We start from the raw sequence: 55,644 nt of genomic DNA, 5'->3' as shown, positions 1-55,644 counted from the left end.
GAAAACCGGCCCTGCCGTCAACGACCTGCGGGCCCCGCGCGGCGAAGAACGGCCGAAACGTGGCGGATCCGGAAGGCCCGCCACGGCACCCTGTTGCATCGCGGCGACGGCGCGGCCCGCGCGATGGGGCTAACCCAAAAGCGTGAGGAATTCGAGATGGCCTGCGCGCCCTGCACGTAAGGCTTCCTTAACCGCGCCGTCGGACCGTCCGGGGCACGATCCTCACGCCACAGATCCTGTGCCCAAGGACAATTCATGCGACGCTCGGCCGCCGGTTCCCTCGCCCTCGTCACCGTTCTCGCCTGCGCAGGCCTGACGCATGTCGCGCTGGCCGGCACCGACGGCGAGACGCCTGCGAAGGCGCCCGCGCGTGTCGAGAAGACCTTCCTGATTCCGTCGAGCGACGGCTACGGCGTCGGCGAATGCCTGACCACGCCGGGCAGCGCCTGCGGCCAAGTCGTCGCCAACGCATGGTGCGAGGCGCAGGGCTACGCGGCCGCCAATTCCTACGGCGTGGCCGCCGCCGACGAATATACCGGCGCGATCAGCCAGCCGGTCCCGGCGCCGTCCGAGCGCCCGATCCGGATCACCTGCCAGGACTGAGCCGGCCAGGACCGGCTCAGTTGGCAGGGCGCTCCGCTCACTTCATGAAGTCGGCGCATTTCTGCGCCGGTTCGGTGCCCCAGGGTGCCAGCGGCACGGCCGAGGTCGAGTTCTTCGGCGAGCCCTGGATGACCTTGTCCGAATAGACCATGTAGATCAGCGTATTGCGCTTCGCGTCGCAGCCGCGGACGATCTGCATCGACTTGAAGATCAGCGACCGACGCTCGCTGAACACGACTTCACCCTGGCTGAGCTTGCCCTTGAAGGCGATCGGCCCGGTCTGCCGGCAGGCCAGCGAGATGTCCGAGACGTCCTCGGCGAGGCCCAGCGTGCCCTTGATCCCGCCCTTCTCGGGCTGGGTGTACCAACAGGCTACCCCCGAGACTGCCGGATCGTCCACGCCGTAGACCACGAGCTTGTCGTTGGGGGTCAGCGGCCGCCAGACCGTCGACTTGTCGAAAATGCGATCCGGCTCCTGCGCCGAGGCCGGACCGGCTGCGGCCAAGCCCACGGCCAACAGCCCGACATAGGTGAGACTCCGAAACAACATCACTGGCCAATTCCCCCTCACGCTTGCCGGCCGGATGTAGGAGGGGTGTCGCGGTCTTGCGAGGGGGCGTAGAATGGCTCCGCTTCGGTTCCGAAGCGCGGATGCGCGCGGGCCTGGATTCTCCGGATCGCCGCGCACCCGATCAACGCGATGCAGCCTATGCCTCACCGCCCGATCGTCCGTACGTTCGGCCGCCTCGTCCTGAGCGCGGCCATAGCCCTCGGACTGTCCTATCCCTTCGCCACCGCCGCGCGCGCGCAGGACGCGGCTCCCAGCCCGCCGCCGACCGAGGCACGGCCGGCGCCGCAACTACCGTCGCCCCAGTGCCGGCGGTACCGGGCGGAGCTGGCCTCGCTCCAGACCGGCGCCAGCACGACGCGCGCCCTGAACGACGAGATCGGGCGGCTCGAGGCCTATTTCCGCGGCCTCAACTGCGAGGGCGGCAAGTTCCTGTTCTTCGACACGCGACCGCCGCAATGCGGGGCGGTGGAGCAGCGGATCCGCGCCCTCAAGGCCACCTATGGCGGCGCCGTGATCGACGACAGCGGCGCCCGGAAGCGTGAGCTCCAAGGGCTCGTGGCCTCCACCTGCCCGCCGCGCGAGACCTATGCCGGCTCCGGCGAGGCCTATGCCCGGGGCGGCCCGCAGACGGTCTGCGTGCGCACCTGCGACGGCGGTTTCTTCCCCCTGAAGAACCTGCCCGAGGGACGCGGCGGTGCCGACGAGATGTGCCAGGCCCTGTGCCCGGGGACCGAGGCGCAGGCCTATTCGATGCCGTATGGCGACGATGCCCTGAAGCACGCCGCCACGGTGAAAGGCAGCCGCGCCTATGCGAGCCTCGCCAACGCCTTCAAGTTTCGCAAGGAATTCGTTCCGAACTGCTCGTGCAAGCCGGAGGGCAAGAGCTGGGCCCAGTCCCTGGTGAAGGCCGAGAGCATGCTCGTTCGGCACAAGGGCGACATCTTCGTCACGCCGATGCAGGCCGAGGCGCTGTCCCGGCCGAAGGTGCGCCTCACCTTGGTGGGACGGGCCGACCGGACCGCGGCCGAACTCGCCGCCGATGTGGCCGGTCGCGCCGGGGTCGACACGAAGGCTGGCCTGACACCGGAGGAACCCGGAAAGGCCGAGCCGGCGGCGGCGAAACCCGATCACGTTGCCGTGCGCATCATCGCGCCGGACGTCGTCGCTGTCCCCAAGCGTCTCACGCCCTGAGACCTCCCCCGCCCGCGCGCGGGGGAACCAAATGCCGCGTTCCGGGTTCGGGTCGGCCTGAACCGACATGGGACCGCGATGCGTCTGCTCCGCCTGATCCTCCTCACCGGCACGGTGCTGCCGGCCCTCACGCTCATGCAGCCCGCCGGAGCCGAGCCGGGCCGGTTCCACCTCGCACAAGGTGGACCGGAGGAGCGCGGCCCCCGCGGCGGCGAGCCGCCACATGGCGGACCGCGCCCGGAGCGGCCGCCGCAGGAGCGGCCCGGCCCGCAGCCGGGTTCGCCGGCTGGACGTGAGCGCCCTGAGCCCCGACCGGAGCCCCGACCAGAGCGCGCCGCGCCGCCGCCGCGCGAGCGGCCGGAACCGCCGGCCCAGCGTGCACCGCAGGCTGAGCAGCCTCAGCGGGAGCGCGGGCCCGAGCGCCGTCCCGAGCCGCCGGCATCGCGCCCTCCGGCACAGGAGCGGCAGCAGGAGCGCCAGGATCGGCAGCAGGAGCGCCAAGAACGGCAGCAGGAGCGCCAAGAGCGGCAGCAGGAGCAGCGCCAGCCGGATCAGCGCCAGCAGGAGCGCCGGGAGCAGCAGCCGGATCGTCCGGATCGCGGGCCTCAGGACCGCGCAACGCCTGGGCGGCCCGGCCCGGAGCGGCAACAGGCGCCGGATCGGGACCAGGGTCCTGCTCCTCAGCCGAAGCCGGAGCGGCCGCCGGCACCGCCGCAGCAGCCTCAGGCACCGGACCGGGATCGCGCGGCCCCGGAGACGCCCCCGAACCGTCCCGCACAGCGCGACGCCACACCCGACCGTGGGCCTCCCGGCCAGCGACCGGCCGGTCAAGGCGGCCCCGATGCGCGCCCGCAGGCGCCCAATGCGACGCCGGACGGGCCCGGCAGACCGTCCCAGCGTCTGGATGCCCAGCCCGAGAACCGTCCGCAGCCGAATGCCGGCCCCGGCGCAGAGCCCGGCCGGCCGGGCTCGCCCAACACGGCTCCGGGGGTCCCGGGGCGGCCGTTCCAGCCTCAGGGAGGCCAACCCGAAGGGCGCGGGCAGCCCCAGCCGAACGGCGCGCCCGGCACCGAGCCGGGGCGACCGCTCCCGCCCAACATGGCCCCGGGCGTCCCGGGCCGCCCGTTCGTGCCGCCGGGACAGGGCGCGGCGCCAGGACAGGCTCCGCTTCCCGGAGGCGTGCCGCCGGGACAGCCGCCGGTGGGTGGCCCCGGCCGGCCGGCCGATCTCGGCCCCGGTGCCTTCAACCGGCCGGGCCAGCCGGGCTACGTCCCCGGCGGCTTCCGGCAGAACGATACGGTGCGCGACTTCGAGCAGGTCCGCAGCGACCGCCGCGAATTCGTCGAGGATGGCCGGACCTACTACCGGGAGCCGGGCCGCATCATCGTGCGGGATCGCGACAGCTACCTGATCCGCCACGACGAGAACGAGCGCTTCCGCGACCTCGACCCGCGCGGCTACCGGTTCGAGCGTCGGGGCGCCGAATTCTACAGCTACGTCGCGTGGTCCGGCGGCGGGCAGATCGTCACCGTCACCGACGATGACGGCCGGCTGCTGCGCCGCTACAGCCGCTACCCCGACGGCCGGGAGGTCGTCCTGATCGACAACAGCTATTCCGGCCCGCTGCGCCCGATCTACGAGGACGTGGTGGCACTGCCGCCGCCCGACATCCGAATCCCGCGGGACCGCTACATCGTGGACTACGCCCAGGCCGACGAGGCGGAGGTCTACGAGGCGCTGACGGCACCGCCGGTTGTCCCTGTCGAACGCCGCTACACCCTCGATCAGATCCGCTACAGCCCGGACCTCCGCGCCCGTCTGCGCTCGGTCGACATCAACACAATCACCTTCGATACCGGCTCGTTCACCGTGACGCCGGATCAGGCGGCCAAGCTGTCGGTGATCGCCGCGGCCATGAACCGCGCGATCCAGGCCAATCCGCGGGAGGTCTTCCTGATCGAGGGCTTCACCGACGCGGTCGGCTCCGACATCGACAATCTCTCGCTGTCGGATCGGCGTGCCCAATCGGTGGCGACCGTGCTCACGGAGCAATTCCGGGTGCCGCCGGGCAATCTCACCACCCAGGGCTACGGCGAGCAGTATCTCAAGGTGAACACGCAGGGCCCATCGCGGGAGAACCGCCGGGTCGTGGTCCAGCGGATCACGCCGCTGCTGCAGCAGGGTCCGGATCAGGGACAGGCAGCGCCTCCGCCTCCGCCGGCGCAGCCGCCGCGCTGAATTGGTCGCCGCGCAGATTTGCCCTGCGCGGCGCTCCACGGTCCGGGGCGCTGCCCTGCCTCGGGGCAGGTGGCAGAGGTGGACGGGAGGCGACCCGGTCGGATGGAACGGCGTGGTGCTGATCCCAGGCAGCCTGTACGGTCGCCTCTGATCGTCGCCCTGCGGCTGTGCCACCGCCCGCCGCGCGCGATCCGAACCAGGAGATCCGCCCATGAGCGCGCGCAGCCACGCCCGACATGTCGTCGACCAGTTCGGCGCGCAGGCCTCCGCCTACGTGACCAGCGCCGTCCACGCGGCGGGCGCCGACCTCGACCGGATCGGCGTTCTGCTGCGCGCGCGGCCGGGTGCCAAGGTCCTCGACCTCGGCTGCGGCGGCGGCCATGTCGCCTTCACGGCCGCCGCCGCCGGCGCCGCCGTCACGGCCTACGATCTTTCGGCCGAGATGCTGGCAGCGGTCTCCGCCGAGGCGTCCCGGCGGGGTCTCGACCGGATCGAAACCCGGCAGGGCGGCGCCGAGACCCTGCCCTTCCCGGACGCGATCTTCGACGCGGTGCTGACCCGCTACAGCGCCCACCACTGGCGCGACGTCCCGGCGGCGCTGGCCGAGGCGCGGCGGGTGCTGCGGGCAGACGGCCTGCTCGTCGTCAGCGATATCGTCGCTCCGGAGGATCCGCTGCTCGACACGCATCTGCAGGCCGTGGAGCTGCTGCGCGACCCCTCGCACGTGCGCGACTACCGGGTTTCGGAATGGCGCGCCCTTTTGGAAGCGGCCGGGTTCGAGCCCGGCGCCGTGATGGCGAGCCGGCCGCGCATGGACTTCGCCAGCTGGATCGCCCGGATGCGCACGCCGGAGATCCATGTCGCGGCGATCCGCGCCCTCCAGGCTGCGGCGCCCGCCGAAGTCACCGCCCATTTCGGCATCGAGGCCGATGGCAGCTTCCTGCTCGACGCCGCACTGATCGAGGCGACCCCGAGGCTTGGCCGTTGAACGGTCGCGGACACATCCCCATGTTGCAGGACCGCGCCACCAGAGGAAGCCGTCCCCGCCCAGCGGGGTGCCGGCTCAATGATCCGGTCTGATCGAGCTCCTCGTCGTCGTCCTGCTGATCGCGCTCAACGGCGTCTTCTCGCTGTCGGAGCTGGCCCTGGTCTCGGCTCGCAAGAGCCGGTTGCGCGCCTTGGCCGAGGAGCGCCGTGCCGGCGCGAGGGCCGCCCTCGCGCTGGCCGAGGAGCCGGGGCGGTTTCTGTCCACCGTTCAGATCGGCATCACGCTGATCGGCATCCTCTCCGGCGTGGTCTCGGGCGCGGCTCTGGGCGACCGCCTCGCCCTGATTCTGATCGATCTGGGCTTGGGCAAGGGCTGGGCCGACACATTGGGCTACACCCTGGTGATCGGCGTGATCACCTACCTGTCGGTGATCATCGGCGAACTGGTCCCCAAGCACCTCGCCTTGCGCAACCCCGAACGCATCGCCTGCATGGTCGCGCCCGGCATGCGGGTGGTCTCGCGCGCGGCTCTTCCGGCCGTGTGGCTCCTCGACGCCTCGACGCGGGCGGTGTTCCGGCTGATCGGCCAGGAGACAGAAAGCGCCAGCGCGGTGACCGAGGAGGAGATCCGTAGTCTCGTGGCCGAGGCCGAGACCGCGGGCGTCATCGAGGGCGACGAGCGGGCGATGATCTCCGGGGTCCTGCGCCTCGGCGACCGTCTGGTGCGCGGCGTCATGACTCCGCGCACCGACGTGACCTGGATCGATCTCGCCGATGATCCGGAGACCGTCCGGGCACGCATTTTCGCCAGCCCCTATGCCCGTCTGCCCGTCGCCGATGGCGGCCCCGACGCGATGATCGGCGTGCTTCAGCTGCGCGACCTGATCGGCCCCTTGTCGCGGGGGGAGCCCCTCGACCTGCGCGCGCAGGTCCGCGCGGCGCCGGTGCTTCCGGACACGCTCGATGCCCTCGACGCCCTGGATACGCTGCGCCGGGCCTCGGTGCCCATGGCCCTGGTGCACGACGAATATGGACATTTCGACGGGCTCGTGACCCCGGCCGACATCCTCGATGCCATCGCCGGGGCGTTCCTGTCGGAGGATACGGAACCGGACGCGGTGCCCCGCCCGGACGGGTCCTGGCTGATCGCGGGTTCGATGCCGGTCGATGAACTGACCGACCGGCTGGGCCTGCGTCTCCCGCCCTCGCGCGACTATGCGACGGTCGCCGGCCTGGTCATCGCGGTGCTCCAGCACCTACCGGAGACGGGCGAGACCTGCGACATCGCCGGCTGGCGGTTCGAGGTCGTGGATCTGGACGGACGGCGCGTCGACAAGTTGCTCGCGAGCCGTCTCGCCGAAACCGAGGCGTCGTAGCTCAAGCGGTCTCGCCGGACAGACGCCGCGCCGCGCGTGCCCGTCCGATCAGCGGCAGCAGACCCGCGAGGTCCGGGCCGTGCTCCAGCCCGGTCAGCGCGAGGCGGAGCGGCATGAACAGGCCCCTCCCCTTCGCGCCGGTCCGGCTGCGGATCTCCGTCGTCCACGCTTTCCAGGTCTCCGGGCCGTATGGCTCCGGGGGCAGGGTCTCGCGAGCGGCCGAGATCACGGCCGGCTCGGTGAGGACAGGCTCGACCGGGCCGGCGACGACGCGCCACCAATCGGCCGCCTCGGGGACACGGCCGAGATTGGCCCGGACCGCCAGCCAGAAGGCTTCGGCCCGATCCGCCGGAATCCCGAGATCGGCGAGGCGCGCGGCCGCCTCCGCGTACGGCATGGCGTGGATCAGTCGGGCGTTGAGGCCGTCGAGTTCCGCCGGATCGAACCGGGCGGGCGCCCGCGAGATCTCGCCGAGGTCGACGAGGCGCGCGAGGGTGTCGAGATCCGGGACGGCCCGCACGGATTCGGCCGAGCCGGTGAGCACGGCCAGCGAGCGGACCGCCGCGGGCTCGTAGCCGGCCTCGCGCAGGCCCCGCAGCGACAGGTGGCCGAGGCGCTTCGACAGCCCCTCCCCGTCGGCGGTCGTCAGCAGGTTGTGGTGGCCGAAGACCGGCACGGTAGCGCCCAAGGCCTCGAAGATCTGCACCTGCACGCCGGTGTTGGTGACGTGATCCTCGCCGCGGATGACGTGGGTGACGCCCAGATCGGCGTCGTCCACCACCGACGGCAGCGTGTAGAGATAGCTGCCATCGGCGCGGATCAGGACCGGGTCCGACAGGGACGCGCAGTCGACATGGGCCGGACCGCGGACGAGATCGTCCCAGGTGACGGTCCGCGCCTCCAGGAGGAAGCGCCAATGCGGGCGGCGGCCCTCGGCCTCGAACGCCGCGCGCTCCTCGGCGGTGAGCCGCAGAGCCGCCCGGTCGTAGATCGGCGGCTGGCCGCGTCCGAGCTGGCGTTTGCGGCGGCGCTCCAGCTCCTCCGGCGTCTCGTAGCAGGGATAGAGCCGGCCCGCTGCGCGGAGGCGGTCGGCGGCGGCGTCATGCTGCGCCTTGCGGGCGCTCTGCTTCGCGAACAGATCGGGCACGATGCCGAGCCACGCGAGATCCTCGGCGATCGCCTCGGCGAAGGCTTCCGTGGAGCGCTCCGCGTCGGTGTCGTCGAGCCGCAGCAGGAAGCGCCCCCCGGTCCGGCGGGCGTACAGGGCGTTGAGCAGGGCCGGCCGGGCGTTGCCGATATGGAGGTAGCCGGTCGGTGACGGTGCGAAGCGGACGAGAGTCATGGACCGCTCTGTAGCCGATCTCTGCGGGAATGTGCGCGGGACTTCATGACGGCACCGGACCGATGCACCGCCCTGCGAAGTCCTGCTACCCAGGAGGTGGAAAACCCGTCAGAAGGGCGCGCGTGGTGCGGTGCGGGATATGAGCGGCATGGCGACGGACGTAACGGCCGACATCGTGGTGGTCGGCGGCGGGATGGTCGGCCTCGCCAGCGCCATCGCGCTGAAGGATCGCGGCCTCGACGTGGTCCTGTGCGATCCCGGCGAGGCCCGATCCCGGACCTCCTACGGCAATGCCGGCGTGGTCAGCCGCGGCTCGATCCTGCCGATGTCGAGCCCCGCCCTTTGGGGCAAGCTTCCGGCCTACCTGCGCAACGCCGATTGCGGCCTGCGCCTGCACTACGCGCATCTCCCGCGGATCATCCCCTACACGGCGCATTTCCTGGCGGCCGCCCGCGCCTCCCGGTGGCGCCGCGCGGCAGCGGCGCTGCTCCCCCTGACGACCGCCGCCTATCCGGCCCATGAGCGGCTGGCCGCCCGGGCGGGGACCGGCGACCGGCTTCAGCGGACCGGCTGGATCAAGGCCTATCGCACGGAAACGGCCTTCGCGGCCGCGGCCCTGGAGCGGGAGATCCTGGCGAGCCACGGCGTCGCCTTCGAGATCCTCGACACGGCGGCCCTGCGCGCCCTCGAGCCGGCCCTGGTGCGGCCCTACGCGCGGGGGATGCTGCTGACCGAGACCGGCTCGGTGCGCGAACCCGGCCGTCTCATCGAGGCCTGCGAAGCCCTGTTCGACGCTCTCGGCGGTCGCCGCCTGCGCAGCCACGTCGCCCGCTTGGCGCCCGAGGCGGGCGGGTGGCGCATCGATCACGACAGCGGCGCGGTGCAGGCCCGCCAGGTCGTCCTGGCGGCCGGCGCCGCCTCGGGAGCGATCGCCCGGACCCTCGGCTATCGCTTCGCGGTGGCGGCCGAGCGCGGCTACCATCGCCACTACGCCCTGCATCCGGACAGCCCGCCGCTGACCCGGCCAGTCCTCGACACGGGGGCCGGCTCCATCCTGTCGCCGATGGGCGACCACCGGGTGCGGGTCCTGTCCGGCGTGGAACTCAACGCCCGCCGCGCCGCACCCGATCATACCCAGATCGAGGCGGCATCCCGGGAAGCGGCCGGAACGCTCCGGCTCGGCGGGCCCCTGGACAACGCGCCGTGGCTCGGCTCCCGCCCATCGACGCCCGACGGGATGCCGGTCATCGGCCGGGCACCGCGTCACAGCGGCCTGCTGTTCTCCTTCGGCCACGGCCATATCGGGCTGTCCACCGGGCCGATCACCGGCGAGATCGTCGCCGATCTCGCCACCGGCCGCACGCCCGCGGTGCCGGTGGCCGCCTTCGCGCCGGAGCGGCTTCTGCGCTGGCCGCGCCTGCTCTGACGGCGCTCCCGCTCTCAGCGCCAGTCGTAGGGGTTGTAGGGCTCGAGCGCAGCCTGGACCTTCCGCAGGACGTCCGGCTGCCGCTGGAGATCGGCCTCCCGGGCCAAAGCCCGGAGGAACGCTTGCGGGCCATGTTCCAGATCCCGCGCCAAGCCGTTGTAGCGGTCGGCGGGCTCGACATGGGGGGGATTCACCGCGACGCGGTACGCGAGGCCGCAATTCGGCGGGTCGATCCCGAGCCGATAGCAGATCCGCACCCGGGCGAAGGGCACGTCAGGGCGATAATCGACCCGGTACCCGCCGAACCGGAAGGCACCTCCGGTCACGCGCTCGGCATAGGCCAGCGTCCGCGCCACCGTGGTGAAGCCGGCGGTGCGCCGGTCACGCACGAGATCGATCGCCGCGCGCTCCGTCGGGACGAAGGGCTGTGCACAGGCGGTACCGGACACCAGCGCGGCCAGGAGAGCGGGAACGACGAATCTCATGGCTTCTTCATGCAGACCGCGACGGGCTCGGCATCCTTGGCCGCCTTGGCGGTCATGTCGAGGCAGCCGACGGTGGATATACCGTCCGTCTGTGTCACGGACGGCAAAACCGCCATGCCCCGGCAATAGGCACCGATCAATTCCTCGTCACGACGACAGGCCACATCCAGGCGCACTTGGCTGTTCATCGACGGCCCCGGCGGACCGGGCGGCCCGGCCGGACCCGTCTCGCCCGTGGGACCGCGTGCCCCGGTCGCTCCGTTCAGGCCCGCAGGCCCCGCTGGCCCCGGAGGCCCCCGGTCACCCGTCGCACCGGGAGGTCCTGCCGGCCCCGGCTTCGGCGCGTCACAGGCGCCGAGCGCGAGCGCCATCGCGCCGAGCAGGAGCGCGATCGGTGGGCCTCTCATGCGGGTCTCCGGTGGGGCTTGCGCAGAGGGAACTTGGTGCGCAACCCAATCGGGTCAACGGCGCCTCGTCGATCGCCCGCATCGATACAACCAAAAGTAGTAGTCCCTGGATAAACCAGCTCTCGCCGATCGAATTAAGAGTTTTGCAAAATCTTGGCGTCACATCGACTTGTATGGCCATGTCTGACTGATCTGCTTGCTCATGAACGCCCGAAGACACTTCAGCGCGCGGAGCAAAGCGACGTCAGGTTGTCTGCTGAAGAGCCTGGGGCGTGACGCCAGCGGCGCGGCCGCGGTGGAATTCGCCCTCGTGGCGCTGCCCTTTCTCGCGCTGTGCGGCGCGGTCATCCAGATCGCCTTCCAGATCTGGGCGACGCAGAACTTCGATCGCGCCCTGCAGAACGCGGTCCGGACGATCTTCACCGGCCAGTTCCAGCTCGACACGGCGGGTCAGACCGATCCGGCGATCCTGCTCGCGGCCCTGAAGACCCGGATGTGCGGTCCGGCCAGCACGCCCGTCGCCACGGTCTTCAATTGCCAGAACGTCAAGATCGACGTCGCGACGGCGAGCAGCTTCGCGAATGCCACCGCCGCCAAGCCGATCGATACCGCGACGGGTACGTGGAACACCAGCTTCGGCAGCAACTACAAATGCGCTTCGCCGGGGACGATCGTGATCGTCACCGCGGCGGTGCCGTTCCCGACCTTCTTCAACCTGATGGGTCTGAACACGCGGCAATTCACCAGCGGCTCCGCAGCGGGATCGAGCCTTCTGACCTCTACCGCGGTGTTCCGGACCGAGCCCTACCAGATCGTCGGAGGGAGCCCATGCCCGTCGTCTCCGTCCTAGCCCGCCAGGCAGCGCGGCTGCGGCGCGACGGGCGTGGCGGCGCGATGGTCGAATTCGCCGTCATCCTGCCGCTCCTGCTCGCGATCTGGGCCGGCATGACCGAGGTGGCGCACGCCATCGACGAGTGGCGCAAGCTCACGCAGCTCGCCCGCACCGTGGCGGATCTGACGGCGCAGGGCGACACGCAGAACCCGATCAGCCCCACCTTGATGAACGACATCATCGCCTCCGCCACGGCGGTGATGCGCCCGTTCGATACGTCGAAGGTCACGATCGTGGTCAGCGCCATGGGCGTCGACCTGAAGAACCCGAGCCCGGTTCCGCTGGTCTGCTCCAGCGTCGCCAACGCAAACGCCACCGCGCGCAGCCCCGGATCCGCGGCCGACCTCACCGTCCCGGACGGCTACCTGACGCCGGGGATGCGCTACGTCCAGGCGGAAGTCACCATCAGCTACGCGCCGATGATCGGCAGCACCCTGGTCAAGCTGGCCAAGGGCGTCAGCGGCACGATCACATTCAAGAGCAGTGCGCCTTGGCCGACCCGCGGCGGAAAAGCCTACGGCGCCAACACGTACACCGAGGTCGTCCTTCCGGACACCAAACACGCGAATTGCGATGGCACAGTGGTCAATCGTGCGTCCTGACAGCGCGCCCAAGCCGCGGCGACCCCGGTTCTTCCACGATCGCGGCGGCAACGTCGCGCTGCTGTTCGCGTTCCTCAGCGTGCCGATGCTGATGCTCGGCGGCGCGGCGATCGATTACGGGTTCGCCACACGGCTGGAGACGAAGCTGCAGGCCGCGACCGATGCCACCGCCCTGCTCCTCTGCCAGACGCCGCTCGCCACGCCGCAGGCCGACCTCAACACCCTCGCCGTGACGACCATGACCGGCGCCATGGGGACCGCGAATCTCGTGGTCGATCCTCTGGCCATCACCAACAACCCCCGCAAGATCACCCTGACCACGCACAAGCTGTCGACGACCTTCTTCGGCGCGCTCACCGGCACGAAGCGGATCAATCCGGGCGCCGTGGCGCAATGCGCCACCCCGCTTCCGAAGACCTTCGAGATCGCGCTGGTGCTGGACAATACCGGTTCGATGGCGGAATCGAGCGGCGGCCAGTCGAAGCTCAAGGCCGTGCAGTCGGCTGCGGCGAACTTCGTGGACTACGTCTACACCAGCGCGGCCTTCTCCAGCGCGACCAAGATCGCGATCGTGCCCTTCGCCGGCGCCGTGGCGGTCGATCCGACGGCCTACCGCTACGCCTCCTGGATCGATCTGAACGGCATATCGAGCTACCACTGGACCAATATTGTCCAGTCGCCCCCCGCGCCGTTCAAGAGCCGCTTCGACGTCTTCGCCAAACTGCAGGCCGTCAACCGCGCCTGGGGCTGGGCCGGGTGCCTCGAAACGCTGTCGTACCCGCTTAACGTGCAGGACGGCGCGCCAACCGCCTCGAACAAGGATTCCTACTACGTGCCCCTCCTGGCACCGGACGAGCCGGGGGATGCCAGTGCGCAGGTCGCTCCCTTCCCCGTCGGCAGCCAGAATCCGACGGCCTACAGCTACAACAGCTACCTCGACGACCGCACCGGCGGCAGCTGCCAGAACAGCAATTCCTACACGACGGCGCTCGGACAGGCGTGCAAGTACGTCAACCCGACGGACGCCGTGTCCGCCTCTCCCCTCGGCATCCCGAACGGTCCGAATTTCGGCTGCACGACTCAACCGCTTCAACGGCTGACCAACAACACATCGACCCTGAAGACCCTCATCAGCAACATGGCGCCGCTGGGATCGACCAATATCCATGAAGGGTTCATGTGGGGCTGGCGCACGCTCTCGCCCAACAGCGTCTTCGCCGACGGACAGCCCTACGCGTCGAGCACGAACAGCTCGAACGCGTCGACGATCAACAAGGTCATCATCCTGATGACGGACGGCACCAACAGCTGGAGCGCCAATCCGTACGCGCCGACCGGATCGCTCTATTTTGCGGCCGCCTACTTCAAGAACGCCAACGGCACGACACCCAATCCGCGCATGCCGCCGAAATACCAGAACATCGCGGATGCGAACACGGCCCGCTCCGCCCTCGACGCCCTGACGGCGGAGGCGTGCAGCAACGCCAAGGCGGTGAACATCTCGATCTACACGATCGGATTCAGCATTCCGTCCGACCCGATCGACGCAGCGGGTCAGACCCTGCTGAAGAACTGCGCCTCGTCGGCCGACCAATACTTCCTCGCCAACACGTCGGACGACCTGATCAAGGCCTTCCAGACGATCCAGGCGAGCATCGGCGCGCTGCGCCTGACGCAGTAGACCACGCGATCGGAAAAAGCGGCGCCCCGGCGTTGAGCCGGACCGCGCTCAGTCGTCGCGGTAGACCCGCTCGCGGCGCTCGTGACGCTCCTGGGCCTCGAGCGACAGGGTGGCGATCGGCCGCGCGTCGAGCCGGCGCAGGGAGATCGGCTCGCCGGTCTCCTCGCAGAAGCCGTAGGACCCGTCCTCGATCCGGGCGAGAGCCGCGTCGATCTTGCCGGTGAGCTTCCGCTGCCGGTCCCGCGCCCGGAGCTCGATCGCCCGGTCCGTCTCGGACGAGGCGCGATCGGCGAGGTCGGGATGATTCTCGTTCTCGCTCTGGAGCGCCACCAGCGTATCCTGCGCCTCGCGCAGGATGTCGTTCTTCCAGCTCAGCAGCTTGCGCCGAAAGTATTCGCGCTGCCGGTCATTCATGAAGGGCTCGTCGTCGGACGGGACGTAGCCGTCCTCCAGCTGCACCTTCGCCATGCGTCACCCTCGCTGGATGGTAAACCGCCCACCAGGGGATGGCCGGTGTGCGGCGATAACGTGAGGTGCCGTATAGTCGAGGTGCCTCAGCGCTACAACGCACACAGATGCAGGGGTTGTAACCGGCTGTCACTGCATCGCCGCGTGCGGCAAACAGGCCACGGTACAGATCTTTTACGCTGTCATCGGGTCCGCAGCCGTACGATCGCGGCGGCGATTTCAGCGGTGAGGCTTCGGGCGAGCGGCAGCCTGTAATGGGTCTGATCGAAGAACTGGTCCGGATCCGCCGCCGCGGACCGGCCGTCGCGCCAGTCGACCACGGTGCTCAGGGCGTGCTGCGCGAGCACCGCGCGCACTTCGGCCCGGCAGGCGGCCTCGGCCCGCGCCCGAGGGCTGCCGGGCGGCGGCTCGGCCCGCGCGTAGACCGGGGGAAAGACCACCACGACCGGCGTCGCCGCCGGGATACGGGCCAGCTCGGCGCGCAGCCGCGCAGCGATCGGGAACGGGCCGCCATGATGCGGTTCCGGCTCGGGTCCGACCGGCTTTTCCAGGGCCGCCTTCTTGGCCGGATCGATGCCGAAGCCCTGGCTCAGGTAGTTGCGCTCGTAATCCCACCAGCCGTCGGCCGCGGCGGTCTTGTGGCGCGGATTCAGGAGCCAGCCGAGGCGGTTGACCGTCTCCTGCGCGGCCGAGAAGCGGACGAGCCCCCTCAGATAAGTGGGCCAGTCGCCCACGAGCCAGTAGGGGAATCCATGCTCGCTCGGAAAGGCGGGGTCGTCCGCGCACCAGAATGCGTCGGCCGAGAGCACGATCGCGTCGGGCCTCGCATGGTGCTTCAGATACCAGCCGAGCAGGGCGAACTGCTCGGAGGGACCGGTGGCGGGCACCGAGAGCTGCAGAAACGGAATGCCGGTGAGCCGCGTCAGGGCTGCCGGCTCGATCAGCTGGATATGCGAATTGCCGATCACCACGCCTGAATAGGCCGGATCGCGCCCGCGCATGGCCGAGGCGGTGCGGGGTCCCTGCGGCCGCACGGCGCCCCGGGACAGCAGCGTCGAGCGTCCGGTATCGTAGGGATCGACCACGACCGCGAGGGCCAGATAGCCCGCGAACAGGCCGACCATCGACAGGGCCAGGATGCGGACGAAGGCACGCCAGTCCCGATCGGTGGTGGGGGGAGCGGGCGCCATCCTCAGAACTGGAAGTAGATGAACTCGTAGTTCGCATCGTCGCCGATCTTCAGCAGGACGAGCACGAACAGCAGCGCGAAGCCGCAGGCGAGGAGCCGCCGCGGCGGCAGGCGGTGCACCGCAGTCCAGGCGGTGGGCCCGACCGTGGCCACCAGGGCGGCGATGGCGATGGTGCGCCACTTGAAGCCCGAGCCTCTGGGCGCCAGCCCGAACAGGCCCTTGAAGATCACGAGGGCCGCCTCGAAGCTCGTCGCCCGGAACAGCACCCAGGTGAGCACGACGAACAGGCTGGTGAGCGCCCAGCCGAGGGGCGCGGGGATCGCGATCCGGGCGCGGCGCGCCAGCACCCCGGCCCCGAGGCCGATCCCGTGGAGCGCCCCCCAGGCGAGGAAGGTCAGGCCCGCCCCGTGCCAGAGGCCGCCCAGCGTCATGGTGGCGGCGAGCGCCCCGACCTGCCGCGGCAGCCCGCGGCGGTTCCCGCCCATCGGCACGTAGAGGTAGTCGCGCAGGAAGCGCGACAGGGTCATGTGCCACCGCCGCCAGAAGTCGCGCAGGGAGGTGGCGCGGTAGGGCGCGTCGAAATTCTGGGGCAGGACGAGGCCGAACAGCAGCGCGATGCCCAGCGCCATGTCGGTGTAGCCGGAGAAGTCGAAATAGATCTGGAAGGTGAAGCCCAGCGTCGCCTGCCACGCCTCCACCACCGTGACGGCCTTGCCGGCGGCGGCGGCCTGGAACACGGGATTCACGTATTCCGCGAGCGGATCGCCGAGGAACACCTTCTTGGCCAGCCCCACAGTGAGCAGCATCAGCCCGCGGGCGAAGCGCTCGGCGGCGTCGGGCCGCGCGTAGGGCGCCTCGTCGAACTGGTGCATGATCTCGCTCCAGCGCACGAGCGGGCCGGCGAGAACCTGCGGGAAGAAGGCAATGTAGAGGGCGTATTTCACGAGCCCGAAGCTCGGCGCGCGGCCGGCCCGCAGGTCGGCGAGATACATGATGTGGTGGAAGGTGAAGAACGAGATGCCGAGCGGCAGGGCGAGGCCGAGCCGCTGCGCCTCCAGGCCGGGGATCAGGTTGGCGAGATCGGCTGCGAAATCGAGGTACTTGAACACCCCCAGGAGGGCGAGGTTGGCGGCGATGGCGACCGGGATCAGCCATCGGCCGGGCCTGTGCCGATAGAGACGGGCCACGCACCAGTTCGCCAGGATCGAGCCGGCGAGCAGCGGCACGAACCGGACATCCCACCAGCCGTAGAACACGAAGGACAGGCCGACCAGGAGCGGCAGCCGCCACCCGGGCGCGGCGCGCGCCACCAGCCCGTGCAGGATCAGCGCGGCCGGCAGGAAGGCGAGGAGGAAGACGAAGGAGTTGAACAGCATCGGGCGAGGCGGCGCGGAGGAGCCCGGATGGGCCGCCGTTGTCTCCGAGCGGAAGGGACCGCCTTGTCGGGGATCAGGGCCGGCCCGTCAATCGCAGCCGCGCGGTCGCGGCCATTCGGCAGCGCGGCGCTGCAGCGACCCCGTCTCCGGTCGAAGCGCCCCGGGTGATGCAGCCCTCTAGGTCATCCGGGCGACGCCGAGTGCCCGAGGGCCGGGCGACGTCACCCGGGTGCGGCTTCACGCTCCGCGACGGGCCGCCTCGATGGTCAGGCCGAGCCCCACCGAACCGAACGTGTCCCCCTCCACCACCCGGGCGGCGGGCAGCGCGGCCGTAAGCGCGGCGCGCAGATGCGGCAGGCCGGTGGACCCGCCGGTCAGGAACAGGGCGTCGACCCGGTCGGCCGGCAATTCCGCCTGCGCGAGGCAGCGCGCGATCCGGGCCGCCACGGCCCGCGCGAGGTCACCGGTCTGGGACGACAGGGTCGCGCGATCCACCGGCACGGAGAGGCCGCGCTCCAGAAGGCCGAGATCGAGCACCGTCGCATCCTGCTCGGAGGCCGCGATCTTGGCGCCTTCCACCGCCCCGGCCAGGGCGTGTCCGCGCTCCCCCTCCACCGCCTCGCGCAGCCGCGCGAGCAGGTCGGGCCGGGCGCCGTCGCGGATCACCTCGTCGATCTCCCGCAGGGTCTTCTGATTGTAGAGACGGTTGATCGCCGACCACGTGGCGAGGTCGTGGTAATAGGCGTTCGGCACCGCGAGGTCGCCCCGGCGCATCGGGCTTCCGAGGCCGAGGAGCGGCATCACCGTGCCGAGGCTGAGCTGACGGTCGAAATCGGTGCCGCCGATCCGCACGCCGTCATTGGCCAGGATGTCGCCGGCCCGGTCCGGCCGGCCCCGGCGCTCCGGCGCGAGGCGCACGATGGAGAAATCCGAGGTGCCGCCGCCGATATCGGCGACCAGCGCGATCTCCTCGGACCGGACCTGCCGCTCGTAGTCGAGGGCGGCCGCGATTGGCTCGTACTGGAACGAGACCTCCCGGAAGCCGACGTCGCGGGCGATGTCCCGCAGCGTGTCTTCGGCGCGGCGGTCCGCCTCCGGATCGCCATCGACGAAGTGGACCGGGCGGCCATGGACCACGCTGTCGAGGCTCTGGCCGCAGGCGGCCTCGGCGCGCTCCTTCACGGCCGTGAGATAGCGGGCGATGACGTCGCGCAGGCGCAGCCGCTGGCGGCCGACCGGTGTGGCCTCATCCATGAGCGGGGTGCCGAGGACGGATTTCAGGCCGCGCATCATCCGGCCGGACCGGCCCTCGACATAGGCCGCCGTCGCGGCCCGGCCGATGATGGGCTCCCGGCCGAGTTCGAAGAAGATCGCGCTGGGGATCGTCCGGTGCGCGCCTTCCAGGGGCAGCAGCGTCGGTCCGTCCGGGCCGTTATGCCCGAGGGTGGTGTTCGACGTGCCGAAGTCGAGGCCGCAGGCCGCCATCGTGTCGTAGATCCGGGTTCGTTCTGGGAGGCCGGTGGCCGTACAGGGCCGCGGCGTCCGGGTCCAGGCCGGGCGCGGCACGGCTGGTACGGCGGGAAGCGTGGACAGCGCGACGGCGGCGCACCCGGATCCGTCGGGCCGTGCTATGAGGCCTTATGCGTTCCGACATCGATCTCGGCCTGACCGGCGAGCGCCCCGCGCTCCTCGACCTCACCGAACTGCTCGCCACGCGGCTTCTGGTCCAGGGCAATTCGGGGTCCGGCAAATCGCATTTGCTGCGGCGGCTGCTGGAGCAGAGCGCCGGCCTCGTGCAGCAGGCGATCATCGACCCCGAAGGCGATTTCGCCAGCCTCGCCGACCGCTACGGTCACGTGGTGGTCGAGGCGGACGGCGACGACGTCGCCCTGCAGCGCATCGCTGCCCGGGTGCGGACCCACCGGGTCTCGGTGGTGCTGTCGTTGGAAAATCTCGACGCCGACGGGCAGATGCGGGCCGCTGCGGCCTTCCTGGGCGGCCTGTTCGATGCCGACCGCGACCATTGGTACCCGATGCTGGTGGCCGTCGACGAGGCGCAGCTCTTCGCCCCAGCGGCGGCCGGCGAGGTCTCGGACGAGGCCCGGCGCCTCTCGCTCGGCGCGATGACCAACCTCATGTGCCGCGGCCGCAAGCGCGGCCTCGCCGGCATCATCGCGACGCAGCGCCTCGCCAAGCTCGCCAAGAACGTGGCGGCCGAGGCCTCGAACTTCCTGATGGGCCGGACCTTCCTCGACATCGACATGGCCCGCGCCGCCGACCTGCTCGGCCTGGAGCGCCGGCAGGCCGAGACGTTCCGCGATCTACCGCGCGGGCATTTCGTGGCCCTCGGCCCGGCCCTGTCGCGGCGCCCGCTGACCATCGCGGTCGGACCGACCCAGACCGTGAGCCGGAGCTCCTCGCCGGTCCTCGTCCCCCTCCCCGACGCCCTGGAAGACGCCCGCGCGCTGATCCTCACGGCAAGCCCGGAGGAGATCGTGGCGCCGTTGGCCCCGCGCCCGAAGCCGCGCCCCACCCCGGCGCCGGACGTGCTCGTCCAGCTCGCCAATTACCGGCCGCCGGTGCCCGCCGAGGAGCCGGAAGAGGAGCCCATGGACCCGGAGGCTCGCGACGCGGCCCTCGCCGAGGTTCTAGCCTCCGTGCTGGCGGATGCCGACGCCGCCGCCTGCACGCCCGCGACGCTCTATCAGGACTTCACCGTCCGCTGCCGCATCCGCCGACTGCGGGGCGACACGATGGGCCTGCCCGAGTTCAAGCGGCGACTCGCCGTGGCGCGGGCCGAGGCCGGGGGCGCGGTGGCGGACAATTCCGGCTGGGAGCAGGCCCAGGCGATCGCGGCGAGCCTGCCGGACGATCTCGCCGGCCTGTTCCTGGTGGTCGCCCGGGCCGCCATCGAGGGTGCCCCCTGCCCGACCGACACCATGCTGGCCGAGGCCTACGGCACCAGTTCGGGCGGCCGGGCGCGGCGGATGCTGGCCTATCTCGAGGAGCGCGGCGCCATCGTCACCCGCAAGGACCTGCGCGGTGCGCCGATCATCGCGGTGCCGGATCTCGGCGTCGAGACCGGACCGGGCGAGCCGCAGATGCTGCCGGCGGGGCCGAAGCGGCGGGTGGTTTAGCCGGGCCGGACTCGCGTCCGACGCAAAAGCTATCGCGCACGCCGCGACGGGGCGAAACGGCGCGCGGTGCCGCCGGACGGTGTGCCTCTGCTCGCGCCGACCGTCGCGGACGCCCGGTCAGACGCCCCGGGCCATCTCCAGCTTGGCGAGTTCCACCGCGGCCCGCAGCTCGATCTCGGCCATCAGGCCGTCCAGCCGCGGATCTCCCGACAGGCCCGCACGCTCGTTCAGCCGGCCGGCGATGGCGCGCAGCTCCTGCGGTGCGACGCGGCCACCGAGAAGCGCCGCCTTCAGTCGGTCGAGACCATCGAGCAGATCGTGGCCGCGCTGGGCCGAGCGCCGCCGCCGCTCCTGGGGTGTATCGGCCTCGGACTGGAGAAGCAGCACCGCGTCCAGCCCGGCCAAAGTCGCGGCGGCTGCCGGCGCACCGGCTCCCGTCCCGGGAGCCGGGGCCGCACCGAGGCTGAAGCCGGCGCCCCCCTCGGGCTTCCGGGGAGCCGCGACGCCGCCGGCACTCTGGATCGGCTGGCGAGTCTCGACACGCATGATCCGGTTCGCGTTGCTCCAAGCGCCCCCGCGCAGGACCCGAAACTCGGCCCCTAGGGTTAAGCGCGGGTAAACGAGGCGGCAGAAGCTGCCGGGTCGGCAGGTTCGGTCCCGGTGCGCCGGAACGCGCCGCCGGGGCCCCGGAGCGAAAAATACCATTCCTTCAAAGCCTTGCCGCACCGGCTCGACTGGCACGGCCCTGGCAGGATGGCGGCAGGTCCGTTCTTGGTCGAAAATCCGGCATGCGCCCGCGTCACGCGTTCTGTCCCCTCCGGTTTCTGCTCGGTGTCGTCGCGGGCGCCCTGCTGCTCGCCGCCCTGCCCGGGCCGGCGCTGGCCCTGTCGCGCGTCAAGGACCTCGCCTCCATCGAGGGCGTCCGCCAGAACCAGCTCGTCGGCTACGGGATCGTGGTCGGCCTCAACGGCACCGGCGACACGCTCAACAACATCCCGTTCACCAAGCAGTCGCTGCAGGCGATGCTGGAGCGCCTCGGCGTCAACACCCGCGGCGCCACGATGCGGACGCAGAACCTCGCCGCCGTGATGGTGACGGCGAGCCTGCCGCCCTTCGCCGCGCAGGGCACGCGGATCGACGTGACGGTCTCGTCTCTGGGCGACGCCAAGTCCCTCCAGGGCGGCACCCTGCTGGTGACGCCGCTCCTCGGCGCCGACGGCGAGGTCTACGCCCTGGCGCAGGGATCGGTGGCGATCGCGGGATTCTCGGCCGAGGGCGATGCCGCCAAGATCACCCGGGGCGTGCCGACGAACGGCAGGATCTCCAACGGCGCCAATATCGAGCGCGAGATCGCCTTCAAGCTGAACGACGCACGCGCGCTGCGGCTCTCCCTGCGCAATCCCGACTTCACGACCTCGAAGCGGATCGCCGCCGCGATCAACGACTTCATGGGCGCCGACACCGCCGAGCCCACCGATCCGGCAACCGTCACGATCCAGATCCCGACCCGCTACAACGGCAACATGATCCGGCTGATCACCGAGGTGGAGCAGCTGAAGGTCGAGCCGGACCAGACCGCCCGGGTCGTCGTCGACGAGCGCTCCGGCATCATCGTCATGGGCCGGGACGTGCGCGTCTCCACGGTGGCGATCGCGCAGGGCAACCTCACCGTCACCATCACGGAACAGCCGCAGGTGAGCCAGCCGGCGCCGCTGTCCAACGGCCGCACCGTGGTGGTGCCGCGCACCGGCGTGAAGGTCGATACCGGCGACGGCAACAAGCTCGCCCTGGTCAAGGAGGGTGTCAGCCTGCGCGAGCTGGTCGATGGCCTCAACGCGCTGGGTGTCGGCCCGCGGGATCTGATCTCGATCCTGCAGGCGATCAAGGCCGCCGGCGCGCTTCAGGCCGACATCGAGCTGATGTGATCAACCGGACCTGGAGGGTCGAACCATGCTGCAACTCGCCAGTCTCGCGGCCAATGCCGCCGGCATCGGGACCTCGGTCGCCGGGAGCGCCGTCGACGGGGTCATCAAGTCGGCCAGCAAGGCCAAGGCTTGGAAAACCGCCACCGAGTTCGAATCGATGTTCTTGGAGAACAGCCTGGATCGGCTGACCCAATCGGACGGCACCGAGGGACCGTTGGGCGAGAACGGCACCGGCGGCGGTGTCTACCGCTCGATGCTGACCAAGGAATACGCGACCCAGATCGTGAAGAGCGGCGGCGTCGGCATCGCCGATTCGATTTTCCGTGAGATCATGAAGATGCAGGGTGCGTCGAGCGAGGGAGCGACCAATGCAAAGGGCTGAACCGCTGCGCGTCGCGGACCGGGTCACCGCCGAGGCCCTGGTGGCCGGCGTGCTCGGCAACATGGCCGCTCTGGAGGCCGTGCTCGCCGAGGAGGCTGCCTTCGTCCGGGAGGGCCGCCTGCAGGAGGGCGTCGCCGCGGCCGAGCCGAAGGCCGCGCTGGCCGCCGCCTACATGCAGGGCCTCGAGGTCGCGAAGGCGAACGCCGTCGCGCTGAAGCGCTTCCATCCCGACGGGGTCGAGGCCCTGCGCACGGCCCATCGCCGTTTCACCGCGGCCGTGGAGGCCAACCAGACGGTGCTCGCCAGCGCCAAGACCGTATCGGAAGGGCTGATCAAGACCCTGGCGGAGGAGATCGGCCGGGCTCAGCTGCCGTCCGGCTACGGCCGGCAGGTTCCGGCCCCCTCCCCGTACGGCCGCGGTGTGCGCAGCGGACCGCTGGTCCTCTCGCGCAACCTCTGAGCCGCGCCTCAACGGCGGCCGGTGCCGATCCGAAGGTAGGTCCGCACCTCGCCGAGATCCGTGTCCGCGCGGTTGTCGATCGCGAGGCGGCCGGCGACGGCCGGCGCCGCCGCCACGCCATGCCCCGCGCCCAGATCCGCTCCCGCCGTGACGCGGCCCGAGATGCGGATGCAGCCGCCGCTCCCCGGCAGGCGCACGAAGCCCGGCCCCTTGGAGGGGCACGGCACAGGACCGGGCGTCTTGGGCAGGTCCCGGAGATCGAGGGCGGCGGCCGTCCCGGCGCCGGACAGGCCCGCCGCCATGAGAGCCGCCATAACCGCCAGCATGCGGAGCCGGCCGCGCATCTCAGGCGGCCTGGCGCGCGAGATTCCGGTGAAGCTGGTCGATGTACTGCTCGACCTCGCCGATGAACGGATCGAGATCCGGCTCGTGGATGCGCAGACGGGCGAGGTCGCGCAACAGGATGTCGAGGGCGATGGCGCGCTCGCCGGGATGGGCATAGCCCGCAAGATACGCGTCGACGGCCTGTTCCACCATCCCGATCGCGCCGATCCGCGGCGCGATCCCGAGGCGAAGGACGAGTTCGATGGGTCCGGGCAGCGACATGCCGACCTCTCCTCGATCGAATCACGGCGCGTGGGCGCGTCCGCACGCCGCGGTTCAATCCCGGAAAACGGCAAGACTATGGTCGCTCGGGCCGATCGCGGATCTTTCGGATACCGGCCGCGCTCGGTCGGGGACCAATCCCCGTGAACGATCAGCTGATGTAGTTCACCAGTGACAGCTTGGAGAGCGTCGAGGTGACCTGATAGCTGGCCTGGAGCCGGTTCTGCACGTCGAGCAGCTTGGTGATCACCTCTTCGGGGGAGGCCTGCTCGATTCCGTCCAGGGTGTTCTGGACGGTGTTCTGGGTGGCCTTGTTGGTCGTACTGGCGTTCGAGAGGCGCGCCGACGCGATGGTTAGTTGTGTGACCGTGTCCTGGACGCTGGGGGTCTGGCTGGCGGAAGCCAGCAGCCCGCCGGCCTTGGTCGCGACGGCCTGATAGGTGTTGTAGGTGCTGGCATCGTTCGTGGTCGGCAGGGCGTAGGCCATGGTCGCCAAGCCCGCCAGCACGTTCTGGATCTCGGGCGTGTTGGCCCGCGCTCCCGTGCCGACGGTGCCGGTCGCGCTGACCTGGACCGACTGGGTATCGATCGCAGAGGTCGGCTCCGGCGGCGTCTTGGACGTGTCGTAGGTGTTCTCGCCCTGGTACCAGAGCACCGTCGTGTTCGGGTCGGGGCTTGCATATCCGACCGGGTTGGTTCCGGAATAGACGACCCGCTGGGGGATCACGCCGTTTCCGCCCGGCCCCCCGTTCACGGACCCGCTGAAGAACTGCGTCGCCGCGTCGGCTGTGGCCTTCACCGCGAGCGTGCTGCTCGCCGCGCCCGTCAGCGCCTTCGTGAGGGTATCGGAGAGGTTCTTCATCGTTTCGGCGGAGTTGGCGCCGATCGCGAAGGTGGAGTTCGAGCCCGCAACCACGCTGGTCGCTGCGGTCAGCGTGATGGTCGTGGACGTCCCCTCGGGTGTCACCAGCGAGAAGCTGATGCTGTCGCCGGGGGCCGGCTCGGCGCTCGCGCTCGTCAGATTGACGGTCAGGGTCGCCGGGACCGTGCTCGAGACGGAGGCGGTCAGAGCCCCCGTGGCCGTCGCGGTGCTGCCGAGGGTGAAGCCGAAATTGCCGCGCGTCCCGGGGTTCGATTCCTCCGTGACCTGGATCGGGATCGCCGTCGACGCGCTCTGCGTCAGCCGGCCGTTCTTCTGGGTGCCCAGCTGTGCGCTGACCCGCTCGTTGATGACATCCGTGAGGCCGTCGAGCGTTTGGCCGGTCGAGTCGGTCGATCCGTTGAGGATCGTGTTCGCATCGAGCACCGGCTGGGTCTCGGTGTTGGTCCCACCGAACAGGTAATTGCCCGCCGCCGACTGATTGAGCGTGTCGAGCACCGTCTGGAGGTTGGCCAGCGCCGTCGCGCGGCCGGACACGGAGTTCGCCGCCACGCTCTGCAGGCCGTTCTGCAAGGTCGACGCGGTGCTCGTCCCGATACTCGCCACCTGTGTCAGGCTCGTCACCGCCAGGTTGGTCCGGGTCTGGGCCGCCGTGATGCCGCTGGCATAGCCGTTGAGGGCGCTCAAGGTGGCCTGAGCCGCCAGCGCTGTGGAGCGACCGGAGCCGAGCCCGCCATAGGTCTGCGAGACCTGCCCGCTGGAGAGCTGGTTCGACAGGTCGTTGAGCTGGTTCTTCAGCGTCAGGAGCTGCGAGGCGTTGCGATTCGTGATGTACGAGCCGGCCGCGAAGGGGGTGATCGTCGTCATGATCAGATCTGCAGCAGCTGGTTGAGCATGTCGCGGGCCGCCGTCAGCACCCGGGCGTTGGCGCCGTAGGCGGTCTGCAAAGCGATCAGATTCGACATCTCCTGGTCGATATTGACGCCCGCCCCGGCGGAGAACCGGCTTTGGGCGGTGGAGAGCGCCGTCTGCTGGGTGTCGTCGATCGCCGACGCGTTCGCGGAGGCCGCCCCCTGGGTCGAGACGATGTCCTGCGCGAAGCCGATCACGGTGGCATTGTAGGGCGCCGAGACACCGCCGATGCCACTGGACGACGAGAAGGTCTGCTGGGTGGAGGTCAGCGCCGAGAACAGCTTCTGGGCGCGTGACCCGGAAGCGCTGGGATCGGTGGCGCTCGTCTGGGTGAGCGCCGCCGTGTTTCCGGACAGAGCGGCATTGACCGTGATGCGCTGGGCGAATCCGGTGAGCTGCGAGCCATTGTCGAGCGAGCCGGTGTAGAGCTTGTTGGGCGTACCGTCGACGAACAGGGCGAGCGACGGGTTGCCCGAGGTCAGGTCGCTGACCGACGACATCGGGGTGATGTTGGCCGTCGCCGACGTCACCGTGTCGGAACTCCCGGCCGCCGGCCCGATCACCAGAGCGGCGCCGGTGCCTGAAGCCGCAACTTTGGCGGAGAGACCGAGATTCCCGAGGGCCGTGTTGATCGCGCCGGCGTAGTCCGATCCGCTGCTCGGAATCTTGAACGTCTGGACGAGGGCCGTGGAATCCTTGGTCTGACTCGCGGGGACTGACGTGGCGTCATCGTTGGACGCGACCAGGATGACGTTGCGCACCGTGCCGTTCACCGTCACCGGGAAGGTCAGGGTATTGCCCGGCTGGATGCCGGTCAGGTCGATGGACGTCTGCGTGCCGTTGGACGTGCCGGTGACGGTCTTGTCGCTGAGCGCGCTGGCCAGGCCGGCCGCGAGGTCGTCCAGCTGACGTTGCGCCTGCGGCAGGGTCTGGTCGCGCAGTTCGATCCCGGCGGCCAGGCTCCCGGAGCGCAGCACGCCGGGGGCGCCGAGATCGATCTTGCCGCCGCCCGGCAGCGTGGCCGTGATGGTGCCGACCGTGCGCGGCGTCGTGGAATAGGCGGAATTGGCGTCGAGGATCCCGCGTCCGTCGAAGCTGAGCGTCGCCGCGTTTCCGTGATCCACCAGTGTGACCCCCGACCGGGTCATCACCGAGACCGTTCCGTCCCTCTGATCGGACGTCTGGACATCCATGTAACTGGACAGGCTGTTGATCGCCTGGTCGCGCTGGTCCTGAAGGGCGGTCAGCGTGGTGCTGTCGGTGTTGTTCTGGATCTTGCCGTTCAGGGTCGCGATATTGGCCAGCAGCGTGCTGGCGGCGCTCGTATCGCTGCCCAGTTGCGATTCGATGCCGGTACGCAGGTTCTGAACCGTGCCGGCGGAACTGTTGATCAGGCTCGCGAGCGCGGAGGCGTTGCCCAGTACCGTCGTGCGGGCGGCCGCCGAGGTCGGATTCGCCGCGAGTTCCTGAAGCGACTGCGTGAAGGTGTTCAGCGTGCCGTCGAGGGAGGTCGAACTGCCCGGCGTCCCGTAGAGGGCATCGAGCTGAGTGGCAATGCCGGCCTTGGTGCTGGTGTAGGCAGCCCCCGATGTCTCCAGCCGGAGCTGGTTCAGGGCCGCAGCGTCGAAGCTGCGGGTGATCGTCCCGACGGCGACACCCGAATTGTTGGTGCCGGTGGCGACCGTCGAGACCGTCCGCTTGACGTAGCCCGCAGTCCCCGCATTGGCGACGTTCTGCGAGACGATGTTGATGGCCGCCTGCGTGGCGGCCAGACCCGCGGTCGCGGTCGAAATCGCGTTCAGCGACATATCACGGCCTCCGCGTCGCGAGCCCCGGCCTCAATCAGCGAATCACGTTCAGCAGGTCAGACATCATCGTCTGCGCCGTCGACATGACCCGCGTGTTCGCAGAGTACGCCTGCTGGGTTACGATCATCTTAGAAAATTCGCTGGCAATGTCGGTATTGGATTGCTCGATGCTGGCACCATTGATCGTGCTGCCGTTGAGACCGGTGAGCGGCGGCCCGGAATCGGCCGTCTGCAGATAATTCCCCTTCCCGTCGGCCTTCAGCCCGTCGGGATCGGCGAATTGCGAGATGCCCACGGTCGCGACGGGAATCACCGAACCGTTCGAGAATGTGCCGTTGATCTTGCCGTCCTCACCCACGGCGACGCTCATCAGGGTGCCGGCACTGTTGCCGCTCTGGCTCAGCGTCTTGGTGGTCACGGCACCGCTGGCATCCGCGTATTGGGTCAGGCCGCCGCTGATATCCAGGCTGAGCGACGAGAAGGTATAGTCGCCGATCTGCACGCCGGTCAGCGGTACCGGCGTGGTAGAAGCCGGGCTCGTGAGCTTACCGGTTGAGTCGAACGTGAAGGCCGGCCCGGTCTGCGTCCAAGACGGCGTGTCGGTGGTGCTGCTGTTGTAGTACAAGTCCCACGACGAGGGCGAGGTGCCTGCCGTCGTCGTCTGAACCCAGCGCATGCTGATCGTCACCGGTGCCCCGGTCGTGGTGTAGCCCGTGATCGAGGGACCGGCGATGCTGTTGGGTGGCTGAGCCGAGGCGCTCACCGTGGGCGTGGCCGGCAGGTTGGCCGAATACTTGATCGTCTTCGTCTCTTGCGCCGGAAGAGTGAGGTTGCCGATGTTGACGGGGCCCGTGCTGGTGACCTGACCGGTCGTGGGATCGAGGTTGGTCCCGGTCAGGTACCCACCCGCGCCGTTGACCAGATAACCGTCCTTGTCCTGCGAGAAGTCGCCGCGACGCGTGTAGACATTCGCGCCGCTGAAGGTTGGCGAATTGTTCGCGTCACCGGTCTTCTGCACCACGGTGAAGAAACCGGTGCCGCTGATCGACATGTTGGTCGGTACGCTGGACGAGACCACGTTGCCGGCAATCGTGTTCGTCAGCTGCGACTGGGCCAGGACGGATCCGGCGACCTCGCGTTTCGGCGTCGTCTCGGCCATCAGATCGACGAAGCTGGTGTCGATGCGCTTGTAGCCGGTCGTCTGCGAGTTCGCGATGTTCCCGGAGATGTTGCTGATGGCATAGGACTGCGCCTGGAGACCGGAGACCGAGGTCTGCAGGGCGGAAAAAAGATCCATGGCGAACGATCCCAATACGCGCCGCTCTGGCCCGCAGGCTCGATGCGCCGCAACCGGCATGCCAGGGCTAAGTCTTTGATATTTCAGAGTCTCGGCGTTCCGGACCCGGCAGGGTTCGCCGGGCGCGGCGGCGGTCCCGGCAGATCCTGCCGGGTGGGGTCCACGCCCGGTCAGACGCGATCGGGCCGCGTTTACGCGGTGTTATTCCACACGCGCGAAGATACGGCCGGGCCAGGGCCACGCGCGGTGCGTCCTGACCGGAAGCGTCGAACGGATACGGATTTCGGATCTCGGGATCATGCGGGCGAAACGGACGAGCCTCGTCCACATCATCTACTTCTCACGCCTGAACCTGTCGTCCGAGCCGGCGAAGAGGTCCGAGCAGATCAATGAAATCGGCCGGACCGCCCAGAAGAAGAACGAGTTTGCGGTGATCACAAGCTTCCTGGTCATCGAGGGAAATTTCGCCTGCCAGGTGATCGAAGGCGAGCGCTCGTCGGTGCACGAGACCTTCGACCGGGTGAGCGCGGACAGCCGCCACCGGGATGTCCAGATCAGCGAGTGGCGCGAGATCGCCAAGCGCGAGTTCGTCCACTCGTTCAAGAGCGCGCAGCGTACCGCCGGCAACGACACGCTGTTTGCGAAGGCCAACCTTCTGCCGATGCTCCAGCGCGGCACGCCGAAGGCATCCGCGATCCACGGGCTTTGCCTGTCGCTCCAATCCGACGCGATGTCCCGGCAGGGCATCGACCATCTTTTCATCTGAGCCGCGCCGATGTCCGAGAGCGATACGCCCCCGATCCTCATCGTCGACGATCAGGAGAAGCTTCTCCGGCTGATCGTGATGCTGATGACACGCATCGGCTTCCCGGATGTCGAGGGCGTCACCAGCGCGACGGAGGCCCTGGAGCGGATGCGGCAGCGCCGCTACGCTCTGGTGATCTCCGACCTCGATATGGAGCCGATGGACGGGCTCAGCCTGCTGCGCGAGATCCGGGCCGACGACGCGCTGATGAACACGCCCTTCATGCTCACCGAATCGTCCTTCGACTTCGAGGACATCAACCTCGCCCACCAGGCGGGCGCGGACGCCTTCATCCTCAAGCCGTTCGACATGGCGGTGTTGAAGTCGAAGCTGAAGCAGGTGCTCAACCGCAAGCCGCGCAAACGCGAAATGCCGATCGCCTCGGAGTCGAGTCTGAGCGTCGAATTCCCGATGCTCGGCAAGTTCTGACGCGGCCCTGGCGTCGCGGGGGCGGCACAGCGGTCCGGGCAGCGCCGCCGCGATGAGCGTGGCGCCGCCGGATTGTCACGCCGCGCGCGCCGACGCGCGGCGCCCGCTGTCGGAGCGGGGCTCCGGACCGGCTCACACCGCCCGCTTCTGATAGTCCTTCACATCGGTGAAGCGCACCGCCGGGTAGCGCTCCTCTTCGTAGCGGAGCGAGAACGCCGTGGTCGCCATGAAGACCGGGGCCCCGTCGAGGTCCTTGGCCATGGCCGAGCCGTGCGAATCGACGAACTTGTCGAGTTCCGTCTCCGAGTCGGACGACACCCAGCGGCAGACCGAGAACCGCGAGGTCTCGTAATCCACCGGCAGGCCGTACTCGGCCTGGAGCCGTTCCTTGAGCACGTCGAGCTGGAGCGCGCCGACCACGCCGACGATCGCCTGGCTGCCGTCCTGCGGCACGAAGACCTGAACGACGCCTTCCTCGCCCATCTGCTGCAGCGCCTCGCGGAGCTTCTTGGCCTTCATGGCGTCGGTGAGCTTGATCCGGCGCAGGATCTCGGGCGCGAAGCTCGGCACGCCGCGGAACACGAGGTCCTCGCCCTCGGTGAGCGTGTCGCCGATCCGCAGCGTGCCGTGGTTCGGGATGCCGACCACGTCGCCGGCATAGGCCTCGTCGGCGATGGCCCGGTCCTGGGCGAAGAAGAATTGCGGCGCCGAGAGCGAGATCGGCTTGCCGGTGCGCACCAGCCGGGCCTTCATGCCCCGGTTGAGCTTGCCCGAGCAGACCCGCATGAAGGCGATCCGGTCCCGGTGGTTCGGGTCCATGTTCGCCTGGATCTTGAACACGAAGCCGGTCATCCGCGGCTCGGTCGGCTCGACGAGGCGCTTGTCGGCGTCCTGGCCGCGGGGCGGCGGGGCCACCTTGGCGAGACCGTCGATGAGGTCGCGCACGCCGAAATTGCGCAGCGCCGAGCCGAAGAACACCGGCGTCAGGTGTCCCTCGCGGAACGCGTCGAGGTCGAAGGGCTTCAGGCCGCCCTCGGCCAGCTCCACCTCCTCGCGCCACGCGTCCGCCGCGCCGTCCTCGGTGAGCAGCTCGTCGAACAGCGGGTCGTCCGGGCCGGACACCGCCACCATCCCGGCATCCTCGGCGGCGTCGAGCCGGCGCACGCGGTTGCCGCCGAGTTCGTAAGTTCCCGAGAAGTTGCGGCCGGTGCCGATCGGCCACGTCACCGGGGCGACGTCCAGCGCCAGCGTCTTCTCGATCTCGTCGAGCAGCTCGAACGGGTCCCGGGCCTCGCGGTCGAGCTTGTTGATGAAGGTGACGATCGGGATGTCGCGGAGGCGGCAGACCTCGAACAGCTTGCGGGTGCGCGCCTCGATGCCCTTCGCCGCATCGATCACCATGACGGCCGAATCGACCGCCGTGAGCGTCCGGTAGGTGTCCTCCGAGAAGTCCTCGTGGCCGGGCGTATCGAGGAGGTTGAAGACGCAATCGCCGTACTCGAAGGTCATCACCGAGGTGACCACCGAGATGCCGCGCTCCTTCTCGATCCCCATCCAGTCGGACCGAGTCGAGACGCGGTTGCGCTTCGCCTTCACCTCGCCGGCGAGCTGGATCGCACCCCCGAACAGGAGCAGCTTCTCGGTGAGCGTGGTCTTGCCCGCGTCCGGGTGGGAGATGATCGCGAAGGTGCGCCGCCGCGACACCGGATCGGCCGGCCTCGCCTCGGTCTTGGTCTGCATCAGCATGGAGCGAACGCTCTGGATCGGCGGAACGTGGTGGTGCGCGGCGCGGCATTCGCGCGGTCTCGGGATCGTGTAGCGGCAAGCCCCGATATTGGCAAAGACGCCGGCATGATGGGGCTGCCTTTCAGGCACGGTACAGGGACGCGACACCACGCTGCCCGACCGATCCACGCACCGCGAGGCTGCGATGTCGCGCGCCGCAACACGCTGTTGTCTGGTTGCTGGTCTGTTGGTGGCCTGGGCGGGCCCGGGGCCCCGTGCGGCCGACGCGTCGCCGCAGGCCGCCGCGGCCGATGCCGCCTTCCTGGATGCCCTGACCTGGGGCGCCACCCCGTCTGCCTTCGCGCAGCTCACCGCGGAGGGGCGGGCACGGTGGCTGCAGGCCCAGCTCCATCCGCCGGCGGAATCGCGCCTGCCGCCCGCCGCCCAGGCGCAGGTCGACGCGCTGACCCCGCCGGGCAGCCTGTTCGAACGGGCCCAGGCGCTGGATGCGCAGGCCAAGGCGTTCAAGGACCTCCAGGACCCCGACGCCAAGAAGGCCGCCCAGCAGGCCTTCCAGGCCGCGCTGAACATGGCCGCGCGGAACGCCGCCTCCGTCTGGGTGCTGCGGGCGCTCTACAGCCCCGATCAGCTGCGCGAGCGGCTGACGTGGTTCTGGTTCAACCGGTTCAACGTGCATCAGGGCAAGTCCACCCTGCGCGCCGCCGTGGGCGACTACCTCGACACCGCGATCCGTCCGCACGTGCTCGGGCGCTTCCGCGACCTGCTGATAGCGAGCCTGCGCCACCCGGCGATGCTGCGCTACCTCGACAACGACGCCAACGCGGCCGGCCGGCCGAACGAGAACTACGCCCGGGAGATCATGGAGCTGCACACGATGGGTGTCGGCTCCGGCTACACGCAGGGCGATGTCGAGGCGCTGGCCCGGATCCTGAGTGGTGTCGGCATCGACATGAAGCCCGAGACCCCGAAGCTTCGCCCCGAGCATGCCGCCGATTTCCGCCGGGACGGCCTGTTCGCGTTCAACCCGAACCGGCACGATTACGGCGACAAGGTCTTCCTCGGGACCCGCATCCAGGGACGCGGCTGGCCGGAGATCGAGGAGGCGGTGGAGCTGATCGCCCGCCATCCCGCCACCGCCACCAACGTCTCCCGGGCGCTCGCCACCTACTTCCTCGGGCAGCCGCCCGACGACGCCCTGGTGGCGCGGCTCGCCGCCGTCTTCACTCGCAGCGACGGCGACATCGCCGCGGTGATGGAGGCGCTGGTGCGCGAGCCGGCCTTCACGGCCGAGCGCGGCGGCGCCTTCAAGGACCCGGTGCGCTACGTCTTCTCCGCCCTGCGCATGGCCTACGACACAAGGGTGATCCGCAACGCCGGCCCGGTGCTCGGCTGGCTGAACCGCCTCGGCGAGGGCCTGTTCAACCGGTCGACGCCGGACGGCTACCCCCTCGACGCCGCCGCCTGGAGCGGCCCCGGGCAGCTCGCGACGCGGTTCGAGATCGCCCGGCAGATCGGGTCGGGCTCGGCCGGCCTGTTCAAGCCGACGCTGGCCGATCAGGCCGAGGAGCCGGCCTTCCCGGTGCTCGCCAACGGGCTCTACTTCTCGACGCTGTCCGGCACCCTGTCGGCGGCGACGCGGGCGGCGCTCGCCCAGGCGGTCTCGCCGCAGGACTGGAACACCCTCTACCTCGCCTCGCCGGAGTTCATGCGATGAACCGTCGCGACCTGATCCGCGCCGCCGCGGCTTTCGGCCTGTCCACGGTGGCCGGCCGCGTCTGGGCGGCCCCCAAGACCGATGCGCGCCTCCTCGTGGTGTTCCTGCGCGGCGCCTACGATGCCGCCAACGTGGTGATCCCCACCGGCAGCGACTTCTACTACCGGTCGCGGCCGAACCTCGCGATCGGCAAGCCGGACGCCGCCGACCCGAAGGCCGCCCTGGCGCTCGACGCCGACTGGAGCCTGCACCCGGCGTTGCGCGAGACGCTCCTGCCGCTCTACGCCAAGGGTCAGGCCGCCTTCGTGCCCTTCGCCGGCACCGACGACATGACCCGGAGCCATTTCGAGACCCAGGACACGATCGAGATGGGCCAGACGGTCGGGTCCGGCCGCGACTACAATTCCGGATTCATGGCCCGGCTGGCCGCGGAGCTGACCCGGGTCCGGCCGATCGCTTTCACGGATCAGATGCCGCTGATCTTCCGGGGCGGCGAGACGGTGCCCAACATCGCCATCAACGGCGTCGGCAAGCCCGGTATCGACGACCGGCAGGCGCGCCTCATCGCCGCCATGTACAGCGACACCAAGCTGGCCGCCGCCGTGACCGAGGGGTTCCGGGTGCGCGACGCGGTCTACCAGACGATTTCCGACCATGCCGGTCAGGCCGACCGCGGGGCGGTCTCGCCCAAGGGCTTCGAGCTGTCGGCGCGGCGGATCGGCCGCCTGATGCGCGAGAACTTCAATCTCGGCTTCGTGGATGTCGGCGGCTGGGACACGCACGTGAACCAGGGTGCCGGCACCGGCTACCTCGCCGACCGGCTCGGCGAGCTGGGGCGGGGCCTGTCCGGCTTCGTCGAGGAGATCGGACCCGGCTGGTCCGACACGGTGGTGGTCGTGCTGTCGGAGTTCGGGCGCACCTTCCGGGAGAACGGCAGCCGCGGCACCGACCATGGCCATGGCAGCGTCTACTGGATCCTGGGCGGCGGCGTCCGGGGTGGGCGAATCGCCGGACCGCAGGTGCGCGCCGACGAGGCGCACCTGTTCCAGAACCGGGACTATCCGGTGCTCACCGATTACCGGGGGCTGCTCGGCGGGCTGTTCCGGCGCCTCTACGGACTCGATCAGGCGAGTCTGCGCCGGATCTTCCCCAGCGCGGAGCCGGCGGATCTCGCGCTGCTGTAGGGGACAAGAAGAAGACTGAGGCGTCGCACCCGGCCCACTTGAGTCTGGGTATTCGGGCCCGCCGTCATCGCGAGCGCAGCGAAGCGAACCAGGGCTGCACGACATCGGCAGGCGTCGCGCGAGACGGGGTTGCTTGACTGCGCTCGCGAGGACGACCGTGCGCGGGCCGCACCAGCGTCTTGACGCTCCTCAGGAAAACCCGACACCGGCGCGCGAAACACCGTCGGTGGGGCGGCTCCGCACCCCCATGTCCACCCCGTCAGGCCGCCGCGGCCGCCAGCGTGCGCAGGTCCCGGACCAGTTCGTCCACCCGCTCGGGGCGGGCATCCCAGGCGAACATGAATCGCGCCCCGCCGCCGATGAAGGTGTAGAACCGCCAGCCCCGGGCGCGCAGGCCCTCCATGGTGGCGGCCGGCATCGTCAGGAAGACGGCGTTCGCCTCCACGGGAAACAGCGCCCGCACCCCCGGCAGCCCGGCGACGGAGTCGGCGAAGTGCCGGGCGCAGGCATTGCCGTGGGCCGCATTCCTCAGCCACGCGCCGCTCTCCAGCATGCCGACCCAGGGGGCGGCGAGGAAGCGCATCTTCGACGCGAGCTGGCCGGCCTGCTTGCACCGGTAGCCGAAATCCTCGGCGAGCTTGCGGTCGAAGAACACCACCGCCTCGCCGGCATGCATGCCGTTCTTGGTCCCGCCGAAGCACAGGACGTCGACACCCGACCGCCACGTCATGTCGGCCGGGCTGCAGCCCAGACTCGCGCAGGCATTGGCGAAGCGAGACCCATCCATGTGCAGGGCGAGCCCCAGCTCGCGGCAGGTCGCCGACAGCGCCCGCAGCTCGGCGAGGCTGTAGACCTGTCCCGTCTCGGTGGGCTGCGTGATCGTCACCACCCGAGGCCGCGGAAAGTGGATGTCGCTGCGGTTCTGGGCGAGCCCGCGGATCGCCTCCGGCGTGAGCTTGCCGCCCTCGGTCCGGACGGTGAGCAGCTTGGAGCCGTTGGAGAAGAATTCCGGCGCGCCGCACTCGTCGGTCTCCACATGGGCCGAATCGGCGCAGATCACGCTGTGGTAGGATTGGCACAGCGCGGCCAGGGCCAAGGCGTTGGCGGCGGTGCCGTTGAAGGCGAAGAACACCTCGCATTCGGTCTCGAACAGGTCCCGGAACGCGTCCGCCGCCTTGGCCGTCCAGGCATCCTCGCCATAGGCCGGGGCGTGGCCGCGATTGGCCGCCTCCATGGCTCCCCAGGCTTCCGGGCAGATGCCGGAATAGTTGTCGCTGGCGAATTGCTGCGAGTCGTCGTGTCTCATCCGCGCAACCTAGCACGGCGCAGACGCAGATGGATCGCGCGGGCAGGTTGGAACTGGTGCGCGCTTGGTGTAATAGCCCCGTCAAGGCGTGAGCTCCACGCCGATTCGGAAACCGACGTTCCCGTCCCCCTCGGGTTCATCCCGGGCGAGGGACGTTGCCGGTTTCCAGATCGGCGGCGGGCCGCGTGAACCCAGAACTTCAGGTCCAGAGGATCAAGTCCGTTGCAGGTACTCGTTCGCGACAACAACGTCGATCAAGCGCTCCGCGTCCTCAAGAAGAAGATGCAGCGCGAGGGCATCTTCCGCGAGATGAAGCAGCGCAAGGCTTATGAGAAGCCGTCCGTGCGCAAGGCCCGCGAGAAGGCGGAGGCCGTGCGCCGCGCCCGCAAGCAGGCTCGCAAGACCGCTATCCGCGAGGGCCTGATCGCCGCGCCGAAGCCGAAGCCCCGTTTCCCCGCCGGCAGCCGTCGTCCCGGCTTCCCGTCGCCGTCCGCTGCGCCGGCTCAGGGCGCCAACGCCTCGGGTCAGACCCCGGTCAGCCCGGCTCCCGCCGCCTGAGCGACGTCACATCGGTTGTGAAAGAGCCCGGCCCGCGCGAGCGGCCGGGCTTTTTCTTTGCGGCGCGCAGCAGCCGGGCGAGACAGCAGTTCAACGAAAACGTCGGACGGGCACGTTCCGGCGATGCCGCCGTCCTTGCGTGCGCCACGAGAACTGGGGCTGCGCCACGTCAGGAGACGTCACGCAGCCCTGGTCGCGTCGCTGAACGCGCGAAGACGTGAAGGGATCGCGTCGGCGCGCCGGGCTAGGCAGCCTTGGCGGCCATGGTCGCGTGCTCGGCCTGGACCAGCACGTCGAGGGCCCGCCACGGCTTCTGCATGTAGACCGCCTGGTCGGGGAGCCGCGCATCCCGGCCCGCGCCGGAGGTCACGACCACGCGCACGTCCGGCCAGCGCCGCTTGACGGCCTGGGCCAGGGTCACCCCGTCCATCGCACCGGGCAACCGCACGTCGGCGAAGAGCAACGCCACCGTCACGTCGGAGCGCTCCAGCACGGACAGGGCCGCCTCCGCGCTTTCGCAGGCAATGACTCCGAGGTCGGTTTCTTCAAGCACCGCGGTGGCGAGATCGCGCACGGCCGCATCGTCCTCCACGACGAGAGCCACGGGGGCGGATCCGTCGGGCACTGCGCAATCCATAAAAGTCTCCTGCTGTTGGTGCCTTGCCCCGCTTCGGGCGACCGCCTCCTGGGCGGCGTTCTGATTCCCCGATTTGGCCATGCTGACCCTTCATGAGACGGCTCACAAGAGTCGCGTCGCCGCGCCGGCGAATGCCTGCCCTGCGATCAAGCGGCACCGATTTCATGCGGAACGCACGAAAATGGCGCAGTTTCCGACCGGTTAAGAAACTGTTCACCGGAGTGGACCGACTGTTAACGTCCTGCTGCGGAACGTCTCCACCCTCCGAGGGGCGTTGCGCGGGATCGTACGTGGACCTGAGCTGAAGGATCATCGTCCGTCATGTGCCGTTTCCTCGCCTATAGCGGTGAGCCGGTTTTCCTCTCCGACCTCGTCTGCGCGCCGACCCACTCGCTGGTGCATCAGTCCCTGCACGCCGACGAGGGGAAGACCGAAACCAACGGCGACGGCTTCGGCATCGGCTGGTACGCCGAGCGGCCCGAGCCGGGGGTCTATCGCGACATTTCCCCGGCCTGGTCGGACGAAAATCTGGTGAACCTGTGTGGGCAGGTGCGGGCGCGCACGTTCTTCGCGCATGTGCGTGCGTCGACCGGGACCGCCACGGCCCGGGCGAACTGCCACCCGTTCGTCTACGGCCGGCACCTGTTCATGCATAACGGTCAGATCGGCGGCTACCACCGGATCAAGCGGCGGCTCGAAGCGCTGATCCCGGATACCTATTACGACCACCGTCGGGGCAGCACGGATTCGGAGGCGATTTTCCTGCTGGCACTCGCCAACGGCCTTGAGGAGGATCCCGTCGGCGCGATGGCGCGGACGCTCAAGACCGTGCGCGAGCTGATGGAAGCCGCCAGCGTCAGCGAGCCGCTGCGCTTCACCGCGCTGCTTACGGATGGCGAGACGCTCACCGCCTACCGCTGGGCCTGCGATGGCCGGCCGCCGAGCCTGTATTTCCGCGAGGGGCCGGGGGGCATCGTGGTGGTGTCGGAGCCGATCGATGGCTGTCGCGAGGGATGGCAGGTGGTCCCGAAAGGCGCGACCCTCCGCGCCCGCCACGGGACCGCGACCCTTGTCCAGGCACCGGAGCCCGCCCGCGCCGCCGCCTGAATACAGACGGTTCCAGCTATGCCGCCGCGGGGATTGCCCGGGCGCGCCACATCGGCACAGTCCGCCTGCGGCCGATGGTGCGGCCGAGCGGGAATCGACCGATGTATCCGGATACCGAGCTTCACATCGCCGGGCGCTGGCGCGCGGGTGCCGACCGGGAGACCCTGGGAGTCCTGAACCCGGCTTCGGGTGAGACAATCGGCCGGTGCGCCGTCGCCACCACGGCGGATCTCGACGAGGCCCTGGCGGCCGCGTCCCGCGCTTTCCCGGCCTGGCGCAGCGTCGCGCCCTTCGAGCGCACCAAGGTGATGCGGAAAGCCGCCGACCTCCTGCGCGCGCGGGTCGACGAGATCGCCCGGATCATGACCCTGGAGCAGGGCAAGCCGCTGGCCGAGTCGCGGGTCGAGACCCTGGCGGCGGCCGACATCATCGATTGGTTCGCCGAGGAGGGTAAGCGCGCCTACGGCCGCGTCATCCCGAGCCGCGCCGACGGCGTGCTGCAGGTGGCGGTGCGCGAGCCGGTCGGACCGGTGGCCTGCTTCACCCCCTGGAACTTCCCGATCAACCAGGCGGTGCGCAAGATCTCGGCGGCGCTCTGCACCGGCTGCACGGTGATCCTGAAGGGTCCCGAGGACACGCCGGCGAGCTGCGCCGCCCTGGTCCGCGCCTTCCTGGATGCCGGCATCCCGGGGGACGCGCTCTCGCTGGTCTACGGCGACCCGGAGATCATTTCGGCCTACCTGATCCCGCATCCGGTGATCCGGAAGATCTCGTTCACCGGCTCGACCGTGGTCGGCAAGAAGCTCGCGGCGCTCGCGGGCGAACACATGAAGCGGGCCACGATGGAACTCGGCGGCCACGCCCCCGCGATCGTGTTCGGCGACGCCGACGTGGAGAAGGCGGTCGCCGTCCTGGCCCCCTCGAAGTTCCGCAACGCCGGCCAGGTGTGCGTCTCGCCGACTCGCTTCCTCGTGCACGATTCGGTCTTCGACCGCTTCGTCGAGGGCTTCACCGCCTTCGCCAAGTCGGTGAAGGTCGGCGACGGGCTCGATCCCGAGACCAAGATGGGACCGCTGGTCCACGGGCGGCGCCTCGACGCCGTCACGACGCTGGCGGCGGACGCCGAGTCGAGCGGCGCGACGCTGCGCGCCGGCGGCAAGCGCATCGGCAACCAGGGTAACTTCTTCGAGCCGACGGTCTTTACCGAGGTGCCGCTGACCGCCCGGATCATGAACGAGGAGCCCTTCGGGCCCCTGGCGATGATCAACCGGTTCTCCGACGACGGCGAGGCGCTCGCCGAGGCCAACCGTCTGCCCTACGGGCTCGCGGCCTACGCCTATACCCGCTCCGCCGAGCGGGCGGCGCGGGTGTCGAACGCGGTGGAGAGCGGCATGATCTCCATCAATCACCACGGCCTCGCCCTGCCGGAGACGCCGTTCGGCGGCGTAAAAGATTCGGGCTACGGCAGCGAGGGCGGCCCGGAGGCGCTCGACGCCTACCTGGTCACCAAGTTCGTCACGCAGGCGAACTTCTGACGCGCGGGCCGGCGCGTCGCACCCCGGCGCGCCGGCTCCCTCCGTCAGTAATGGGGCGGCGGCGGCTCCAGCCCCCGCGGCGCCGCCCGGGCGGCCGCCTCCTCGACCTGCTCCCGCAGCATGTCCAGCTGCCGCACCAACCGGTCGATGACGCGCCATTGCTCGGTCACGGTGCGGTTCAGGTCCTCGATCGTCGCGTCCTGCTCGGTCAAACGGATCTCCAGGCGATCGATCCGGGTGTCCTCGTCCATGTCCGACCTCCAGTCAGTGCCGTGCCGACAGTCGCCTCGACCGACTTGGATCGGCCCGTCGACGTTCGCCCCGTCCTAGCGCAGACCGCGAGCCGCGCCATCCGGCTGAGTACCTCAGCGCACGATGGCCCGAAATCCGATCGAATGAGCCATTTGCGGCATTTCTCGATCCGAATACACATGAATAACGACCGAAACAAATAAAATTACCAAATGATCCGCCATCTTTAAGGCGCCGACAAGCCGATTGACCAATGTGAAACAGATTTGCAATACTCTAAGCTGGGCTTTAACACAGACGAAACGGCGCGCCTGCGATCAAATGAATCGCTGTGAGATCAATATAATTCATAAATAAAAACAGACAGGGACGTTTTCAAATGGCGATATTTGGTTTTCGCGACAACGCCCTGCTCGCGGCCATCGATCGGACGATGGCCCGCGTGGAATTCGATCTCGACGGCATGGTCACCGATGCCAACGCGATCTTCCTCGCGCTCGTCGATTACACCCTCGAAGAGGTTCGGGGCCGGCATCACAGCCTGTTCGTGCCGGAATCCGAGCGGTCGGGTTCGGACTATGCCGCCTTCTGGGACGGGCTGCGCGCCGGCCGGCACGAGACCCGCGCCTTCCCCCGCCTGACCAAGTCCGGCCGGATTGTCTGGATCCAGGGGTCTTACAATCCGATCCTCGATCGACGCGGCAAGCCGATCAAGGTGGTCAAGCTCGCCACCGACATCACCGCGGAGCGCGCCCGCAACGCGCTCTACGCCGGCCAGATCGCGGCCCTCGACCGCTCGCAGGCGACGATCAGCTTTGCCCTCGACGGCACGATCGTGGACGCCAACGCGAACTTCCTCGCCACCCTGGGCTACACCCTTGAGGAAATCCGCGGGCGGCATCACCGGATGTTCCTGCCGCCGGCCGAGGCGGCGAGCGCGGATTATGCCGCGTTCTGGACCGCCCTCGGCAACGGCGAGTATCAGGCCGGCGAGTTCCGGCGGATCGGAAAGGGCGGCCGCACGGTTTGGATCTTCGGCGCCTACGACCCGATCCTCGACACCGACGGCAAGCCCTGCGCGGTGGTCAAGTTCGCCACCGACGTGACCCGGCAGGTCGAGGATCGGCAGCGCCGGGCCGAGAGCCAGCGCGCCATCGATGCCGATATCGCGGCGATCCGCGAGTCCATGAGCCGGGTCGTCCGGCAGGCCGACGACACAGCGGAAGCGTCGAGCCAGACCACCCAGAATGTCGAAGCGGTCGCGGCCGGTTCGGAGGAATTCGCCGCTTCCATCGAGGAATTGAGCCGTCACGCGCTGCAGGCGAAATCGTCCGTCGATCTGGTCGTCTCCCGCGCCGAGGAGGCGGCTGCGATCGTCGTGGGCCTCACCGGCGCCGCCGACCGGATCGGAGCGGCGGTGAGCCTGATCCGTTCCATCGCCGACCAGACGAACCTGCTGGCGCTGAATGCCACCATCGAGGCGGCCCGGGCCGGGGCGGCCGGCAGGGGCTTCGCCGTGGTGGCCGCCGAGGTGAAGGCGCTCGCCGGGCAGACCGCAAAGGCGACCGGAGAGATCGGCACCCAGATCGCCGCCGTGCAGGCCGAGACCGCGCGGGCGGTCGCGGCGATCGACGGGATCGGCGGGACGATCGAACAGCTGAGTGCGCTCTCGCTGAGCGTGTCGTCAGCCGTGACCGAACAGGCGACGGTGACCCGCGACATGACCGAGAACATGCAGGCCGCCGCGCAGAGCGTCGCAGCCGTTCACGCCGCCATGGCGGAGATCGCCGCCTCGGCGGCCGTCGTCGACACGTCGGTGCGGAAGGTCTCCGAGGCGGCCCGCGCCCTGGCGTGAGCGACCCGGCCGCGCGTCAGGCGGCGCGGACCGCGACCGATTCCGCCACGGCGACCCGGTCGCGCCCCCCCTCCTTGGCGGCGTAGAGCGCCGCATCGGCCCGCTGCATCAGCGCATCGAACGCGACCCCGGGCCGGGCCTGCGCGATCCCGATGCTGACGCTGACGCTGAGGCCCGGCAATTCGGGGACGTGAAGCTGCGCGAAGGTCCGGCGCAGTTCTTCGGCCCGACCGAGCGCCTCGGCGGGCGAGACATCCGGCAGCAGACAGGCGAATTCCTCGCCGCCCAGGCGGCCCAGCAGCGCCTCCTTGGGCAAGAGCGACGTCGCCATGGCGCAGAAGCCCATCAGGACCGCATCGCCGACCCCATGACCGTAACGGTCGTTCACCGCCTTGAACCGGTCGAGGTCGAACAGCAGCAGGGCGACGTCGGGATACTCGGCCATCGCCCGCTCGGCGGCCCTGGTGAAGGACCGGCGGTTGCGCACCCCGGTGAGGGCGTCCGTGGAGGCGGCGATTCGCTGCTCGCGCTCGGCCCGCTCCTTGACCAGCGCCATGAAGGTGAAGGCCGAGGCGATGGAGAACATCAGAGTGACGAAGCACAGGATCGCCACCCAGGGAGAGGCGAGCGGGCTCAGGCCCGGCTGCGGCGGCGCCATGACGGTCGCGGGGATCCGCAGGACGTAGAAGGCGCTGTGCAGGCCGAGAATGGTCGCGGCCGCGATCCGGGAGGCGAGTTGCTCGGCGCGACCGCGCCAGATCTCCGCGGTCGCAGCGCCGCAATAGAGGGCCGCCACGGTCGAGGCGTAGAGGATGCGGGCCTCGATCGCGGCATAGAAGGCCGGGATCAGACACAGGACGCACCATCCGAGGGCACCCGCCATCGCGACGCCCGTCCGTGGCTCGCGATGCTCGAAGGTACGGACTCCGCTCCAGATGAGGCCGTAGGCAGTCAGCACCACCGCGTTGGCCAAGCCCACCGAGATCAGGTCGGGGATCTGATTGCGCAACGCGAGGCCGGCCGACCCGGCCGCCCCGACGAGGTGCGCCGTGCCCCAGAGGGCGAGCGTCCGGGATCCGGGAGCCTGCCGCCATGAGGCCATGAACAACACGCCGACCAGAAAGGTCGTCGCCGCGCTGACGACCAGCAGAGTCGCGGGATCGAGTTGCACGGACGACTGTCGATCCTCGGCTCGAACGATGGCGCCGTCCCATCCCGGCATTGCTGGGGGAACGGCTCGGCATCTCAATCTATACTAATATCGCAGGCTAGACATTACAATAAGTTAGCTTGGCGGCATCACTCGCTCGTAGACGAGCTAGTACACCGCCAAGATCCGTTGGCCGGGGCCACCGTCAGGCGCGGTGGATCACCGGCACCGCGGGCGCCCCCTCCCACTCGGTGTTGGCGGGGATCGACTCGCCCTTCATGACGATGGTGAGCGGACGCAGGCGGGCGAAATCGCCGACCTTCGTATCGTACAGCACGGTCGAGAACGCGCCCACCGAGACGCCCCGGCCGACGACGACGCGGCCGATCTTCATGATCCGATCCTCGTACAGGTGCGTCTGCAGCGCCGAGACCCGGTTGATGGTGGCGTAGTCGCCGATGGTGACGCAGTCGAACTCGGTGATGTCGGTGGTGAGCATGCACACCCCCTTGCCGACCTTCACCCCGAACAGCCGCAGCACCCAGGGCAGGAAGGGCGTGCCCTGGAGATGCTCGAGCAGCACCTTGCCGGCGAGTCCCCAATAGGCCACGGCGATCGCCTCGGTGCGCATCGCCCACCACGACCACATCGGCTGCATGCCGGGCTTGTAGACGCCCATCAGCAGCCATTTCATCGCGATGACGGCGGAAGACTGGATCAGCGCGATGGCGACGCTCGCCGCGACGAAGCTGAAGGCCAACCCCCACCAGTCCTGCTCCAGGATGGCCGGGTAGAAGTACCAGTCGATCACCGTGATCGCGAGGGTGATGTAGAGCATCGGCGAGAACGAGGTCGCGAAGGCCTCGAACACGCCGCGCCGGATCTTCGGCCAAGCGCCGGGCTCGTAGGTCTGGGCGGTCGAGCCGAGATCGACCTTCTGGCGGGCCGGCAGCCGGATCGGCGGGGAGCCGAACCACGTCTCGCCGGGGCTCATGGCGGCATTCTCGGGCGGCTTCGACTTGATGCCGATGAGCACGTCGTCGGGGATGACGGCGCCCGGCGGCACCACGGCATCGTTGCCGACGAAGACCCGCGCCCCGGTGCGGGTTGGCTCCAGGTGCATCCAGCCGCGCCGGATCTCCTCCTCGCCGTACACCACCTCGTCGGCGACGAAGTTCTTCGCGCCGACCTCGGCGAGATCGTAGCGGCCCGCGAGGTTGGTCGAGATCTCGGCGCCGTGGCCCATATTGGCGCCCATCAGCCGGTACCAGGCCCGCATGTAGACGGTCGCGAACAGCGACGAGAGCGTCTCCAGGGTCACCTCGACGGCGAGCGCCAGCGACCATTTCCGCAGGTAGAACAGGGAATGGACCGAGTAGGTGCCCGAGCGCGTCCGCGGCAGCACGATCCAGCGGATGCCGGCGATCAGCAGCACCGTGCCGGCGGTCATCAGCATGGCCGTGGGCCAGGTGAGGATCGGCAGGTACCAGTGGTAGTCGACGTCGGTGATGTCGGAGAACGAATCCGAGATCTGGTCGAAGATGAAGAAGGCCGGGAAGATCGGCAGCAGGCCGACCGCGGGGATCGCGCCGAGCAGGACGACATAGGCCGCCATGAAGGCGCTGCGGCGCGCGAAGGAGGCCTCGGCGGGCGCGGGCAGGTCCGAGGGGTCCGCCATCCCGACCTTGCGGCCGGGTGAACCGTCCCAGCGCTCGGCCGCCCCGACCCGCGAGCCCACGGGGATCGTGGTCAGGTCGGCGATCTCCGCCTGCGGCCCGATCACCGTGTCGTGGCTGATGACGCAGGAGGTTCCCACCGCCGCATCCGCGCCGATCTCGACCCGGCCGATGACAAGCTCGTTGCCGACGATCTCGGCGTTGGCGATGACGAGGCGACCGCCGAGCGACGCGCCGTCACCGATGGACAGGAGGTCGGGCGCGCCGATCTCGATGTCGGAGATCAGGGTGTCACGCCCGATCCGGGCGCCCATCAGCCGCAGGTAGATGGCGATGGCCGGCGAACCCTGGAGCCACTTCACGTGGACCAGCGGGGCCAACCGCTGCGCGAGCCACCAGCGGTAATAATAGGTGCCCCAGAGCGGATAGCGGCCCGGCTTGGTCCTGCCGAGGATCAGCCACTTGCCGGCCACCGCGGCCACTGCGGTCACGCCGTTGATCGCCACGTAGACGAGGAGCAGCACCCCGAGTTCGGCGAAGAAGCTGAGACCGCCGCCGGTGAGCAGCAGGTAGGTCACGAACATGCCGAGCCATTGCGCAGTGGCCAGGGCGATGACGAAGGGCAGCGCGACGAGTTGCGCGAGGCCGCACAGCGCCCGGCGCAGCAGCGGCGGCGGTTCGAAGCTCAGGTCACGGGTCGCGGCCCCGGCGCCCATCCCGCCCGTGCGGGCGATCAGCGCGTCCGCCATGGCCCGCATCGTGCGCAGGGCATAGACGTCCGGCAGGGTGATGCCGGCGAGCGGCGGGTTCTCGCGCACCGCCGAGACGAAGCGGGCGGCGAGCAGGGAATGCCCGCCGAGATCGGCGAAGAAATCGCCCTCGAGGGCGATCGGCTGGTTGCCGAAGATCTGCTTGGCAGCCGCGACGAGGGCCGCCTCGGTCTCGTTGGCGGGGGGCTCCTGCTCGCCGTCGGCGGCCACCACGGTCAGCGGGGCGATCTTCAGCGCCTTGCGATCGACCTTGCCGGAGGTCAGCCGCGGGAGCGTCTCGGCCACCTCGAAATGGCCGGGCACCATGTAGGGAGGCATCTGCCCGGCAAGCGTCCGGCGCAGGGCCGCGGCGTCGATGGCGCGGCCGCGCTCCGGGATCAGGAAGGCGACGAGGCGGTCGACGCCGTCGTCCTGCCGGAGCACGACGGCGGCCTGGTTGATGTCGGGCACCGCCCGGATCCGGGACTCGATCTCGCCCAGCTCCACGCGGAAGCCGCGGATCTTCACCTGGTCGTCGATCCGGCCGTGGAACACGATCCGGCCCTCGGCATCGAGGGAGACCGCGTCGCCCGAGCGGTAGAGCACCGGATCGGTCCCGTCGGACGCGAAGGGGTTGGCGATGAACTTCTCCGCCGTCAGCTCCGGACGGGCGAGGTAGCCCCGCGCCACGCCGGGGCCGCCGATCAGCAGCTCGCCCTGCTGGTCGCGGCCGAGCAGGGCGAGGTCCTCGCCGGCGACATAGACGGAATAGTTCGGGATCGGGCCGCCGATGGTCACCGGCTCGCCGGGCCGCATCTCGGCGGCGGTCGCCACCACGGTGGCCTCCGTGGGCCCGTAGGTGTTGAACAGCTGGCGCCCGCCCGTCGCCCAGCGGGCGATCAGCGGCTCGGGCAGCGCCTCGCCGCCCAGCAGGACGAGGCGGACCCGCGGCAGGTCGCCGGAGATCATCGCCAGCAGCGTCGGCACGGTGTCGAGCACCGTGATCCCCTCCGCCTCCAGGATGCCCGGCAGCGATTCCAGGTCGCCCATCATGGCCGGGCTCGCCACGAACAGGGTCGCGCCCACGAGGTAGGGGACCCAGATCTCCTCCATCGAGAGATCGAAGGCCACCGAGGCCCCCTGGAACACCACGTCGTCGGCGCGCATCCCGTAGAGGGCGTTCCCCGACCGGAGGAAGTGGCAGATGTTGGCGTGGCTGATGACGATGCCCTTGGGCACGCCGGTCGAGCCCGAGGTGTAGATCAGGTAGGCGGGATGCTCGGGCGTCAGTCCGGCGGCGCGCGGGTCCGGCTCGGGCGCATCGGCGGGCGTCCCCGCGTCGAGATCGGCGGGCGTCAGGGCGGGCGTCCCGTCGGGCACCGCGGCCGCCAGCGCCGGCGAGACCAGCAGCGCCTTCGCGCTCGCATCGGTGAGGCACACGCCGACCCGGTCGGCCGGCGCCTCGGCGTCGAAGGGCAGCCACGCCGCCCCCGACATCGTGATGCCGATCTGCGCCACGAGGAGGTCCGGGCCGCGGGCCATCCACAGGCCGACGACGTCGCCGGGGCCGATGCCGCGATGGGCGAGGCCGGCGGCGATCCGGCCGGCCCGGGCGGCGACCTCCGCGTAGGTCAGGTGCGGGTGGACGCCGCCGGCCGCCACGCGGGCGCCGTCGACGAGGCAGGGATGGTCGGGCCGGGTCTCGGCGGCGTGCAGGAAGATCTCGGCCAGGACCTCGTCGCGGATCAGGTCGGGCCGGTGGTCGCCGCGCAGGATCGCCGCGTCCCCGGGACGGTCGCGCTCCCCGGCCACCGGGCCGGGCCGGGTCTTTTCGGCGACGTCGCTCATCCGCTGCTCCGCTGGCCGGCCGCTCGAGCCGGCGCCTGTCCTGGCCGCCGCCCTATAGCCTGCCGATCATGCCGTTATCGAGGCGGCCTTGCACTGCGCAGGCGCACGGGATCAAGCCCAGCGCCAGCCACCGGGCTCGAGGATCAGGACCTCGCCCTGCCGGATTCCGAGGCGGGGCGCGGCGTAGATGTCGAGATGACCGAGGGCGACGAGGGCCGCCCGAGCGACGCCGCCATGGGCGACGACCACCGTATCCCGCTCCAGGGCCGCGATCATCGGGCCGACGCGCTCGACCAGGGCGGCGTAGCTCTCGGCGCCGAGGCCGGGCGGACGGTAATGCCAGCGGTCCCGGTCGCGGCCGGCCGCCCCCGCCGGGTCGCGGCGGCGGATCTCCGCCCAGGTGGAGCCCTCCCAGCTGCCGAAACCGATCTCGCGCAGGCGCGGATCGGTGCGGTACGCCGCCGGCGGCAGGCCGAGGGCCGTCCGGAGGATCTCCATGGTGCGCCGGGTGCGCTTGAGCGGGCTCGCGACGAAATCGGCCTCCGCCAGCGTCGCCCCCGCCACCGCGGCGAGGCGTTCCGCGACGGCCGCCGCCTGCGCCTCGCCCTGGGCGTTGAGGTCCGTGTCGCGCCCGCCCTGGAGGCGTCCCTCGGCGTTCCAGGCGGTCTGGCCGTGCCGGATGAAGTAGATCGTACCCAACCGTCTCAACCCCGTCCTGCGCAGGAATCCGGAACGGCCTGGATCGCCGGCCGTTCTCGCCGTCGGTCGGCAATATCCGGATACAGGTCCTGCCCCATGTCCAAGAAGCACGGCAAGCATCATCGCGGCCACAAACGTCCCGATGACATGACAGGTGAAGCAGACTTGCATGGATCGCCCCGGCCGCCTCGCCCGTCGACGGCCCGCTGGGCGGGTTCCGCGGACACGATCGCCGGGACCGTCCCGGCCGCCCTGGACGGCCACCGCCAGATCCCCATCCTCGCCGCCCCGGGCATCGTCACGGTGGAGCCGGGCGCGGCCTTCGACCTCTCCGCGGTGGAGGCCGATGCCGATGGCGGCCTGGATAAGGCCTGGGCGAAGGAGGCCCTGGCCGGGGAGCGGGCGCGCATTGTCGCCCTCCAGGAGCGCCTCTATGCCGAACGCGCCCGCAGCCTGCTGCTGGTGTTCCAGGCGATCGATACCGGCGGCAAGGACGGGACGATCCGCTCGGTCCTGCAGGGCGTGAACCCGCAGGGCTGCACCGTGGCGTCGTTCAAGGTGCCCTCGAGCGAGGAACTCGATCACGACTTCTTGTGGCGCTACCACGCCCGCGTGCCGGGACGCGGCATGATCGGTGTGTTCAACCGCAGCCACTACGAGGACGTGCTGGTGGTGCGGGTGAAGGGCCTCGTGCCGGATGCGGTCTGGCAGAGCCGCTACGGCCGCATCAACGACTTCGAGCGCCTGCTCACCGAGTCCGGCACAACCGTGATCAAGTTCTTCCTGCACATCTCCCGGGCCGAGCAGAAGAAGCGCCTCGAGGCCCGGATCGCCGATCCGGAGAAGCGCTGGAAATTCGATCCCGCCGATCTGGTCGAGCGGAAGTCCTGGGACGCCTACCAGCAGGCCTTCGCGGACGCCCTCGGCCGCTGCTCGACGCCCCATGCGCCCTGGCTGGTGGTGCCGGCCAACCACAAGTGGTTCCGCAACTACGTGATTGCCCGGACCGTGGCCGATACGCTGGAGGCCATGGATCCGCGATTCCCGGAAGCCTCGAAGGGCATCGCGGATCTCACGGTGCCCGACTGACGGGGGGAGGCCCGAGATGCTGGTGGTTCGGGAAATCGCGGTCTCGGGCTACCGCTCGCTGCGGCGGATCAGCTTCCCGGTCGATCGGCTGTCGGTCTTCGTCGGGGGCAACGGCACGGGCAAGACCAACCTGTACCGCTCGCTCGAGCTCCTGCAGGCGGCGGCCCGGGGTACGCTCACCCGCGATCTCGCCGCGGAGGGCGGGATGGACTCGGCCCTGTGGGCGGGTCGCCGTCGGCAGGGCGAGGCCGCGCGGATCTGCCTGTCGGCCACACTGCGCCACGACGGCACCGGCCAGGACTTCCACTACGCCGTGGAGGTCGGGCTGGTGCAGCAGGCCGGCGACTCGATTTTCGGCGCGGCCTTTCGGAAGGAGCCGCAGGTGAAGGCCGAGCGCCTGACGGTCCGCACCCGCGGCCGCACGGCCGTACTCCTCGATCGCGACGGGCGCAGCGGCTTCGTCCGCGACGAGGCGGGCGCCAAACGCTCCCTCGGCGGGGATCTGCTGGCGACCGAGACCGCGCTGGGCAGCCTCCTCGACGCCACAGGGCTTCCCGAGATCGCCCTGGTCCGCCTCGCCTTGGCGGGATGGCGCTTCCACCACGATTTCCGGACGGATGCCGATTCGCCCCTACGCCGGCCCTGCCTCGCGGTGACGACGCCGACGCTGGCCTCGGACGGCTCGGACCTCGCCGCCGTCTTCGCCACCCTGGCGCATATCCGGCAGGACACCGCCGAGATCGACGAGGCCGTCGACGCCGCCTTCCCGGGTGCGGGGCTCGTCATCCCCGAGCCGGGCCGTCACGCCAGCTTCGGCCTGCGCTTTCCCGACTTCCCCGTCCGGATCTTCGATCCGCCGGAACTGTCGGACGGCACCCTGCGCTACCTCGCCCTCGCGGGCGCCCTGCTCGGATACCGCTTGCCGCCGTTCATCGCCCTGAACGAGCCCGAGACCAGCCTGCATCCCGATCTCATGGATCCGCTGGCGCGGCTGATCGCGCGGGCCGCAGAACGCACCCAGGTCTGGCTCGTGACCCATTCGGAGCGGCTGGCGGCGGGGATCGCGGAGCACGGGCGCGTCCGGCCGCGCACCGTCATCAAGCGCGACGGCGAGACCTGGATCGACGGGCTCAAGCTCTCGGGGGACTTCGCCGACGCGGACGAGGATTGACCCCGATCCGATCGGATCGTGCGAAGAGCCGTCTGGCCGCGCGCGGCGCGTGCGGTGACGGAGCGCGCCTCAATCCTTGTCGAGGGTGAGGTCCGGGGCCTCGGGATTCTTCATGCCGACGACGTGGTAGCCGGCATCCACGTGGAGGATCTCGCCGGTCATGCCCGCCGCCATGTCGGAGACGAGGTAGGACGCGGTCTCGCCGACCTCCCCGATCGTCACGGTCCGGCGCAGGGGCGCGTTGTACTCGTTCCACTTCAGGATGTAGCGGAAATCGCCGATCCCGGAGGCGGCGAGGGTCTTGATTGGGCCCGCCGAGATCGCGTTGACCCGGATGTTCTTCGGGCCGAGATCGGCCGCGAGGTAGCGCACCGACGCCTCCAGGGCCGCCTTGGCCACGCCCATCACGTTGTAATGCGGCATCCACTTCTCGGCGCCGTAATAGGTCAGCGTCACGAGGGAGCCGCCCGGGCGCATGATCTTCTCGGCACGCTGGGCCACGGCGGTGAACGAGTAGCACGAGACCAGGAGCGACTTGGTGAAGTTGTCCTCGGAGGTCTCGATATAGCGGCCGGTCAGCTCGTCCTTGTCGGAGAAAGCGACGCAGTGGACGACGAAATCGATGCCGTCGCGGAAGACCTTCGCGGCTTCCGCGAAGACCGCGTCGATCGTGGCCGCCTCGGTGACGTCGCAATGCCCGATGACGTGGGCGTCGAGCTCCTTGGCGAGGGGCTCGACCCGCTTGCGCAGGGCATCGCCCTGATAGGTGAAGGCGAGTTCGGCGCCGTGGGCGCGGGCGCTGCGGGCGATGCCCCAGGCGATCGAGCGGTTGTTGGCGACCCCGAGGACGATGCCCCGCTTGCCCGCCAGAAGGCCCTGCCCGTGTTCCGCCATGATCGATCCCGAAGCCGCGCGACCCCTTTCGGGGCCGGGGGGCCTCCTTAGCGGAGGCGGCCCGGCGACGGAAGTCCGGGGCGACACCGAGCGCCGTCAAGCCGGCCTCGGTGTCCGGTTCGCGAGGCCGTCAGGCCGCCTTGGCGGCGCGCCGGCTGCGGGCGAAGTCCGCCAGGGCCGCATCCTCGCCCTCCGGCAGGACGATCGCCGTGGTGGCGAACAGGTCCCCAGGGGTGCCGTCCTTCTTCGGCAGGCCCTTGCCGCGCAGGCGGAAGGTGCGGCCGGAACTCGTCATCGCCGGGATCTTCATCTCGACGACGCCGGTGAGCGTCGGCACGCGGATCGTGCCGCCGAGCACGGCATCCTCCAGGGGAACGTCGACGGTGGTGCGCAGGTCGGCCCCCTCGACGGTGAAGCGCGGATGCGGGCGGATCCGGATCGTCAGCAGGGCGTCGCCCGGCTCACCCCGGAGGCCGCCGCTCTGGCCGAGACCGCGCAGCCGGATGGTCTGGCCGTCGATCACGCCACGGGGGATCATCACGTCGACCTCCCGGCCGGTGGGCAAGGCGAGGCGCAGCTTCTCCTCGCTGGCGACCTGCTCCAGGGTCACCGACAGCTCTGCGGCGACGTCTTCGCCCTTGGCGGGCTGGCGCTGACCGCCCGGTCCGGCCCCGCCGGCGCGGAAGGCCTCGCCGAAGATGTGCGAGAAGATGTCCTCGCCCATCCCGCCGCCGCCCATGCCGCCGCCGCGCTGGGCGCGGGCCATGTGCTCGAAGTCGAAATTGCCCCCGCGGCCGCCGCCGAAGCCGCCGAACCCCTCGAAGCCGGTCGCGCGCGGCTTGCCCTCGGCATCGATCTCGCCGCGGTCGAACTGCTTGCGCTTCTCGGCGTCGCCCAGGATCTCGTAGGCCGAGTTCGCCTCGGCGAAACGGTCCTTGGCCTTTACGTCGTTCTTGTTGCGGTCGGGGTGGAAGTCCTTGGCGAGCTTGCGATAGGCCTTCTTGATCTCGGCCTCGCTCGCCCCCTTGGCCACGCCCAGCACGTCGTAGGGATTGCGCATGGATCTCTTGGCTGTGCGGTTGGCTGTGCGATATCGCTTCGCCAGCCGGATGTGGGATGGATGTTGCATCCCTGCAACGGTCCTGTCGGCGAAAGTCTGCGGGTTCGTGCCGAACGTCAAGCGGCCGATCTCGCCGCGGCTGCGGGCCGGCCCTATCGTCGAAGGCAGCGCCGACCGGCGCCTCCGGCGGGATCGGGCCGGAGGCCAATCGCGCCGGAATCACCCGAGGCCGGAGAGCCGATGCACTACGCCTGCGACCACCTCCACCTGCGCAGCCGCGACGCCGTCGCGGCCGCATCCTTCTACATCGCGACGTTCGGAGCCCGCGAGGTCAAGCGCGTCGGCACGGATCCGGTGCAGCGTGTCGTGCTCGACCTCGGCGGCCTCGCCGTCTTCATCGAGCAGGCCCCGGCCGAGATCGCGCCCGCGGCGACCACGCCCTGCCTCGGGATCGAGCATGTCGGATTGCGCGTCGCCGACATCGAGGCGGCGATGGCCGATCTCACCGCCCGGGGCGTGACGGTGCGGACCGGCATCACCGAGCGCGGGCCCGGCCTGCGGATCGCCTTCGTGGAGGGACCGGACGGCGCGCTGATCGAGATCCTCGAGCGGACATCCGTCTGATGCCATCGAGCCCCGGTCGCCGGGCATCCCTGGCCGCGGCGCTGATCCTGCTGCTGGTGGCATCCGGGGCGGCCGCGGCGCGTCCGTTCACGGATGCGGCCGGCCGCACGGTCGAACTTCCCGAAAGGATCGGGCGGGTGCTCGCCGCGGGGCCGCCGGCCGTCGTGCTGCTCTACACCCTGGCGCCGGACCTGATGGCCGGCTGGGTGACCGCACCGCATCCCGAGGCGCTGCCCTTCCTCGAGCCCCGGACCCGAACGCTGCCCGCCTATGGCCGCCTGACCGGTCGGGGCGGCACGGCCAATGTCGAGGCGGTCCTGGCCGCCAAGCCCGACCTGATCGTCGATTCGGGGAGCCTCGGGCCGACCTACGCGTCCCTCGCCGACCGGATCCAGGCGCAGACCGGGATTCCCTACATCCTGCTCGACGGCAGCTTCGCGAAGAGTCCGGAAGCCTACCGGCAGCTCGGCGCCGCGCTGGGCCGGCAATCCGCGGCGGATGCCCTGGCGGCCGAGGCCAAGGCTCTCGCCGACAGGGTGGACCGCGCCGTGGCGACGCTCCCCGAGGACCGGCGGCCCCGGGTCTATTACGCGCGCGGCCCGCGTGGCCTGGAGACGGGCTTCGCCGGATCGATCAACACCGAGCTGGTGGAGGCCGCGGGCGGCCGCAACGTCGCGCAGGACGGCGGCGGTCGCCTCGGCAACGTCTCGCCCGAGCAGGTCCTCGCCTGGAACCCGGACGTGATCGTCACCCTCGACCCGGCCTTCGCGGCCGGGCTGCGCACCGACCCGCTGTGGCGGACCATCCGGGCTGTCCAGACGGGGCGGATCTACGTGGCGCCGCTTCAGCCGTTCCCGTGGTTCGACGCGCCTCCGGGGGTCAACCGCCTGATCGGCCTGCGCTGGCTGGCGGCCCGGCTCCACCCGGACCTGTTCCCGGAACCGATGCCCGACGTGGTGCGCGCCTTCTACCGGGATTTCTACCACGTCGATCTCGACGGCGATCAGGTCGCCGCCCTCCTCGGACCGAGGCCCCCGGGCGCGGAACCGGACGCGCCGAAATGAGCGACATCCCGGCTGTGGCCGAGGCGATCGGGCTTCGCACCCGCAGACGCCTGCGGATTTCCGCGGCGCTTTTCTCCGGATTGGCTCTGCTGGCGCTGGCCGTGCTCGCCTTGGCGGTCGGCCAATATCCGGTCGCGCCCGCGGACCTTGCCGCAATCCTCGGGCACCATCTGCTCGGCCTGCCCTCGCGCGCGCCGGCGGCGGCGGAGACCGTGGTGATGCAGGTGCGGCTGCCCCGGGTGATCGCCGCTCTGGTGGTCGGCGCAGCATTGTCGGCGGCCGGGGCGACCTACCAGGGCCTGTTCCGCAACCCGCTGGTCTCGCCCGACATCCTCGGCGTGTCGGCCGGCGCAGGGCTCGGCGCCGTGCTCGGGATCTATCTCGGCCTGCCCGTGGCGCCAATCCAGCTCCTGGCCTTCCTGGGCGGGCTCGGCGCCGTCGCCGCGGTCTACGGCGTCGGCCTCGCCGTGCGGCGGCACGATCCGGTCCTGACCCTGGTCCTGGCGGGGGTGGCGGTGGGCGCGGTGCTCGGGGCGGGCATCTCGCTCCTGAAGGTGCTGGCCGACCCCTACAACCAGCTGCCGGCGATCACCTTCTGGCTGCTGGGGAGCCTGTCCTCGGTCACCCTGGGCGACGTCGCCGCCACCCTGCCGATGATGCTGATCGGCCTCGTGCCCCTCGTCCTGCTGCGCTGGCGCATGAACCTGATGAGCCTCGGCGACGCGGAGGCGCGGACCCTCGGCGTGGAGACGCGGGTGCTGCGCCCGGTCCTGATCGCCGGCGCGACCCTGATCACGGCGGCGGCCGTCGCGATGACCGGGGTCATCGGCTGGATCGGGCTGATCGTGCCGCACATCGCCCGGCTGCTGGTCGGGCCGGATTACCGCCGGCTGCTGCCGGCCTCGCTGGCGCTCGGAGCGGGCTACCTCGTGCTGGTCGACCTGATCGCGCGGAATATGGGAACCGTCGAGGTGCCGCTGGGCATCCTGACGGCCCTGGTCGGGGCCCCGTTCTTCCTCTGGCTGCTGGCGTCCGGGCGCCGGGGCTTCGCGTGATGCTGCTCCACGTGCGGGACCTCGCCTTCGGCTACGGCGGCCGCAGCGTCGGAAGCGGCGTGTCGTTCGACCTCGCCGCGGGCGAGGTGCTGTGTCTCATCGGGCCGAACGGCGGCGGCAAGACCACCCTGTTCAAGACGCTGCTCGGGCTGCTGCCCGCCCGGGGCGGTCGCGTCGTCCTCGGCGGCACCGACCTGTCCCGGCTGTCGCGCAGCGCCATCGCCCGCATGGTCGCCGCCGTCCCCCAGGCGCATGCGGCCTTCTTCCCGTTCACCGTCCGGGAGGTCGTCGTGATGGGCCGGGCGAGCCGGATCGGCCCGTTCGCCGCGCCCGGCCCGTCCGACGCGGCGGCGGCCGAAAAGGCCCTCGACGCCCTGGGGATCGGGCACTTGGCCGACACGGTCTACACCGAGATCAGCGGCGGCGAGCGGCAGCTCGCCCTGATCGCCCGGGCGCTGAGCGGGGAGCCGCGGCTGCTGATCATGGACGAGCCGACCGCGAGCCTCGATTTCGGCAATCAGGCCCGCGTCCTCGGGCAGATCCGCCGCCTCGCCCAGGCCGGCATCGCCGTGCTGTTCTCGACGCACGATCCCGGTCACGCCCTGCTCTGCGCCGACCGCCTCGTCGCCCTGCACGGGGGCCGCCTCGTCGCCGACGGGCCGTCCGCCGCCACGGTCACCCCGGCGCTCCTGCGTCTGATCTACGGGATCGACGTGGTGGTGGCGCCGGTCCCGGGCCTCGCAGCGCCGGTCTGCGTGCCCGTCGTCGACTGACCGCGCTCCGGCCCCTCAGGCCGTTCGCGACACCGGCCCGGCATCCGCGTCCGGTGCGGCCCGGCGCGGACCATCGGGCCCGTACACCGCGCCGAGCACCGCCTCGCAATGGAGCCGGACGCGGGCGTGGCAGGCGCAGGCGGCGGCCGAGACCAGCCGGCGATCGACGATCGTGATGCGCCCGCGCTCCGCCCGGAGGAGTCCCTGCTCCTGCAGCATCCGCAGGATCCGGGTGAGGTAGGTCCGCTGGACGCCGAGCATCGCGGCCATCAGTTCGTGGGTGACCGGAAGGGTGTCGCCGCCGGTCCGGTCCTGCAACGTCAGCAGCCAGCGGAGGCAGCGCTGCTCGATCGGGTGCACGGTGTTGCAGGCTCCGATCAGGAGCAGCTGAGCCAGGAAACAATCGGCATAGCGGGCGAACA

The 55,644-nt window shown here is 70.1% G+C and carries 51 protein-coding genes (1 of these 51 cut by a window edge); 27 read left to right on the top strand and 24 right to left on the bottom strand.

Features of this window, described 5'->3' with window-relative positions; translation table 11 throughout:
- The first annotated feature begins 255 nt into the window (after window positions 1-255).
- Entirely contained in the window at window positions 256-603 is a 348-nt protein-coding gene (locus tag ABIC70_RS21465) for a hypothetical protein (protein ID WP_043760477.1), read from the top strand.
- 37 nt (window positions 604-640) lie between these two features.
- On the opposite strand, the gene ABIC70_RS21460 is transcribed toward ABIC70_RS21465, so the two are convergent.
- Window positions 641-1,153, bottom strand: a complete 513-nt coding sequence (locus ABIC70_RS21460) for a CreA family protein (RefSeq protein ID WP_043350523.1) — start codon at window positions 1,151-1,153, stop codon at window positions 641-643.
- Window positions 1,154-1,312: 159 nt separating this feature from the next.
- Here ABIC70_RS21460 and ABIC70_RS21455 point away from each other — a divergent pair, with 159 nt between their 5' ends.
- From ABIC70_RS21455 to ABIC70_RS21440, 4 genes are all read left to right on the top strand, one after another.
- Window positions 1,313-2,365: a DUF2865 domain-containing protein gene (locus ABIC70_RS21455; protein WP_354441037.1), complete on the top strand. Its 1,053-nt coding sequence runs from the start codon at window positions 1,313-1,315 to the stop codon at window positions 2,363-2,365.
- Window positions 2,366-2,443: 78 nt separating this feature from the next.
- Window positions 2,444-4,603 carry an OmpA family protein gene (locus ABIC70_RS21450; protein WP_354441035.1) on the top strand — a complete coding sequence of 720 codons (2,160 nt, stop codon included), beginning with the start codon at window positions 2,444-2,446 and terminating at the stop codon, window positions 4,601-4,603.
- Window positions 4,604-4,814: 211 nt separating this feature from the next.
- Window positions 4,815-5,591: a class I SAM-dependent methyltransferase gene (locus ABIC70_RS21445; protein WP_354441033.1), complete on the top strand. Its 777-nt coding sequence runs from the start codon at window positions 4,815-4,817 to the stop codon at window positions 5,589-5,591.
- 88 nt (window positions 5,592-5,679) lie between these two features.
- Window positions 5,680-6,966: a hemolysin family protein gene (locus tag ABIC70_RS21440; RefSeq protein WP_354441107.1), complete on the top strand. Its 1,287-nt coding sequence runs from the start codon at window positions 5,680-5,682 to the stop codon at window positions 6,964-6,966.
- A 1-nt stretch (window position 6,967) separates the two neighbouring features.
- On the opposite strand, the gene gltX is transcribed toward ABIC70_RS21440, so the two are convergent.
- Window positions 6,968-8,308, bottom strand: coding sequence for a glutamate--tRNA ligase (gene gltX, locus ABIC70_RS21435; RefSeq protein WP_179697780.1), 1,341 nt, complete (start codon window positions 8,306-8,308; stop codon window positions 6,968-6,970).
- Window positions 8,309-8,456: 148 nt separating this feature from the next.
- Between gltX and ABIC70_RS21430 the strand changes: the two genes are divergently transcribed.
- On the top strand, window positions 8,457-9,734 hold the full coding sequence (locus ABIC70_RS21430) for an NAD(P)/FAD-dependent oxidoreductase (RefSeq protein WP_354441031.1): 1,278 nt from the start codon (window positions 8,457-8,459) through the stop codon (window positions 9,732-9,734).
- A 14-nt stretch (window positions 9,735-9,748) separates the two neighbouring features.
- On the opposite strand, the gene ABIC70_RS21425 is transcribed toward ABIC70_RS21430, so the two are convergent.
- Window positions 9,749-10,219 (bottom strand): hypothetical protein, encoded by a 471-nt coding sequence (locus ABIC70_RS21425; protein ID WP_043346216.1) that lies wholly within the window; start codon window positions 10,217-10,219, stop codon window positions 9,749-9,751.
- Window positions 10,216-10,407: a hypothetical protein gene (locus ABIC70_RS21420; RefSeq protein ID WP_244538877.1), complete on the bottom strand. Its 192-nt coding sequence runs from the start codon at window positions 10,405-10,407 to the stop codon at window positions 10,216-10,218. Before ABIC70_RS21420 ends, ABIC70_RS21425 begins: the two co-directional genes overlap by 4 nt.
- 421 nt (window positions 10,408-10,828) lie before the next feature.
- Between ABIC70_RS21420 and ABIC70_RS21415 the strand changes: the two genes are divergently transcribed.
- The 3 genes from ABIC70_RS21415 to ABIC70_RS21405 are packed head-to-tail and all read left to right on the top strand — an operon-like array spanning window position 10,829 to window position 13,801.
- Window positions 10,829-11,476, top strand: a complete 648-nt coding sequence (locus tag ABIC70_RS21415) for a TadE/TadG family type IV pilus assembly protein (protein WP_078947025.1) — start codon at window positions 10,829-10,831, stop codon at window positions 11,474-11,476.
- Window positions 11,455-12,120: a TadE/TadG family type IV pilus assembly protein gene (locus ABIC70_RS21410; RefSeq protein ID WP_043760461.1), complete on the top strand. Its 666-nt coding sequence runs from the start codon at window positions 11,455-11,457 to the stop codon at window positions 12,118-12,120. Before ABIC70_RS21415 ends, ABIC70_RS21410 begins: the two co-directional genes overlap by 22 nt.
- Entirely contained in the window at window positions 12,092-13,801 is a 1,710-nt protein-coding gene (locus ABIC70_RS21405; protein WP_043346221.1) for a TadE/TadG family type IV pilus assembly protein, read from the top strand. The genes ABIC70_RS21410 and ABIC70_RS21405 overlap by 29 nt, the downstream gene beginning before the upstream one ends.
- 48 nt (window positions 13,802-13,849) lie before the next feature.
- Here ABIC70_RS21405 and dksA read toward each other — a convergent pair whose 3' ends face one another.
- The 4 genes from dksA to ABIC70_RS21385 all read right to left on the bottom strand — a co-directional run bounded on the left by dksA (window position 13,850) and on the right by ABIC70_RS21385 (window position 18,320).
- Window positions 13,850-14,269: an RNA polymerase-binding protein DksA gene (dksA, locus tag ABIC70_RS21400; protein WP_012322444.1), complete on the bottom strand. Its 420-nt coding sequence runs from the start codon at window positions 14,267-14,269 to the stop codon at window positions 13,850-13,852.
- Between the two features lie 182 nt (window positions 14,270-14,451).
- Window positions 14,452-15,459 carry a hypothetical protein gene (locus ABIC70_RS21395; protein ID WP_354441028.1) on the bottom strand — a complete coding sequence of 336 codons (1,008 nt, stop codon included), beginning with the start codon at window positions 15,457-15,459 and terminating at the stop codon, window positions 14,452-14,454.
- Window positions 15,460-15,461: 2 nt separating this feature from the next.
- Window positions 15,462-16,835: an MBOAT family O-acyltransferase gene (locus tag ABIC70_RS21390; RefSeq protein WP_043381714.1), complete on the bottom strand. Its 1,374-nt coding sequence runs from the start codon at window positions 16,833-16,835 to the stop codon at window positions 15,462-15,464.
- A 237-nt stretch (window positions 16,836-17,072) separates the two neighbouring features.
- Window positions 17,073-18,320 carry an Hsp70 family protein gene (locus tag ABIC70_RS21385; protein ID WP_278306326.1) on the bottom strand — a complete coding sequence of 416 codons (1,248 nt, stop codon included), beginning with the start codon at window positions 18,318-18,320 and terminating at the stop codon, window positions 17,073-17,075.
- 155 nt (window positions 18,321-18,475) lie between these two features.
- On the opposite strand from ABIC70_RS21385, the gene ABIC70_RS21380 reads away from it, so the two are divergent.
- Complete coding sequence (locus ABIC70_RS21380; RefSeq protein WP_053608862.1) at window positions 18,476-19,972, top strand: helicase HerA domain-containing protein; 1,497 nt, start codon at window positions 18,476-18,478, stop codon at window positions 19,970-19,972.
- A gap of 117 nt (window positions 19,973-20,089) precedes the next feature.
- On the opposite strand, the gene ABIC70_RS21375 is transcribed toward ABIC70_RS21380, so the two are convergent.
- Complete coding sequence (locus ABIC70_RS21375) at window positions 20,090-20,518, bottom strand: flagellar assembly protein FliX (protein WP_043760456.1); 429 nt, start codon at window positions 20,516-20,518, stop codon at window positions 20,090-20,092.
- A 242-nt stretch (window positions 20,519-20,760) separates the two neighbouring features.
- On the opposite strand from ABIC70_RS21375, the gene ABIC70_RS21370 reads away from it, so the two are divergent.
- The 3 genes from ABIC70_RS21370 to ABIC70_RS21360 are packed head-to-tail and all read left to right on the top strand — an operon-like array spanning window position 20,761 to window position 22,739.
- On the top strand, window positions 20,761-21,897 hold the full coding sequence (locus tag ABIC70_RS21370; RefSeq protein WP_043352227.1) for a flagellar basal body P-ring protein FlgI: 1,137 nt from the start codon (window positions 20,761-20,763) through the stop codon (window positions 21,895-21,897).
- Between the two features lie 25 nt (window positions 21,898-21,922).
- On the top strand, window positions 21,923-22,279 hold the full coding sequence (locus ABIC70_RS21365) for a rod-binding protein (protein WP_179697773.1): 357 nt from the start codon (window positions 21,923-21,925) through the stop codon (window positions 22,277-22,279).
- Window positions 22,266-22,739: a hypothetical protein gene (locus tag ABIC70_RS21360; RefSeq protein ID WP_053608860.1), complete on the top strand. Its 474-nt coding sequence runs from the start codon at window positions 22,266-22,268 to the stop codon at window positions 22,737-22,739. Before ABIC70_RS21365 ends, ABIC70_RS21360 begins: the two co-directional genes overlap by 14 nt.
- An 8-nt stretch (window positions 22,740-22,747) precedes the next feature.
- On the opposite strand, the gene ABIC70_RS21355 is transcribed toward ABIC70_RS21360, so the two are convergent.
- From ABIC70_RS21355 to ABIC70_RS21335, 5 genes are all read right to left on the bottom strand, one after another.
- Window positions 22,748-23,083, bottom strand: a complete 336-nt coding sequence (locus ABIC70_RS21355) for a hypothetical protein (protein ID WP_043352233.1) — start codon at window positions 23,081-23,083, stop codon at window positions 22,748-22,750.
- A gap of 1 nt (window position 23,084) precedes the next feature.
- Window positions 23,085-23,345: a hypothetical protein gene (locus ABIC70_RS21350; protein ID WP_043352235.1), complete on the bottom strand. Its 261-nt coding sequence runs from the start codon at window positions 23,343-23,345 to the stop codon at window positions 23,085-23,087.
- A gap of 151 nt (window positions 23,346-23,496) precedes the next feature.
- Complete coding sequence (locus ABIC70_RS21345) at window positions 23,497-25,092, bottom strand: flagellin (RefSeq protein WP_354441024.1); 1,596 nt, start codon at window positions 25,090-25,092, stop codon at window positions 23,497-23,499.
- Between the two features lie 2 nt (window positions 25,093-25,094).
- Complete coding sequence (flgK, locus tag ABIC70_RS21340; RefSeq protein ID WP_354441022.1) at window positions 25,095-26,945, bottom strand: flagellar hook-associated protein FlgK; 1,851 nt, start codon at window positions 26,943-26,945, stop codon at window positions 25,095-25,097.
- A gap of 34 nt (window positions 26,946-26,979) precedes the next feature.
- Entirely contained in the window at window positions 26,980-28,242 is a 1,263-nt protein-coding gene (locus ABIC70_RS21335; protein WP_354441020.1) for a flagellar hook protein FlgE, read from the bottom strand.
- A gap of 298 nt (window positions 28,243-28,540) precedes the next feature.
- Between ABIC70_RS21335 and ABIC70_RS21330 the strand changes: the two genes are divergently transcribed.
- Complete coding sequence (locus tag ABIC70_RS21330; RefSeq protein ID WP_043352241.1) at window positions 28,541-29,008, top strand: BLUF domain-containing protein; 468 nt, start codon at window positions 28,541-28,543, stop codon at window positions 29,006-29,008.
- A 9-nt stretch (window positions 29,009-29,017) separates the two neighbouring features.
- Complete coding sequence (locus tag ABIC70_RS21325; RefSeq protein WP_043352244.1) at window positions 29,018-29,476, top strand: response regulator; 459 nt, start codon at window positions 29,018-29,020, stop codon at window positions 29,474-29,476.
- A 132-nt stretch (window positions 29,477-29,608) separates the two neighbouring features.
- Here the strand turns inward: ABIC70_RS21325 and ABIC70_RS21320 are convergent, their stop codons facing one another.
- On the bottom strand, window positions 29,609-31,222 hold the full coding sequence (locus tag ABIC70_RS21320; RefSeq protein WP_043352245.1) for a peptide chain release factor 3: 1,614 nt from the start codon (window positions 31,220-31,222) through the stop codon (window positions 29,609-29,611).
- Between the two features lie 184 nt (window positions 31,223-31,406).
- Here ABIC70_RS21320 and ABIC70_RS21315 point away from each other — a divergent pair, with 184 nt between their 5' ends.
- A complete protein-coding gene (locus ABIC70_RS21315; protein ID WP_354441017.1) occupies window positions 31,407-32,936 on the top strand; it encodes a DUF1800 domain-containing protein in 1,530 nt (509 codons plus the stop codon).
- On the top strand, window positions 32,933-34,120 hold the full coding sequence (locus ABIC70_RS21310; RefSeq protein ID WP_182591152.1) for a DUF1501 domain-containing protein: 1,188 nt from the start codon (window positions 32,933-32,935) through the stop codon (window positions 34,118-34,120). The genes ABIC70_RS21315 and ABIC70_RS21310 overlap by 4 nt, the downstream gene beginning before the upstream one ends.
- 259 nt (window positions 34,121-34,379) lie before the next feature.
- Here ABIC70_RS21310 and ABIC70_RS21305 read toward each other — a convergent pair whose 3' ends face one another.
- Window positions 34,380-35,426 carry a threonine aldolase family protein gene (locus tag ABIC70_RS21305; protein WP_043347325.1) on the bottom strand — a complete coding sequence of 349 codons (1,047 nt, stop codon included), beginning with the start codon at window positions 35,424-35,426 and terminating at the stop codon, window positions 34,380-34,382.
- A 222-nt stretch (window positions 35,427-35,648) separates the two neighbouring features.
- Here ABIC70_RS21305 and rpsU point away from each other — a divergent pair, with 222 nt between their 5' ends.
- Entirely contained in the window at window positions 35,649-35,984 is a 336-nt protein-coding gene (gene rpsU / locus ABIC70_RS21300; protein WP_043347323.1) for a 30S ribosomal protein S21, read from the top strand.
- A gap of 244 nt (window positions 35,985-36,228) precedes the next feature.
- Here the strand turns inward: rpsU and ABIC70_RS21295 are convergent, their stop codons facing one another.
- Window positions 36,229-36,621, bottom strand: coding sequence for a response regulator (locus ABIC70_RS21295; RefSeq protein WP_043381749.1), 393 nt, complete (start codon window positions 36,619-36,621; stop codon window positions 36,229-36,231).
- Window positions 36,622-36,942: 321 nt separating this feature from the next.
- On the opposite strand from ABIC70_RS21295, the gene ABIC70_RS21290 reads away from it, so the two are divergent.
- Window positions 36,943-37,728, top strand: coding sequence for a class II glutamine amidotransferase (locus ABIC70_RS21290; RefSeq protein ID WP_043353480.1), 786 nt, complete (start codon window positions 36,943-36,945; stop codon window positions 37,726-37,728).
- A gap of 101 nt (window positions 37,729-37,829) precedes the next feature.
- Window positions 37,830-39,263 carry an NAD-dependent succinate-semialdehyde dehydrogenase gene (locus ABIC70_RS21285; protein ID WP_354441014.1) on the top strand — a complete coding sequence of 478 codons (1,434 nt, stop codon included), beginning with the start codon at window positions 37,830-37,832 and terminating at the stop codon, window positions 39,261-39,263.
- A 44-nt stretch (window positions 39,264-39,307) separates the two neighbouring features.
- Here ABIC70_RS21285 and ABIC70_RS21280 read toward each other — a convergent pair whose 3' ends face one another.
- On the bottom strand, window positions 39,308-39,514 hold the full coding sequence (locus ABIC70_RS21280; protein WP_043353476.1) for a SlyX family protein: 207 nt from the start codon (window positions 39,512-39,514) through the stop codon (window positions 39,308-39,310).
- A gap of 380 nt (window positions 39,515-39,894) precedes the next feature.
- Between ABIC70_RS21280 and ABIC70_RS21275 the strand changes: the two genes are divergently transcribed.
- Complete coding sequence (locus tag ABIC70_RS21275) at window positions 39,895-41,370, top strand: methyl-accepting chemotaxis protein (protein ID WP_354441012.1); 1,476 nt, start codon at window positions 39,895-39,897, stop codon at window positions 41,368-41,370.
- A 16-nt stretch (window positions 41,371-41,386) separates the two neighbouring features.
- On the opposite strand, the gene ABIC70_RS21270 is transcribed toward ABIC70_RS21275, so the two are convergent.
- From ABIC70_RS21270 to ABIC70_RS21260, 3 genes are all read right to left on the bottom strand, one after another.
- Window positions 41,387-42,541: a GGDEF domain-containing protein gene (locus ABIC70_RS21270; RefSeq protein ID WP_179697766.1), complete on the bottom strand. Its 1,155-nt coding sequence runs from the start codon at window positions 42,539-42,541 to the stop codon at window positions 41,387-41,389.
- Between the two features lie 184 nt (window positions 42,542-42,725).
- A complete protein-coding gene (locus ABIC70_RS21265; RefSeq protein WP_354441010.1) occupies window positions 42,726-46,793 on the bottom strand; it encodes a Pls/PosA family non-ribosomal peptide synthetase in 4,068 nt (1,355 codons plus the stop codon).
- A 111-nt stretch (window positions 46,794-46,904) separates the two neighbouring features.
- Window positions 46,905-47,492, bottom strand: coding sequence for a histidine phosphatase family protein (locus ABIC70_RS21260; protein WP_274926200.1), 588 nt, complete (start codon window positions 47,490-47,492; stop codon window positions 46,905-46,907).
- Between the two features lie 96 nt (window positions 47,493-47,588).
- Here ABIC70_RS21260 and ABIC70_RS21255 point away from each other — a divergent pair, with 96 nt between their 5' ends.
- Window positions 47,589-48,581 carry a polyphosphate kinase 2 family protein gene (locus ABIC70_RS21255; RefSeq protein WP_075381404.1) on the top strand — a complete coding sequence of 331 codons (993 nt, stop codon included), beginning with the start codon at window positions 47,589-47,591 and terminating at the stop codon, window positions 48,579-48,581.
- A gap of 16 nt (window positions 48,582-48,597) precedes the next feature.
- Window positions 48,598-49,752: an AAA family ATPase gene (locus tag ABIC70_RS21250; RefSeq protein WP_354441007.1), complete on the top strand. Its 1,155-nt coding sequence runs from the start codon at window positions 48,598-48,600 to the stop codon at window positions 49,750-49,752.
- A gap of 69 nt (window positions 49,753-49,821) precedes the next feature.
- Here ABIC70_RS21250 and fabI read toward each other — a convergent pair whose 3' ends face one another.
- The gene (fabI, locus tag ABIC70_RS21245) at window positions 49,822-50,646 is read right to left on the bottom strand and encodes an enoyl-ACP reductase FabI (RefSeq protein ID WP_354441005.1); all 825 of its coding nucleotides are present in this window, start codon (window positions 50,644-50,646) and stop codon (window positions 49,822-49,824) included.
- A gap of 130 nt (window positions 50,647-50,776) precedes the next feature.
- Window positions 50,777-51,706, bottom strand: coding sequence for a DnaJ C-terminal domain-containing protein (locus ABIC70_RS21240; RefSeq protein ID WP_043381768.1), 930 nt, complete (start codon window positions 51,704-51,706; stop codon window positions 50,777-50,779).
- A 240-nt stretch (window positions 51,707-51,946) separates the two neighbouring features.
- Here ABIC70_RS21240 and ABIC70_RS21235 point away from each other — a divergent pair, with 240 nt between their 5' ends.
- Genes ABIC70_RS21235 through ABIC70_RS21220 form a run of 4 tightly spaced genes read left to right on the top strand, consistent with a single transcriptional unit; the run spans window position 51,947 to window position 55,222 of the window.
- Window positions 51,947-52,330 carry a VOC family protein gene (locus tag ABIC70_RS21235; protein ID WP_043354164.1) on the top strand — a complete coding sequence of 128 codons (384 nt, stop codon included), beginning with the start codon at window positions 51,947-51,949 and terminating at the stop codon, window positions 52,328-52,330.
- Window positions 52,330-53,394 (top strand): iron ABC transporter substrate-binding protein, encoded by a 1,065-nt coding sequence (locus tag ABIC70_RS21230; protein ID WP_053608849.1) that lies wholly within the window; start codon window positions 52,330-52,332, stop codon window positions 53,392-53,394. The genes ABIC70_RS21235 and ABIC70_RS21230 overlap by 1 nt, the downstream gene beginning before the upstream one ends.
- Complete coding sequence (locus ABIC70_RS21225) at window positions 53,391-54,449, top strand: FecCD family ABC transporter permease (RefSeq protein ID WP_210274661.1); 1,059 nt, start codon at window positions 53,391-53,393, stop codon at window positions 54,447-54,449. Before ABIC70_RS21230 ends, ABIC70_RS21225 begins: the two co-directional genes overlap by 4 nt.
- Window positions 54,449-55,222 (top strand): ABC transporter ATP-binding protein, encoded by a 774-nt coding sequence (locus ABIC70_RS21220; protein WP_043354159.1) that lies wholly within the window; start codon window positions 54,449-54,451, stop codon window positions 55,220-55,222. Before ABIC70_RS21225 ends, ABIC70_RS21220 begins: the two co-directional genes overlap by 1 nt.
- A 15-nt stretch (window positions 55,223-55,237) precedes the next feature.
- Here the strand turns inward: ABIC70_RS21220 and ABIC70_RS21215 are convergent, their stop codons facing one another.
- On the bottom strand, window positions 55,238-55,644 hold the 3' portion of the coding sequence (locus ABIC70_RS21215; RefSeq protein ID WP_354441002.1) for a Crp/Fnr family transcriptional regulator. Its footprint extends 376 nt past the window's final position; 407 of the gene's 783 nt are visible here — the last part of the coding sequence; its start codon lies off the right edge, out of view — the gene reads right to left on this strand; it ends in the stop codon at window positions 55,238-55,240.

The sequence above is a fragment of the Methylobacterium sp. 1973 genome (assembly GCF_040545035.1).
In the GTDB taxonomy this organism is placed as follows: Bacteria; Pseudomonadota; Alphaproteobacteria; order Rhizobiales; family Beijerinckiaceae; genus Methylobacterium; species Methylobacterium fujisawaense.
This window is presented reverse-complemented; position numbering and strand designations above follow the sequence as displayed.

Coding starts and splice junctions, on each gene's coding strand:
- ABIC70_RS21230 (WP_053608849.1), top strand. CDS start 52,330: ATGCCATCGAGCCCCGGTCGCCGGGCATCCCTGGCCGCGGCGCTGATC.
- ABIC70_RS21280 (WP_043353476.1), bottom strand. CDS start 39,514: ATGGACGAGGACACCCGGATCGATCGCCTGGAGATCCGTTTGACCGAG.
- ABIC70_RS21255 (WP_075381404.1), top strand. CDS start 47,589: ATGTCCAAGAAGCACGGCAAGCATCATCGCGGCCACAAACGTCCCGAT.
- flgK (WP_354441022.1), bottom strand. CDS start 26,945: ATGTCGCTGAACGCGATTTCGACCGCGACCGCGGGTCTGGCCGCCACG.
- ABIC70_RS21250 (WP_354441007.1), top strand. CDS start 48,598: ATGCTGGTGGTTCGGGAAATCGCGGTCTCGGGCTACCGCTCGCTGCGG.
- ABIC70_RS21380 (WP_053608862.1), top strand. CDS start 18,476: ATGCGTTCCGACATCGATCTCGGCCTGACCGGCGAGCGCCCCGCGCTC.
- ABIC70_RS21420 (WP_244538877.1), bottom strand. CDS start 10,407: ATGAACAGCCAAGTGCGCCTGGATGTGGCCTGTCGTCGTGACGAGGAA.
- ABIC70_RS21225 (WP_210274661.1), top strand. CDS start 53,391: ATGAGCGACATCCCGGCTGTGGCCGAGGCGATCGGGCTTCGCACCCGC.
- ABIC70_RS21285 (WP_354441014.1), top strand. CDS start 37,830: ATGTATCCGGATACCGAGCTTCACATCGCCGGGCGCTGGCGCGCGGGT.
- ABIC70_RS21355 (WP_043352233.1), bottom strand. CDS start 23,083: ATGCGCGGCCGGCTCCGCATGCTGGCGGTTATGGCGGCTCTCATGGCG.
- ABIC70_RS21265 (WP_354441010.1), bottom strand. CDS start 46,793: ATGAGCGACGTCGCCGAAAAGACCCGGCCCGGCCCGGTGGCCGGGGAG.
- ABIC70_RS21240 (WP_043381768.1), bottom strand. CDS start 51,706: ATGCGCAATCCCTACGACGTGCTGGGCGTGGCCAAGGGGGCGAGCGAG.
- ABIC70_RS21390 (WP_043381714.1), bottom strand. CDS start 16,835: ATGCTGTTCAACTCCTTCGTCTTCCTCCTCGCCTTCCTGCCGGCCGCG.
- ABIC70_RS21220 (WP_043354159.1), top strand. CDS start 54,449: ATGCTGCTCCACGTGCGGGACCTCGCCTTCGGCTACGGCGGCCGCAGC.
- ABIC70_RS21360 (WP_053608860.1), top strand. CDS start 22,266: ATGCAAAGGGCTGAACCGCTGCGCGTCGCGGACCGGGTCACCGCCGAG.
- ABIC70_RS21350 (WP_043352235.1), bottom strand. CDS start 23,345: ATGTCGCTGCCCGGACCCATCGAACTCGTCCTTCGCCTCGGGATCGCG.
- dksA (WP_012322444.1), bottom strand. CDS start 14,269: ATGGCGAAGGTGCAGCTGGAGGACGGCTACGTCCCGTCCGACGACGAG.
- ABIC70_RS21430 (WP_354441031.1), top strand. CDS start 8,457: ATGGCGACGGACGTAACGGCCGACATCGTGGTGGTCGGCGGCGGGATG.
- ABIC70_RS21445 (WP_354441033.1), top strand. CDS start 4,815: ATGAGCGCGCGCAGCCACGCCCGACATGTCGTCGACCAGTTCGGCGCG.
- fabI (WP_354441005.1), bottom strand. CDS start 50,646: ATGGCGGAACACGGGCAGGGCCTTCTGGCGGGCAAGCGGGGCATCGTC.
- ABIC70_RS21450 (WP_354441035.1), top strand. CDS start 2,444: ATGCGTCTGCTCCGCCTGATCCTCCTCACCGGCACGGTGCTGCCGGCC.
- ABIC70_RS21330 (WP_043352241.1), top strand. CDS start 28,541: ATGCGGGCGAAACGGACGAGCCTCGTCCACATCATCTACTTCTCACGC.
- ABIC70_RS21455 (WP_354441037.1), top strand. CDS start 1,313: ATGCCTCACCGCCCGATCGTCCGTACGTTCGGCCGCCTCGTCCTGAGC.
- ABIC70_RS21385 (WP_278306326.1), bottom strand. CDS start 18,320: ATGGCGGCCTGCGGCCTCGACTTCGGCACGTCGAACACCACCCTCGGG.
- ABIC70_RS21325 (WP_043352244.1), top strand. CDS start 29,018: ATGTCCGAGAGCGATACGCCCCCGATCCTCATCGTCGACGATCAGGAG.
- ABIC70_RS21370 (WP_043352227.1), top strand. CDS start 20,761: ATGCGCCCGCGTCACGCGTTCTGTCCCCTCCGGTTTCTGCTCGGTGTC.
- ABIC70_RS21345 (WP_354441024.1), bottom strand. CDS start 25,092: ATGACGACGATCACCCCCTTCGCGGCCGGCTCGTACATCACGAATCGC.
- ABIC70_RS21295 (WP_043381749.1), bottom strand. CDS start 36,621: ATGGATTGCGCAGTGCCCGACGGATCCGCCCCCGTGGCTCTCGTCGTG.
- ABIC70_RS21310 (WP_182591152.1), top strand. CDS start 32,933: ATGAACCGTCGCGACCTGATCCGCGCCGCCGCGGCTTTCGGCCTGTCC.
- ABIC70_RS21375 (WP_043760456.1), bottom strand. CDS start 20,518: ATGCGTGTCGAGACTCGCCAGCCGATCCAGAGTGCCGGCGGCGTCGCG.
- gltX (WP_179697780.1), bottom strand. CDS start 8,308: ATGACTCTCGTCCGCTTCGCACCGTCACCGACCGGCTACCTCCATATC.
- ABIC70_RS21460 (WP_043350523.1), bottom strand. CDS start 1,153: ATGTTGTTTCGGAGTCTCACCTATGTCGGGCTGTTGGCCGTGGGCTTG.
- ABIC70_RS21425 (WP_043346216.1), bottom strand. CDS start 10,219: ATGAGATTCGTCGTTCCCGCTCTCCTGGCCGCGCTGGTGTCCGGTACC.
- ABIC70_RS21465 (WP_043760477.1), top strand. CDS start 256: ATGCGACGCTCGGCCGCCGGTTCCCTCGCCCTCGTCACCGTTCTCGCC.
- ABIC70_RS21315 (WP_354441017.1), top strand. CDS start 31,407: ATGTCGCGCGCCGCAACACGCTGTTGTCTGGTTGCTGGTCTGTTGGTG.
- ABIC70_RS21335 (WP_354441020.1), bottom strand. CDS start 28,242: ATGGATCTTTTTTCCGCCCTGCAGACCTCGGTCTCCGGTCTCCAGGCG.
- ABIC70_RS21275 (WP_354441012.1), top strand. CDS start 39,895: ATGGCGATATTTGGTTTTCGCGACAACGCCCTGCTCGCGGCCATCGAT.
- ABIC70_RS21405 (WP_043346221.1), top strand. CDS start 12,092: ATGGCACAGTGGTCAATCGTGCGTCCTGACAGCGCGCCCAAGCCGCGG.
- ABIC70_RS21395 (WP_354441028.1), bottom strand. CDS start 15,459: ATGGCGCCCGCTCCCCCCACCACCGATCGGGACTGGCGTGCCTTCGTC.
- ABIC70_RS21415 (WP_078947025.1), top strand. CDS start 10,829: ATGAACGCCCGAAGACACTTCAGCGCGCGGAGCAAAGCGACGTCAGGT.
- ABIC70_RS21290 (WP_043353480.1), top strand. CDS start 36,943: ATGTGCCGTTTCCTCGCCTATAGCGGTGAGCCGGTTTTCCTCTCCGAC.
- ABIC70_RS21235 (WP_043354164.1), top strand. CDS start 51,947: ATGCACTACGCCTGCGACCACCTCCACCTGCGCAGCCGCGACGCCGTC.
- ABIC70_RS21305 (WP_043347325.1), bottom strand. CDS start 35,426: ATGAGACACGACGACTCGCAGCAATTCGCCAGCGACAACTATTCCGGC.
- ABIC70_RS21320 (WP_043352245.1), bottom strand. CDS start 31,222: ATGCTGATGCAGACCAAGACCGAGGCGAGGCCGGCCGATCCGGTGTCG.
- ABIC70_RS21365 (WP_179697773.1), top strand. CDS start 21,923: ATGCTGCAACTCGCCAGTCTCGCGGCCAATGCCGCCGGCATCGGGACC.
- ABIC70_RS21410 (WP_043760461.1), top strand. CDS start 11,455: ATGCCCGTCGTCTCCGTCCTAGCCCGCCAGGCAGCGCGGCTGCGGCGC.